We start from the raw sequence: 57,671 nt of genomic DNA, 5'->3' as shown, positions 1-57,671 counted from the left end.
CGGCGAGCAGCTGCGCGTGCGCCGGGATGGCGCCGCCGTTGCCGCAGACGTAGAGGTTCCAGCCCTTCTCCGTGGCGATGATCCCGAAGTCCTTGCTGCGGGCCTCGGCGCACTCGCGGGCGCAGCCGCTGACGCCGCCCTTGAGCTTGTGCGGGGAGCGCAGGCCGCGGTAGCGCAGCTCCAGCTCGATCGCCATGCCCACCGAGTCCTGCACGCCGTAGCGGCACCAGGTCGAGCCGACGCAGGACTTCACGGTGCGCAGGGACTTTCCGTAGGCGTGGCCGGACTCCATGCCGGCGTCGACGAGCCGCTTCCAGATCGCCGGCAGGTCCTCCATCCGGGCACCGAAGAGGTCGATCCGCTGGCCTCCGGTGATCTTGGTGTAGAGCCCGAAGTCGCGGGCCACCTCCCCGATCACGATCAGCTTGTCGGGCGTGATCTCGCCGCCCGGGATGCGCGGCACCACCGAGTAGGTGCCGTTCTTCTGGAGGTTGGCGAGGTAGGCGTCGTTGGTGTCCTGGAGCACCTTGTTGGAGCCGTCGAGCACGTGGTGGTTGAGCAGGCTCGCCAGGATCGAGGCGACCGTCGGCTTGCAGATGTCGCAGCCCCGGCCGCGGCCGTGGCCGGCGACCACGTCGTCGAACCGGTTGTAGCCGTGCACGGCGATGACCTCGAACAGCTCCTGCCGGGTCATCGGGAAGTGCTCGCAGAGCGACCTGTCGACGGTCTTGCCGGTCGCGGCGAAGTAGTCCTCGACGATCTTCTTGACGACCGGCTTGCAGGACCCGCAGGTCGCGCCGGCGCGGGTGTGCTTGGTGACGCAGACGGCGTCGGTGCACGGGCTGCCGTCGTTGAGCTCGGACCCGTCGGCGACGGCGTCCTTGATCTGCGCCTTCGTGACGTCGTTGCAGGAGCACACCTGCATCTCGTCGGGCATGTCGAGCTCCAGCCCGCCGCGCGAGGCGGGGAGGATCAGCTCCTCCGGGTTGTCGGGGAGCTCCATGCCCGAGCTCACCATCGGTCGCAGGATGCCGTAGGCCTCGGCGTCGCCGACCAGCACGCCGCCGAGCAGCCGCTTGCCGTCCTCGCTGATGACGAGCTTCTTGTAGACGCCGGAGACGGCGTCCTGGTAGGTCAGCTCGAGCGCGCCCTCGGTCTCGCCGTGGGCGTCGCCGAACGAGGCGACGTCGACGCCGAGGAGCTTGAGCTTGGTGGACATGTCGGCGCCGGTGAACTCGCCGTCGCCCGCCAGGAGCCGGTCGACGACGACCTCGGCCATGTCGTAGCCGGGCGCCACCAGGCCGTACATCCGGCCCTGCACCGCGGCGCACTCGCCGATCGCCCAGATGTGCTCGTCGGAGGTCCGGAGGGTCCCGTCGACCAGCACGCCACCGCGCTCGGCGACGTCGAGCCCGGCGGCCCGGGCCAGGGCGTCGCGGGGCCGGATGCCCGCCGAGAACACGACGATGTCGACGTCGAGCGGGTTGCGGTCCTTGAGCGCCAGCTTGTCGACCCGACCCTTCTTGTCACCCAGGAGTGACTGGGTCATCGCACCGGTGTGCACGGTGAGGCCGAGCTTGTTGATGTGCTGGTTGAGCGTCTTGCCGCCCAGGTCGTCGATCTGCACGGCCATGAGGCGCGGGGCGAGCTCGACGACGTGGGTCTCGACGCCCAGCTGGTGCAGCGCGTTGGCCGCCTCCAGCCCGAGCAGGCCGCCGCCGATCACGGCGCCGACCTTCGCCTTCTTCGAGGCATCGCGGATCGCCTCGAGGTCCTCGATCGTCCGGTAGACGAACACGTTGCCGAGGTCGGCGCCGGGCACGGGCGGCACGAACGGCGCCGCGCCGGTGGCGAGCACCAGCTCGTCGTAGTGCAGGTCCTCGCCCGTCGCCAGCGTCACGATCCGGTGCCGCGGCGAGATCGCGACGACCTCGGTGCCCAGCCGCAGCGTGACCCGCGGGTCGTCGTACCTCCCCGAGGGCAGGAAGCTGAGCGCGTCGGCGCCCGCCTCGAAGAACGAGGTCAGCGCCACGCGGTCGTACGCCGGCCGCGGCTCCTCACCGATGACGGTGATGTCGTAGGTCTCGGTGAGGCCGCGCGAGATCGCGGACTCCACGAACTGGTGGCCGACCATGCCGTGGCCGACGACGACGAGCTGCTTGCGGAGGTGCGGTGCCATCACTTGATCCCTTCCAGGGCGGACCGTTCGGCCAGGAGCTGGCGGACGGTCGAGGCGCAGCCACCGCATCCGGTGGTCGCGCGTGTCGTCTCGCGGGCCTGCTCGTAGGAGGAGTAGGCCCTGATCGCGCCGGCGGTGACACCGGCGCAGTTGCAGACCTCCGCGTCGTCGGGGAGCTGCACGGGCTGGGCGGATCGCTCGACCAGGAGCAGGTCGCCGGGCTCGGTCGGGCCGAGCACCGTCTGCCGGTCGTAGTGCTGGGTGACCAGGCCGATCCGGTGGAGGTCGCCGACGAACGCGCCGGCGACGATGCGGCCGTCGCGGACGACCAGCTTGCGGTGGGAGCCGCGCACGGGGTTGGACATCTCGACGACGTCGCCGCCGTCGAGCGTCTCCCGCTCGGGGTCGCCGAGCACGGCGACGTCGAGCCCCGTGGCGCGGAGCCGCGCGACGATGCGGCTGCCGTCGTACTTCATGGGCTCGTCGCTGAGGACGCCCGCCAGCACGGACGCCTGCTCCCAGGCCGGCGGCACGAAGCCGGTGACCCGGCCCTCGTGCTCGGCGCAGTCGCCGATCGCGAACACGCGCTCGTCGGTCACGCTCGCGAGCCGGTCGTCGACGACGACCCCGCGCCGGACCTCGAGCCCGGCCTGCCGGGCGAGCGCGGTCGACGGGCGGCCGCCGGCGGTGAGGACCACCAGGTCGGTGTCGAGCGTGAACCCGTTGTCGAGCCTCAGGTTCACGCGTCCGCCGGCGTCCTCGAGACGGACAGCCCTGGCGCCGGTGTAGACCGCGACGCCGAGCTTCTTCAGGTCGCGGGCGAGGATCCTGCCGGCCGCCCGGCCGAGCTGCTGGTGCAGCAGGTGGTCGGCGCCCTCGACGATCTCGGTGTCGAGGCCGCGGGCACCGAGCGCCCGCGCCACCTGGAGCCCGAGCAGGCCGCCGCCCACGACGACCGCGCGGCGGGGTCGCGACACACCGGCCGCTCGCTCCTCACCGCCGGCACTCGACCACCGAGAGGGATCGATGGCGTCCAGCAGTCGCTCGCAGTCAGCAAGGCTGCGGAACGCGTGCACGGCCTCGTGCAGCGAGCCGTCCATCCGCACCAGGCCGCGGATCGGCGGCAGGGTGGGGATGCTGCCGGTCGCGAGCACGAGCGCGTCGTACTCGACCAGCGTGCCGTCGACGAGCATCACGTCGGAGTGGTCGCGGTCGATCTGGAGGACGCGGCTGCCGAGCCGCAGGTCGATGCCGTGCTCGGCGTACCACTCCTCGCCACGCAGGGTGATCGCCTCGGGCCGGTGGGTGCCCTCGAGCACGGCGGACAGCAGGATCCGGTTGTACGGCGCCGCGGCCTCGTCGCCGAGGACGGTGATGTGGTGCGTCTCGTGGGCACCGCGGGCCACCAGCTCCTCGACGAGCCGGGTGGTGGCCATGCCGGAGCCGACGATCACGATCCGCTTGCGGCTCACGTCGTCACCTCCGCGGCGCACACCTTGAACTCCGGCATCCGGCTGGACGGGTCGAGCGCGTCGTTGGTGAGGCGGTTGGCGCCGACCCAGTGGAACGGCACGAAAACCGTGTCGGGGCGGATCGTGGTGACCACGCGGGCGGGCGCCTTCAGCTCGCCGCGGCGGGTGCGCACGACGACCGGGTCGCCGTCGTGGGCGCCGACCCGCGCGGCGAGCATCGGGTGCAGCTCCACGAAGGCGCCGGTGTCCGGGAGGTCCTTGATGCGGCGGGTCTGCGCGCCGGACTGGTACTGCGCGAGCACCCGGCCGGTCGTGAGGTGCAGCGGGTAGGCGTCGTCGGGCTGCTCGGCGGCGCCGGCGAACTGCTGGACAAGGAAGCGCGCGAGCCCGTCGGGCGTGGGGAAGGAGTCCGCGAACATCCGCGGCGTGCCGGGGTGCCCCGGGGTGGGGCACGGCCAGAAGACGCCCTTCTCGTCGCGGATCCGGTCGTAGGTGATGCCCGCGTAGTCGGCCTTGCCGCCGGCCGACGCCCGGCCGAGCTCGGCGAAGATCTCCTCCGGCTCGGTCGAGAACGGCACCGGCGACCCGAGCCGCTCGGCGAGGCCGGCGATCACGTCGAGGTCGCTGCGGACGCCGTCGGGGGCGGCCACGGCCTGCTCCCGGAGGATGACCCGGCCCTCGAGGTTGGTCATGGTGCCGCGCTCCTCGGCCCACTGCGTCACGGGCAGCACGACGTCGGCCAGCGCGGCGGTCTCGGACATCACGATGTCGCACACGACGAGCAGGTCGAGCGCCTCGAGGCGCTCGGTCACGTGGCTCGCGCGCGGCGCGGACACGACGATGTTGGAGCCGAGCACGAGCAGCGCCTTCGGCCCTGTCGGGGTGCCGAGCGCGTCGAGCAGCTCGTACGCCGACCGCCCCTTGCCGGGCAGCGAGGCCGCGTCGACGCCCCAGACGCGGGCGACGTGGTCGCGGGCCGCGGGGTCGTCGATCATCCGATAACCCGGCAGCTGGTCGGCCTTCTGGCCGTGCTCGCGGCCGCCCTGCCCGTTGCCCTGGCCGGTGAGGCAGCCGTAGCCGGAGAACGGCCTGCCCGGCAGCCCGAGCGCGAGCGCGACGTTGATCCACGACAGCACGGTGGCGGTGCCCTGCGCGTGCTGCTCGGCCCCGCGCGCGGTCAGGACCATCGCCCGGTCGGCCTCGACGAGGAGGTCGACGAGGTGCCGCAGCTCGGCGGTGCTCACGCCGGTGACCCGCTCCACGCGCTCGGGCCACCACGCGGCGACGCTGCGCCGTACGTCCTCCCAGCCGGTGGTGCGCGCGGCGACGTAGTCGTCGTCGATCGCGCCCTGGGCATCGAGGAGGTGCAGCACGCCGAGGGCGAGCGCGAGGTCGGTGCCCGGGACGGGCTGGAGGAAGAGGTCGGCGCGCTCCGCGGTCGAGGTGAGCCGCGGGTCGATCACGACGAGCCGGCCGCCGCGCTCGCGCAGCCGGTCGAGGTGGCGCGCCGCGGGCGGCATGGTCTCGGCCAGGTTGGAGCCGACCAGCACGACGAGGTCGGACTGCTCGACGTCGGCGAGCGGGAACGGCAGGCCGCGGTCGACCCCGAACGCCTGGTTGCCGGCGCTCGCCGCGGACGACATGCACCAGCGCCCGTTGTAGTCGATCTGGGAGGTGCCGAGCGCGACCCGGGCGAACTTGCCGAGCTGGTAGGCCTTCTCGTTCGTCAGCCCGCCGCCGCCGAAGACGCCGATCGCGTCCTTGCCGTGCGCGTCCTGGAGCCCCCGGATCCGCGCCGCGACGAGGTCGAGCGCCTCGTCCCACCCGGCAGCCCGCAGCTCGCCGGTCCCGCGGTCCTTGACCATCGGCGTGGTCAGCCGCTCCCGGCTGCCCCGCAGCCCGGCGGCCGTCCAGCCCTTGCGGCAGAGGCCGCCCTCGTTGACCGGGAACTCGTCCCACGGCAGCACCTCGAGCGCGCCGCGCCCCTTCTGCTGGAGGCGCATGCCGCACTGCAGGCTGCAGTAGGGACAGTGCGTCTCGGTCATGGCACCTATTCCATGTCGCGGGCGTTTCGCCCCTGCTTCGTCGTTGTCAACGAGGACGTCAACTTGTCCTCACAACCTCACGTCGCCGCCGACCGGCACGGTCGGCGCGCCGAACCGGCACGGTTGGTTGCCCGAACCGGCAGGGTTGGCGCGCCGAACCGGCAGGCTCAGACGCCGACGTACCCGCTGTCGGTCCTGCGCTTCTTCAGGTAGACGGCGAACGTCACCGCTGCGCACACGACGTAGAAGGCGGTGAAGATCCAGAACGCGGCCTTGGTCGCGGCCAGCGGCTCGGTCACCCACGGGCTGTTGAACGAGATCGGGATCAGGAACCCGCCGATCGCGCCGACCGCGCCGATGATGCCGACCGCGGCGGAGGAGAGCTTCGTGCCCTCGTGCAGCGCCAGCTCCCGCTCCGGCGAGCCCTCGGCGGTGTCGCGCATCGCGTCCTTGCGGAAGATTGCCGGGATCATCTTGTACGTCGAGCCGTTGCCGATGCCGGTGCAGAAGAACACGAAGACGAAGATCCCGAGGAACTGCGCGAACTTGTCGCCGTTCGCCTCGACGGCGGCGGCCGACGTCGCCGGCACGAGCTGGCCCAGCGTGAGCACGATGCCGAGCGTCCCCGTCATCAGGCCACAGAACGCCACCACGGTGACCCGCGCACCGCCGTACTTGTCAGCGAGATAGCCACCGAGCGGGCGCGACAGGGAGCCGACGAGGGCGCCGAGGAAGGCGTAGAACGCGAAGTTGATGCCGGTGCCGACGACGTCGGGCGAGGGCTGGTGCCAGAAGTTGAGCTTGATCAGCAGGGGCATCGCGGCGGAGTAGCCGATGAACGAGCCGAACGTGCCGATGTAGAGGAACGCCATGACCCACGTGTGGCGGTGCTTCACGACGGCGAGCTGCGACTTGGTGTCGGTCTTCGCGCCCTCGAGGTTGTCCATGAAGAAGAACGCGGCAACCACCGCGGCGACCGCCAGACCGGCGTACACCCAGGCGGCGCGCTCGAGGTGGATGCCGCCCTCGCTGGCCTTGACCAGGCCGAAGATGCCGGCGCCACCGACGATCACGGGCAGCGCGAACTGGATGATCGACACGCCGAGGTTGCCGCCGGCGGCGTTGAGACCGAGCGCGGCGCCCTTGAGGCGGGCAGGGTAGAAGAAGTTGATGTTGGCCATCGAGCTGGCGAAGTTGCCGCCACCGAAGCCGGCGGTCGCCGCGATCAGGCAGAAGGCCCAGTACGGCGTACCCGGGTTGGTCACCGCCCAGGCGAACCCGAGTGTCGGGATCAGCAGCAGGCCGGCGCTGATCATGGTCCAGTTGCGACCGCCGAACTTGCCGACCGCCAGCGTGTAGGGGATCCGGATCAGCGCGCCGACCAGGTTGGGGATCGCGACCAGGAAGAACAGCTGCTGCGGAGTGAACGAGAAGCCCTGCGCGACCAGGAACGCCGACGACACCGACCAGATCAGCCACACGGAGAAGCCGAGGTGCTCGGCGAAGATGGACCAGACGAGGTTGCGCTTGGCGACCTTCGCGCCGCCCTCGGTCCAAAACTGCTCGTCCTCGGGTCGCCAGTCCGAGATCCAGCGGCCGGCCTTGCGCTTCTCGGCGACGGCGACGTCGCTCGGGGGCGCGACGACGCTGTCGCTGCTCGGGTTGGTGACGGTCATGACGACTCCTCGTGGCACGGATCGGTTCTGGTAGCTCCGATCGTGTGCGGCGCACGTTTCGTCGTGTTACGGCCGTGAGTCGCCCTTGCGTCAACTTGTCCTCACGCGCTCACGATCCTCACCGGCTCACTGCCCGGCTGTCTGCCCGGCTGACTGGTCGGCTCACTGCGGGTCGTCGCCGAGGGGCGTGATCACCCAGTCGACGTCGAGGTCCTCGTTGGGACCGTCGACCTCCCAGCTGCCGATGATCGTGCGCTGGGTCGGGTCGAGCGGGATCGGGTCGGGGCCACCGTTGGTCGCGGCCCACTCCTGGAACGTCTCGATCTCCTGGTGCGACCCGCCGGCGCAGGTCGCTGACCGCAGGCCCTCACCGCCGACGACGACGTCGAGCCAGTACTGCTCGCGAGCGGGGACGACCATGCCGAGGTCGGCCGAGAACCCGCTGTCCAGGGTGCCCTCGTGGGTGTAGGTGCAGGAGGCGTAATGACCGCTCACCTCGAACGTGCCGTGGCCGGACTCGTACTGCCAGAGCGCCGAGGTGTCCGGGTTGCCGACCCGGACGAGGATCATCGTGGCCTCCCAGTGAGCGCTCATGGCGGAGTCGTCGTGCACCCGCGTCCGGGTGCCTTCGAGGTGCAGCTGGTAGCGCTGCGGGAGCAGGGAGCCCCGGCAGGAGACCTTCACCTCGGCCTCGCAGGTATCGGGGTCCTCGGGAGTGTTGGCGGTCGTGCCCGGCGAACCGCCGTCGCAGCGGTCCCGACCCGCGCCGCCGACGCAGCCGTCCGCACCGTCACCGCCCTCGAGATCGAGGTCGTCGCCACCCTCGCCGAAGAGGTTGTCGTCGCCGGAACCACCGTCGATGTGGTCTTCGAAGTCCGACCCCAAGATCCAGTCGTTGCCGGCGTTGCCCTCGAGCAAGGTGCCCTCGAACCGTGTCTCGAGATGATCGTCGCCCGATCCGCCGGACAGTCCCTGCCCCGCGTCGCCGGCGACGAGGGTGTCGTCGCCCGCCTCTCCGTGGGCGAAGCCGCCGGCTCCGCCGCCGGGACGAAGCGTGTCGTTTCCGTCTCCGCCGCGGATCAGGTCGCTGCCGGGGCCGCCGTCCACCTCGTCGTCACCGGGTCCACCGTCGACGTCGAGGTCGTTGTCCCCTCCGGCCTCGACGTGGTCGTCACCTGCGCCGGCCCGGATATTGTCACTGTGGTCGCCGCCGATGATCGTGTCGTCGCCGCCACCACCGACCAAGAGGCTGCCGTCCCTCGTCGTGGACAGGACGTCGGGCCCGGGACCGCCTTCGAGCACGGCGTGATCGCCGCGCCCCACGACGACGTCGGCGCCGCCCTCCCCGTCGTAGTAGCCCCCGTCGTCGTTGCCGGCGATGATCCGGTCGTTGCCGGCGCCGCCGCAGACGTGGTCGGTGCCACCGTGGCCGAGGACCTTGTCCTTGCCGCCACGCGCGAGGATCACGTCGTCGCCGTCGGTGCCGCGGATCGTCTCGGACCGATCGGTGCCGACGATCGTCACGGTCTTGCCCCCGCACTTCGGCGCGGGGCGGGCGTCGGCAGCGACGTGGAGGCCCGCCGGAGCGAGGAGTGCGAGCGCGGCGACGATGGCTGCCGCGAGTCGGGCGGGGCGGAGCGCGGTGAGAGGGGTTGCGGTCATGTGCCGATACTCGGCGCGGCCGCTGGTGCTGCGCTTGTCGCTCGCTGGTGCTGCCGGCGGGTGGGGCGCCGCCGGTGGTTGAGGTGCCGCCGGTGGTTGAGGTGCGACGAGCGCAGCGAGGAGCCTCGAAACCTCCGGCGGTCGGCTGTGAGGTCTCCTGTGGTTGCGGTTCAAGCGGCTGGGCACGAGCGAGGTGGTCGGTTCGTCGCGGTCGCTTGTCGGGCGTCATGCAGCCGGAGAAATTCCCTCACTTCGGTGGCTATCACTCTTGTCTCTCGAACATTTGTTCGATAGGATGAGCGCATGACCGCCACCACCGCGCTCGACACGGCCGCAACCGCGGTCCAGGCGTGCGCGGACCTCGCCGGCGGGCAGTGGGACCAGGTCGAGGACTCCCTGCTTCCTGAGGCCGCGGTGGCGATCGCGAAGATCCGCGCGTACGCCGACGCGGCCCTGGTCGAGGTCGCCGAGCAGCTGGAAGCCACCGGCGCCGCCGACAAGCTGGGCTGGGCCACGACCAAGGACTTCCTCACCCATCTCCTGGGCGGCCACAAAGGCGCCGGCGCGACCTACCTGCGCGTGGCCAAGCAGACCGCCGACCTCCCCCACGTGCGGGAGGCGATGACCAACGGGGAGGTGTCCCTGGCCCAAGCCAGCGTGATCGGGTCCAACGTGGCGAAACTCCCCCACGTCGACGACCTCCGGCAGGCCGCCGCCGGCAAGCTGCTCGAGCTGGCCGTCGGTGAGCAGCGTGATGCCACCGACCTCGACCACGACATCACCGACGTGATCCACGACCTCGACCCCGACGGCACCCTCCTGGCGTGGGACACCGAGAAGGACAAGGCCGAACGCTCCGCCCACCGCGCCCGGTTCCTCACCTTCACCAAGGACAAGCTCGGCGGCTACAAGATCAAGGGCTACGGCACCGCCGAGGACACCGAGCTCGTCAAAACCGCCCTCATGCCGCTGGCCGCGCCGATCACCACCGAGCCCGGCGCCTGCGGCGGCGAACCCGACGCCAAGAAATGGCGCGACCCCGTCACCGGGCAGGCCATCACCCACGGGTGTCCCGACCCCGACTGCCGCCACGACGGGAAGGATCCCCGCGAGTCCGGCGCCCGCCTCTTCGACGCCCTCGTCGAAGCAGCCCGCCGCCTCCAAGCCACCGACTCACTACCCCACGCCCACGGCACTTCTGCCCGGATCACCATCACCACATCTCTCGACGCGTTGACCACCCGCCTCACCGAGACCGGGCACCTCGACAAGCACATCGACACCGACGGGCTCCTGCCCTCCGGCGACCGGCTCTCCGCAGCCGCGGTACGACGCCTGGCCTGCGACGCCGAGATCATCCCCACCATCCTCGGCACCCCCGGGCAGATCCTCGACATCGGCCGCACCACCCGCACCGTCCCCACCGCCATCTGGAACGCCCTCGTCCTCCGCGACCGACACTGCGCCTTCCCCGGCTGCAACCGCCTCCCCATCGCCTGCGACGCCCACCACATCCACCACTGGGCCGACGGCGGCACCACCGCCCTGCACAACCTCATCCTGTTGTGCCGCAAACACCACACCGCCATCCACCACACCCCCTGGACCGTCGCCATCGACGACGACACCGGAAAACCCGTGTGGACACCCCCACCACCCATCGACACCAGCAACCGATGGTCCTTCACCCCCGCCCGAGCCAAACCTCCCGGCCGCGCCGCGTGAGTTGATTGGATTCCCGGTCGGGCGCTGAGGCCCGCATCGCGCTCGTCGACTGGCTTGGGCCGGCGGCGGCCTAGGATTCGTTACGTGGACCACCCCGTGGGCCTGGCACGCGGAGCGTTGGAGCTCCGCCCGTACAGCGCGGAGTGGCCTCGCTCGTTCGAGCGTGAGCGATCCAAGCTCCTAGCGAATGTGCCGGGCATTCTTGAGGTCGAGCACATCGGAAGCACATCGGTCCCAGGTCTCGACGCTAAACCGATCATCGACATGCAGGCGTCGCTGCCGTCGTTCGATGGTTGGTCGGCCGTGGTTCCCCTACTCGTCGAGCATGGGTACACCTACATGGCCGAGCGCGTGTACGACCGCAGGGTCTTCCTCCCGAAAGGGCCTGAAAAGCTGCGAACCCATTACTTGTCATTGATCGAAGTCGACACGGCTGAGTCGCGACTCCGCCTGCGGTTCCGGGATGCACTCAGATCTGATGCAGCGCTTCGACGTGAATATCGGGACCTCAAATGGCGACTCCTGCGCGAACACGCCGGCGACCGGCCGGCGTACACCGCGGCCAAGGCGGCCTTCGTAGCACGAGTCCTCGGTACCAACCCATAGCGCGTGACTGCGCGACGCTTACTGTCGGCGCGTGAAGGAGAACAACCCAGCTCTCGCGCAGATGATCCACAACACCGATCTCGCGACGTGGCTCGTCCGCGTCGCCGGGAAGGTGCTCGGCATCCTCTTCATATGGCCCCTGATCGCCGCAGTGGTGGTGTTCGTGACCGAGGAGCCCGGCTTCATCGCTCTTGGGGCGTTCGCCAGCGCGCTGCACGTTCTCCTCGTCCTCAACGGCGCAGTCGCTCCGATGCCTTCGGAGTACACGGTGCGTGTCCTGGAGGACGACGACCAGGCCTGACCGCGCTCACTGCGGCACCGACGCCGCCTCCCGCTCGACGAGCCGTCGCACGGCCTCGATGCCGAGGAAGAAGAACTGCGCGGGCTTCTCGCTGACCGACGTCTTGAGCTCGACCAGCGGGCCGCGCTCCGCGCCGAGCCGGTCGAGCAGGGCGACCGAGGCCTGGTTGCGGGCGTCGGGCTCGAACACCAACCGCCGCATGCCGGGGATCCCGGCGGCGAAGGCCAGCCCGGCAGCGACCACCTCGGTGGTCCGGCCACGCCGGGCCGGACCGTCGTCCAGCAGGAGGTGGATGCCGACGTCGCCCGGGCGGCGGTCGTAGAAGCGGCCGATCTCGTCGACGAACGGGTCGTAGGTCTGGAGGATGCCGACGGCCTCGCCGTCCACTTCGAGCGCGTTGGCCGTGAGGTGGGGCTGCGCGTCGATCCAGGAGTAGATGCCGGCCACCTCCTCGACCGTGAGGCCGCGCATGCCCCAGAACCGCGCCCGCTCCGCCGTGGTCCAGGCGTGCAGGGCCGCGGCGTCGCCGTAGGGGTCCGTCGGCCGTACGACGACCGCGCCCCGCGTGAGCAGGTGCGGGTTGTGGACCCGCACCTGCCCGCCCATGGCCCAGGTCGCCTGCTGGTCGTGGTGGTGCGGCGATCCCGGGTCGCCGGACGCGCCGAGCGGGACGACCCAGAGGCTGTCGTTGGACGGGGAGAGGTCCCAGACGTAGCGGGCGACCGGGCCGTGCACCGCCACCCCCGTGCCGCCGGCCGCGCGGGCAGCGAACACGCAGTCGTCGTCGCCGGGCAGCGCGACGGCGGGCGGCCGGGCTCCAGACGGCGGCTCGAGCCCGAACTGCTCGTGCGGGGTCAGCGGCCAGGCGAGGTGGCTCTGCCCCCAGGAGCCCGGGTCCGCCGCCGCGACGTCCTCGAGCGCCGACGCCACCGCCGCCACGGGGTCGGCGCCGAACGGGCGCGCGCCGTCGCGGCCCGCCTTCAGGAGCGCCGGCAGGCAGAGCCGCAGCCGGGCGCGGAGGTCGAACCACGGCGCCAGCAGGTCACCGTGCGGGCACGCGTCGGCCCCGATCAGCAGGGGAGCCTCGGCGATCCGGTCGACGACGCCCTCGCGCAAGGCGGCGAACAGAGCAGCCTCGGCGCTACCGACCGCCATCTCCCGGGCCCAGGCGAGAACGCGCTCCCGCGCCGCGCGGGCCTTCTCCGGCAGCGCCGCCGGGTCGAGCCCGGCCACGGTGTCGAGGAGGGACGCGCCCGCCACCTGACGTACGTCGGCGAGCACCCAGCTCAGCGAGGACGCAGCGATCGGCCCCTCGTCGGCCAGGTCCTGGACGAGCTCGGCGATCCGGTGCGCGCGGTGCGGCGGGGCGAAGTCGCTGCCGATGGCCGCCCACGAGGCGTCGGCGCGATCGTTGGCCGTGACCAGCACGTCGCCGTTGCGGCGCGGGAGCGGGTCGACCCAGCCCATCCACCCACCCTCGCGATCGCGCGCCGGCACCCGGCCGACCACGTGGTGCTCGACGCCGCCGGCGGAGTCGGCGACCAGCAGGTTGTTGACCGGCGAGACCCAGTGGCCGAACGCCTCCACCACGTCGGACGCGGCGCGGGAGCGCAACAACGGCAGCAGCGCAGCGAAGCCCGCGTCACCGAGCTCTCGCGTCGGCGTGCGCACCTCGAGCGTCACCGGGTCGACGTCCTCGTCGTCCGCGACGGCGTTGGTGATCCCCCACGCGACAGCCCCGTCACTGTGCGCCGCCCGCCCGAAGTGCTGCACCCCCGGCACGCCGGGGAAGCAGAAGCCGGCAACGTCGAAGGCGTCGTCGGGATCGGTGCAGACAAGGCGCACCTGGGCGTAGCAGCCCGGCGCTTCCAGCAGCCGGTGCGGATCGCCCGCGATGAGCGGGAGCCCGCTCTGGGTGAGGGTTCCCGCGACCGCGACCGCGTTGCTGCCGCCCGGCAGGCCCTCCACCGCCAGCAGCCCGAGCCAGCGATCGACCTCGCCGTCCGCGACTCCCACGCGGGCCGCGTTGCGCTCGACCACCGACCGCACGTGGTGCTTCCACAGCTTCCCGGGGAAAGCCGAGAAGACCACGTGCTGCCCGAGGAAGACGGCCAGCGGCGTCCACGGCCGCCACTTCTCCTCGAGCACCTCGTTCAGCCCGGCGACGTGGGCGTCGACGAAGGCGCGGCTCTCGTCGTCGAGCCCCGCGTAGGCGCGCTGCGCCGTACCGACGAGGTCGGCGCGCCCGACCAGCTCGTCCCACTCGGCCGCGGCGTCGCCGAACAGCTCGGTGCAGGTGCCCTCGGCCCGGTGCCGCTCGACGGTCAGCTGCCACGCGCGGTCCTCGGCGATCGCGCGGCCCTGCTCGTGTGCGACCTCGAGCACGGACGCTCCGGTGACCGTCGGGATGCCCCAGCGGTCGCGCGTGATCACGACGGTCGGCCGATCGGGTTGGCGAGCGTGCCCGCGAAGATCAGCGACTCCGCCTGGTCGGCGAGGTCGACCATCTGGAGGGTGTTGCGCAGCTGGAGCCGGTTGAGGCACGAGTGCCGGAACCGCGGCCGCAGGAGGTCGTACGACGCCGCGGCCTCCGCGAGCTCCGGGTGGTCGGCCGCGTGCTGCTCGACGCACTCGCGCACCAGCCCCCAGAACTCCTCACCCGCAAGCACGCCGTCCTCGTCGAGGATCGCGGCCAGGAACCGCAGCACCCCGTCCATCACGTCGGTGTGCACCGCGAGCGCCTTGACGTCGTCGGGGAACGTGCCGCGGATCCGCTCGACCTCCGGCGGCAGCGGCACCCGATCGGCGGTCGTCATCACGGCGACCTCCTCGCCGATGTCCTTCATGAAGGCACCGACCGGCACGTGGTCGCGCATCCGCAACACCAGGTTCTCGCCGTGCGGCATGAACGCCAGGTCGTAGGCGTGCAGGCAGTGGACGAGCGGCCGCAGGTAGGCGCGCAGGTAGGACCGCACCCAGGTCGCGGCGTCCACCGGGGAGGCCTTGATCCAGGCGGTGACGAGCGCGTCGCCGTCGGCGTCGCGGTGGAGCAGCGCCGCCATCGTCGTCAGCCGCTCGCCCTCGGCCAGTCGCGGCACGGGGCTCTCGCGCCAGAGCGCCGCGATCATCTTGCGGTACGGCGACGGCGCCGCCAGCCGGTGGAACGCGTCGCCGGTGTAGCCGATCGCCGCGACCTCGCGCAGCACCTCGAATCCGCACGATCGCAGCTCCGCATCGCGGTGGACGGTGTCGGCGACCCAGTCGTTGATGGCCGGCGTCGCCTCCATGTAGGCGGGCGAGAGGCCCCGCACGAAGCCCATGTTCTGGATCGCGAGCGCGGTCTTCACGTAGTGCCGCTCGGGCCGGCTGGAGTTGAAGAACGTGCGGATCGACTGCTGCGGCCGGTGGTCGTCGGGCCCCTCGCCGAGGTGCACCAGGTCGCGTCGGGCCACGTCGGGCGCGAACGTGATCGCGAGCTTGTTGCGCCACTGCCACGGGTGCACAGGCAGGAACAGGTAGTCCTCAGGGTCGAGCCCGAGTCCGGTCAGCCGCTCCCGGAACGCGTCGCCCGTCCCAGGGGTCAGCTCGCCGGCGTACAGCTCCTCCTCGCTCTGGTCGGCGGCGAGCGAGAGGCGCGTGAGCTCGCGGCGGGCGGCGACCCAGTGCATCCGCACGGCCGCGCCGGCCTCGGGCGCGTAGGCGCGGTAGTCGTCGAGCCCGAAGCCGATCCGCCCGTTGTTGGCGACGAACGCGGGGTGCCCCTCGGTCATCGCCGCCTCGATCTCCTGGTAGTCCGCGTCGACGAGGTCGGCGACCGGCACCCGCCGGTGCCGCAGCTTCCACGCCGCGGACGCGAGCGTGGAGGCGATCTCCTCGAGGTACGTCGGCAGCAGCTCGCCGGGAATGCCGAGCACCGGCGCGAGCTGGGCGATGAACACCTGTACGTCGGGCGCCGGCTCGATCGACGCCGGGTCGACCACCCAGTGCTCGAGCGCGTGCGTGCGGGCGCGGAACGTGTACGTCGTCGCGCCCACCTCGAGCGCGTAGCGGCCGTCGCCGGTGGGCGCCGGCGCGACCAGCCGCTCGTGCGCGTACTCCGCGATCGCCTTGGCGACGAGGTGCCGCTGCGCGAGGTCGAGAAGCTCGGGGGTGAGGTGGTCGACCTCACCGGAGCCCACCCAGTCCTGCCGGGCACAGATCGACAGCATCGCCGTCTTCCCCGGCACCGCCACCTCGCGCACCTCGACGAACCCCGCGGCGACGTTCTTGGCGCGGATCGCACGGTTGCGCACGTCCGGCTCCACCACCACGCGCAGCACCGACGGATCGGCGAAGCAGCGAGCCATCACCGCGCCGAACACCCGGGTCGTGAACCCGGGCACCGACTCCCCCTCGGGCGGCGCGACCAGCACGTGCATGCCGAGGTCGCCCGGCCGCAGCTCGGAGAAGCCCGCCAGCGGCGAGTGGTGCGGGTCGTAGGTCTCCATCAGGAACGCCGGCGCGCCGTCGACGTACCCCAGGAACGCGTCGTGGCGCGGGTTCGCGGCGATCCCGGCGTACTCCTCGCGCACCGCCTCGACGGTGGCGTCCTGCATCATCCAGAACGCCGAGCGGGGATGGGTGACCCACCGATGCAGCAGCTCGGCGTCGCGGGCGGGGTCGACCGGCTCGAACGTGATCGGCTTCGAGGCTCCGTAGCTCACGCGAGTCGTCACCTCAACCACCGACGCTCACCCCCGCGGGGGTACGGCGCAGGTGGTCGGGCACCCCGAACGTCTGCACGGCGATCCGCTTCTCGACCGGGTAGACCTCCCGACCCAGCATCGCGGCGATGATCACGGAGTTGCGGTAGGCCCCCATCCCGAGGTCGGGAGCGACCACCGAGTGCAGGTGCTCGTCGGCGTTCTGGACGAAGATGCCACCGCCGTCGACATCGACGGAGTAGTCGGGAGCGACGTCGTAGCGGCCGCGCTCGTCGCGGCGGATCCGGTCGGAGACGCCGTCGAGGAAGGCGGGCGGCGTCGGTTCGTAGCCGGTCGCCAGCACCAGGCCGTCCGTCCGGAGGCCGAACGCCTCGTCGGTCTCGGCGTGGTGGAGGTCGAGCTCGAAGCCGTCGTCCGTCGTGCGCGCCGCGGTCACCTCGGTGTTGGTGACCAGCGTGGTGCGCGGGCCGTCGCCGGTGACCCGCAGCTGGTAGTGCAGGTCGAAGATCGCGTCGACGAGGTCGCCGCTGATGCCCTTGTAGAGGTGGCGCTGCTCGCGGGCGAGCCGGTCGCGCGTGGCCATCGGCAGCGCGCGGTGGTAGGCGGCGTACTCCGGCGAGGTCATCTCGAGCGTGAGCTTCGTGTACTCCATCGGGAAGAACCTCGGGCTGCGGGTGACCCAGGTGAGCTCGTAGTCGTGGTCGGGCGAGGCGGCGAGCAGGTCGTGGTAGACCTCCGCCGCGCTCTGGCCGCTGCCGACGACGGTGATCGTCTTCTGCTGTTGCAGCTCCGTGCGGCGGACGAGGTAGTCACTCGAGTGACAGGCGACGGGCCCGCCGGTGGTTGAGGTGCGAGGAGCGCTAGCGACGAGCCTCGAAACCTCCGGCACCACCGGGCGCAATGCCTCCGGGATGCGCGGCGACGTACCGATCCCCACCACGAGCCGCCGCGCCCGGAAGGTGTCGCCGGCCGAGGTGCTCACGACGTACGTCGCGCCGTCGTGCTCGACACCCGTGACCGCCTGGCCGAAGCGCACGCTGTCGAGCCGCTCGGCCGCCCAGCGGCAGTAGTCGTCGTACTCCCGGCGCAGCGGGTAGAAGCTCTCGCGGATGTAGAACTGGTAGAGGTTGCCGCTCTCCTTCAGATAGCTGAGGAACGACCAGCGCGACGTCGGGTCGGCCATCGTCACCAGGTCGGCCAGGAACGGCACCTGGAGCGTTGCGTCGTCGAGCAGCATGCCCGGGTGCCAGTCGAACCGGTCGCGGGCCTCGAGAAAGACCCCGTCGAGGCCGTCGCTCTCCCGCAGCGGCTCGGTCAGGCACGCGAGGCCGAGGTTGAACGGGCCGAGCCCGATGCCGACGAAGTCGTGGACCCTCATCGCGCCACCTCCACGCCCGCGACGGCCGCCGGAGGCGCCAGCCGGGCGCCGCACGCCCGCACGGCGTCGACGACCCCGACGATGTCGGCGACGGTGGCCATCGGGTTGAGGAGGGTGAGCTTGAGGTACTGCCGGCCGTCGACCTTCGTCGCCGCCACCATCGCCGTGCCGGAGTCGTAGAGAGCCGCGCGGATGCCGGTGTTGAGGGCGGCCAGCCGGTCCTCGTCGAGCTCCAACCCGGGCGGCACGTAGCGGAACACCAGGGTGCTCAGCTCGGGCTCCGCCGCGAGCTCGAGGTCGGCCTCGTGGCGCAGCGCCTCGTGCACCTCCGCGGCCAGGTCGACGACCGCGTCGACGTACTGCCCGATCAGCTCGGGGCCCATCGTGCGCAGCGTCAGCCAGAGCTTGAGCGCGTCGAACCGGCGCGTGGTCTGGAGGCTCTTGTCGACCTGGTTGGGATCGGTCGCCTCCTTGGGGTTGAGGTAGTCGGCGTGCCAGGTGACCGGGCGCAGCGTCGCGCGATCACGCACGATGACCGCGCTGGAGGAGACCGGCTGGAAGAACGTCTTGTGATAGTCGACGGTGACCGAGTCGGCCCGGTCGATGCCGGCGAGCAGGCCGCGCCGGGTGGGCGACACCAGCAGGCCGCCGCCGTACGCCGCGTCGACGTGGAACCACGCGTCATAGGCGACCGCGAGGTCGGCCACCGCCGCGAGCGGGTCGATGGCGCCGAAGTCCGTGGTCCCGGCGGTGGCGACCAGGGCCATCGGCCGCAGCCCGAGGTCGAGGCATGCCGCGAGCGAGCGCTCGAGCGCCTCGGGATCCATCCGGTGCCGGCCGTCGGTCGGCACGCTGACGACCGACTCGTCGCCGAGGCCGAGCAGCCGTGCCGACTTCTGCACCGAGAAATGGCTCTCGACCGAGGCGAAGATGCGCAGCCGCCCGGCAGGCACCCGCTCCAGCCGACCGCGCGCGAGCAGCAGCGCCTGGAGGTTCGACTGGCTGCCGCCGCTGGTGAACACGCCGTCGGCCCCGTCACCGAAGCCGATCCGGCCCGCCGTCCACTCGACCAGGCGGCGCTCGATGAACGTCCCGCCGACGCTCTGGTCGAAGGTGTCCATCGAGCTGTTGACCGCGGCGATGAACAGCTCGGCAAGCAGCGCGGGCACGACCACCGGGCAGTTGAGGTGCGCGGCGTACGACGGCTCGTGGAACCACACGGCGTCTTCGAGCCAGAGCCGCGACATCTCGGCCAGCACCTCGTCGATCCCGCCGAGCGGGGAGTCGAGGTCGACCGCGGCGACGCGGGAGGCCGCCTCCTCGGGGGAGGTGCCGGTCGCCGGTCCGTGGACGCGCCGGAGGTGGCCGAGCAGATGCTCGAGGCCGGCGCCGATGGCGCGGGCATAGTGGTCCGCGTGGTCCGGGTGGAACACGTGGTGCACTGGGGGATGCGACACAGGGAGCTCCTCGCCGAGATAGGTGAGGCTTACCTAACCATTTGCTCCTGAGGGCTGTCACCGGCGGCCCGCGTGGCGTGGACCACACCGGGCGGTCGACCGTTCGTCGTACGACGGCGACCGCTCACCGAATGCGCCTCCCCGCTCGGCGCGCAGCCCGGCGCGACCCCTGCCGCCGTGACCGGCGTCACTCCTAGCGTGAAAGTGCCAGTGACGGCGCTCACAGCGCGGTCCCTCACCACTCGGAGGTCCCCGTGGCTCACGACACCAGCCATCAACCGCACGACATGGCGGCCCGCCATGATCCCGTCTACGACCGGCTCGCGGAGACCGCAGAGTTCGCCGAGCTCCGTCGTCGCTACCGGGCGTTCGTCTTCCCGGCGACGATCGCGTTCCTCAGCTGGTATCTCCTCTACGTTGTCCTGTCCAACTGGGCGGGCGACTTCATGGCGACCAAGGTGGTCGGCAACATCAACGTCGCGCTCGTCTTCGGGCTGCTGCAGTTCGTGACGACGTTCCTGATCGCCTGGCTCTACAGCCGCTATTCGACCAGCAAGCTCGACCCGATCGCACGCGAGCTGGACGAGCAGTACGTCGCCGAGCTCCAGGGTCGCCAGGGGGGTGCGCGCTGATGGACCACCAGGTGATCACCGCCATCCTGTTCCTCACGATCATCGCGCTCACCCTGGCCATCACGGTGTGGGCGAGCCGGCAGACCGCCGGCGCCGCCGACTTCTACGCCGGCGGCCGCGGCTTCTCCGGCATCCAGAACGGTCTCGCGATCGGCGGCGACTACATGTCCGCCGCCTCGTTCCTCGGCATCTCCGGGGCCATCGCCATCAACGGCTACGACGGGTTCCTCTACTCGATCGGGTTCCTCGTCGCCTGGCTCGTCGCGCTGCTCCTCGTCGCCGAGATGCTCCGCAACTCCGGTCGCTACACGATGGCCGACCAGCTCGCCTACCGGATGAAGCAACGCCCCGTGCGCACGGCGGCCGCGATCTCGACGGTCACCGTCTCGATCTTCTACCTGCTCGCGCAGATGGTCGGCGCGGGCGCGCTGGTCTCGCTGCTCCTCGGCGTCGACGACCAGTGGGTCAAGAACCTGACCATCCTCGGCGTCGGTGCGCTGATGATCATCTACGTCACGTTCGGCGGCATGAAGGGCACCACCTGGGTGCAGATCGTCAAGGCCGTGCTGCTGATGGTCGGCTCGGCGTTGATCGTGGTCCTGGTGCTGGCGGAGTTCGGCTTCAACCTCTCCGACCTGCTCGGCACGGCGGCCGACAACTACGGCGCACGCGAGGGCAGCCAGGGTGCCGCGGCATTCCTCGAGCCCGGCATCCAGTACGGCGTGGACCTGACCTCGAAGATCAACTTCCTGTCGCTCGGGCTCGCGCTGGTGCTCGGTACGGCGGGCCTGCCGCACATCCTGATCCGCTTCTACACGGTGCCGACCTCGCGCGACGCGCGGAAGTCGGTGCTGTGGGCGATCGTGCTGATCGGCGTCTTCTACCTGTTCACGCTGGTGCTGGGCTTCGGTGCGGCCGCCATGCTGACCGGTGACAAGTTCGCCGACGTCGCCGCGTCGACGGGCAACCTGGCATCGCCGTTGCTCGCCGAGGCCGTCGGCGGCGGCGAGGGATCGGCCGGCGGAGCGATCCTGCTGGCGTTCATCGCGGCCGTCGCGTTCGCGACGATCCTCGCCGTGGTCGCGGGGCTCACCCTCGCCTCGTCGACCTCGGTCGCGCACGACATCTACAACAGCGTGCTCCGCGACGGGAAGGCCTCCGAGCGCGACGAGCTGAAGATGGCGCGCCGCGCAGCGGTCGGTATCGGTGCGGTGGCGATCGGGCTCTCCATCCCGGCGCAGAACCTCAACATCGCGTTCCTCGTGGCGCTGGCCTTCGCCGTCGCCGCGTCGGCCAACCTGCCGGCGATCGTCTACAACATGTTCTGGCGCCGGTTCAACACCCGCGGTGCGCTCTGGAGCATCTACGGCGGGCTGATCTCCTGCGTGACCCTGGTGATCTTCTCGCCGACCGTCTCCGGCAAGGGCGTGCACCCGGTGACCGGGAAGAACCTGTCGCTGCTGCCGACCGACATCGACATCTCGTACTTCCCGCTGGAGAACCCGGGCATCGTGTCGATCCCGCTCGGCTTCTTCCTCGGCTGGCTCGGGACCATCACGTCCCGCGAGCCCGAGACCGCCGAGCGGTTCACCGAGCTCGAGGTCCGCGCCCTCACCGGCGCCGGCTCGGAGAAGGCCGTCCAGCACTGATCAACCCCTGTGATCGGGCGGGTGGCAGCCCTAGTGTGGGAAGCCACCCGCCCGGTCCATTCTGCGGAAGGAAACACCCGTGAGCAGCACCGACGAGACCATCGCCAACCTCCTCCGCGAGGAGCGGCGGTTCGCACCGCCGGAGGACCTGGCGGCGAACGCGAACCTGTCCGCCGATGCCTACGAGCACGCCGCCAAGGACCGTGAGGCGTTCTGGGCCGAGCAGGCCGAGCGGCTCAGCTGGGACACCAAGTGGGACCAGGTCCTCGACTGGAGCAACCCGCCGTTCGCCAAGTGGTACGTCGGCGGCAAGCTCAACGCGGCGTACAACTGCGTCGACCGGCACGTCGAGGCCGGCAAGGGCGACAAGGTCGCGATCCACTGGGTCGGGGAGCCCGTCGACGACACCCGCGACATCACCTACGCCGAGCTCAAGGACGAGGTGTCCAAGGCGGCCAACGCCCTGACCGACCTCGGCGTGGCCGCGGGCGACCGGGTCGCGATCTACATGCCGATGATCCCCGAGGCCGTCGTCGCGATGCTCGCCTGCGCGCGCATCGGCGCCCCGCACACCGTGGTGTTCGGCGGCTTCTCCGCCGACGCCCTGGCGTCGCGGCTCGACGACTGCCAGGCCAAGGTCGTCGTCACCGCAGACGGCGGCTACCGCCGCGGCGCGGCGTCGGCGCTCAAGCCGGCGGTCGACGAGGCGCTGACCAAGACCGACGTGGTCGAGAAGGTCCTCGTCGTACGTCGCACCGGGCAGGACGTCGCCTGGAACGACGACGTGGACGTGTGGTGGCACGACGTCGTCGACGGCGCGTCGGCCGAGCACACCCCGGAGGCGTTCGACTCCGAGCACCCGCTCTACGTCATGTACACCTCAGGCACGACCGGCAAGCCGAAGGGCATCCTGCACACCACGGGCGGCTACCTGACCGGCTCGGCGTACACCCACCATGCGGTCTTCGACCTCAAGCCCGACACCGACGTCTACTGGTGCACCGCCGACATCGGCTGGGTCACCGGCCACAGCTACATCGTCTACGGCCCACTCGCCAACGGCGTGACGCAGGTGCTCTACGAGGGCACTCCCGACAGCCCGGAGCGCGGCCGCTGGTGGAAGATCGTCCAGGACTACAAGGTGACGATCTTCTACACCGCGCCGACCGCGATCCGGTCGTTCATGAAGCAGGGCAGCGAGGTGCCCGACCGCTTCGACATGTCGTCGTTGCGGATCCTCGGGTCGGTCGGCGAGCCCATCAACCCCGAGGCCTACGTCTGGTACCGCCACGTCGTCGGTGGCGACCGGACCCCGGTCGTCGACACCTGGTGGCAGACCGAGACCGGCTCGATCCTGATCAGCCCGCTGCCCGGCGTGACCCACGGCAAGCCGGGCTCGGCGATGACGCCGATCCCGGGCATCACCGCCGACGTCGTCGACGACGAGGGCCGGTCGGTGCCCAACGGCTCGGGCGGCTACCTGGTCGTGACCTCGCCGTGGCCGTCGATGCTGCGCACCATCTGGGGCGACGACCAGCGCTACGTCGACACGTACTGGTCGCGGTTCAAGGCCCAGGGCTACTACTTCGCCGGCGACGGCGCGAAGAAGGACGAGGACGGCGACATCTGGGTGCTCGGCCGGGTAGATGACGTCATGAACGTCTCCGGCCACCGGCTCTCGACCACCGAGATCGAGTCGGCCCTGGTCTCCCACCCCAAGGTCGCCGAGTCCGCAGTCGTGGGCGCCACCGACCCCGACACCGGGCAGGCGGTCGTGGCCTACGTGATCCTCCGCGAGGAGGCGGGCGACGGCGGGCCGGAAATCGTCAAGGAGCTCTCCGACCACGTCCGCACCCAGATCGGCCCGATCGCGAAGCCGCGGCAGATCATGATCGTCCCGGAGCTGCCCAAGACCCGCTCCGGCAAGATCATGCGCCGCCTGCTCCGCGACGTCGCCGAGAAGCGCGAGGTCGGCGACACCACGACGCTCGCGGACTCCACGATCATGGATCTCATCTCCGCCGGCCAGGCCACCTCCACCGAGGACTGACGCCAGGGAAAGGGTCTCGATACGCCGGAGCCCCTGGGGCTCCGACTACTCGACCAGCCTGAGGCCGGCCGTGCCCAGGTTGGTCGAGTAGCCCGAGCCGCTAGGCGAGGGCGTATCGAGACCTCTGCGTTTTTACTTGACACCTCCGCCCGGTCCGGCGCATTCTCCTAACTGTGTTAGGAGAACCGAAGCGCGATAGGATCGCCGAACGGCGTGCGGCGACGCGGCGCGAGATCATCGCCGCGGCATGGGAGCTCGCCCACGAGGTGGGCCTCGCCGGCATCACGCTGCGCGACATCGCGCGCAGCGTCGGCATGCAGGCGCCGTCGCTCTACACGCACTTCGACTCGAAGAACGCGATCTACGACGCGATGTACGGCGAGGCGTGGTCGGCGTACGAGGAGCTCCTCGAGCGGGACCTTGCCGAGCCCCCGGAGGATCCCCGCACCGCGGTCCACCTCGCCGCGCGCACCTTCTTCGACTTCGCCGTGGCCGACCTGGCGCGCTACCAGCTGATGAACCAGCGCATCATCCCCGGTTTCGAGCCCAGCCCGGAGTCCTACGCGCCGGCCGTACGCGTCCTCGAGAAGGGCGTCCGCGACTTCCGGAGCTTCGGCATCACCGACCGCGCCGACTTCGACATCTGGCTGGCCCTGCTCGGCGGCCTGATCGACCAGCAGCACGCCAACGACCCGGGCGGGGACCGCTTCTCGCGCCTTCTCGAGCGGGCCATCGACATGTGGGCCGACGGCGTCGGTCTTCCCCCGACGAAGCCCGCCCGGCGGGCGACCGCACGCACTGCGAGACGAGCCTCGAGATGAGCACCACGATGACCACGACCACCACCCCCCGCCGCTCCCGCCTCGATCGCCGTACGGCGCTGCGGCTGGCCGCCGACGAGTACGCCCGGTTCGCCGACGCCCTGGCCGCGCTCGACACCGACGAGTGGACCAAGCGGACCGACTGCCCCGCCTGGGACGTGCGCCAGATGGCGTGCCACACCGTCGGCATGGCCGAGATGACGACCGGGCTGCGCGAGCAGCTGCGCCAGCAGCGCCGCGCAGCGGCCGACGCGTCCGCGACGGGCAGCTCGACCCTCGACGCGCTCACCGCCCTCCAGGTGAGCGAGCGGGCCGCGTGGACGCCGGACCAGGTCCTCGCCGGCATCCGATCGGTGGCGCCGCGCGCCGCCCGCGGCCGGCGACGGGTGGCGGTCCTGATGGGACGCATGCGCCTGCCGGAGAAGCAGGTCGTGAACGGTCGCGAGGAGACCTGGACCCTCGGCTACCTCGCGGAGACGATCCTGACCCGCGACCCCTGGATGCACCGCATGGACATCGCCCGGGCCACCGGGCGCGCACCTCTGCTCACCGCCGACCACGACGGCGTCATCGTCGCCGACGTGGTCGCCGAGTGGGCGGACCGTCACGGGCTCCCCTACCGGCTCCGGCTCACCGGGCCGGCGGGAGGCTCCTGGTCCGCCGGCGACGGCGGACCCACCATCGAGATGGACGCGATCGAGTTCTGCCGCGTCCTCTCCGGCCGGGGCTCGGGCGACGGCCTCCTCACCACCGAGGTTCCCTTTTGAAGAACTGAGAACACACCATGGAGAAGCACCGCGTCCTGCCGGACGTCACCGTCATGAGCGACCACGCCGAGATCCCGGGCATCGGCTTCCTCCCCGTCAACACCTTCGTGATCCACGCCGAGCAGCCGGTCGTCGTCGACACCGGGCTGAGCACGCCCGACAAGGACTTCGTGGCCGAGCTGGCCGAGGTCATCGACCCGGCGGACGTCCGCTGGGTCTGGATCACCCATCCCGACCGCGACCACACGGGCGGGCTGTGGCAGCTGCTCGAGGCGGCCCCACAGGCCAAGCTGGTCACCACGTTCCTCGGCGTGGGGATCATGAGCTGCGAGTGGGCGGTGCCCCTCGACCGGGTCCACCTGCTCAACCCGGGCCAGCGGCTCGACGTCGGCGACCGGACCCTGACCGGCTACCGCCCACCGCTGTTCGACAACCCGGCGACCGTCGGGCTCCAGGACGACAAGACGGGCGCCCTGCTGTCGTCGGACTGCTTCGGCGGACCGATGGGCTCGCCCCAGCAGGCCATGTGCGCCGACGTGCGCGAGGTCTCGGCCGAGGATCGCCGGGCGGCGCAGCTGCTGTGGGCGGCCATCGACAGCCCGTGGGTCCTCGGCGTCGACCGGCCGACGTACGCCGCGACGGTGGACTCGTTCCGCCGGCTCGATCCGAGCGCGATCCTGAGCACCCACCTGCCGCCCGCGATCGGGCTCAACGGCCCGATGTTCGACGCGCTGGACGAGGCGCCGAGCGCACCGTCGTGGGTAGGCCCGGACCAGGAGGCGCTGGAGGCGCTCCTCGCCTCCTTCGAGCCCGTCGGCTGACCGCCCTCAGCGCTCGAGCCGGAGCACCGGATGGCCGCCGGCGGTCCGCACCTCGACCGACGCGATCTCGTCGGGCTGCACGGACGCCGCCCCGGTGACGTGCAGCTCGGCGTCGGTGATCGCCGCCCAGGCCGCCGCCTGCTCCACCCGGCCGTCGGTCGTCCGCACCACCAGGGTGTACGTCGACGTGCCGCCGTCGCCGTACGAGCCCTGGTCGCTGCCGCCGTAGTCGCCGGGGACGCCCGGACCCCGGGCGGGCGCCCGGTAGGTGCAGGTCAGGTCGAGACGGGTGCCCCAGGTCACCGGCGTGAGCGAGACCCAGCCGCTCGACCTGCTCGTGCCGACGGGGGTCATCTCGACCGGCTCGGCCGTCTCGACGGCGGCAGGTGGAGCCGCCACGGGCGGCCTGTCGTCGTCGCGGAGCACGGCCGCCCCTCCGACCACGCCCACTGCCAGCACCGCGACCGCGGCGGCCGCGACGAGCGAGGTCCGGATGACCCGGAGGCGCTGGGAGCGGCGCGCAGCGGCCACCAGGCCGGGCAGCAGCGTCGCGGGGACCGGCTCGCGGTCCGGCGCCGGCTCGAGGACGTCGGCGGGCACCCGCGCCAGCAGCCCGGGCAGCCCGGCCAGCTCCCTGACGGACCGCGAGCACTCCTCGCAGGTCCGCAGGTGCCGCTCGTAGTCCGCGCGCTCGGCGGGCGCCAGCGACCCGAGCACGTACGCCGCGTCCAGCGTCGCGTAGTCGCAGCTCACTGACTCACCCCCAGTTCCTCGAGCGCCAGCCGGAGCGCCCGGAGCGCGTAGTGCGTGCGCGACTTGACCGTGCCCTCCGGCACGCCGAGGCGACGTGACGCGTCGGCGACCGACCGGCCGCGGTAGTAGCACTCCAGCAACACCGCGCGGTGCTCCTCCGAGAGCTGGGTCAGCGCCTCCGCGACCACCCAGGACAGGAGCAGCTCGTCGGTGCGGTCCTCCGCGCCCGAGAGGTCGGTCAGGTCGTCGGTAGGGATCTCGCGGCGCACCTTCTTCGACCGCCACTCGTCGATGACGATGTTGCGCGCGACGGTGAACAGCCACGACCGCACCGACCCCCGCGACTCCTCGAGCACGGAGGCGTGCCGCCACGCCCGCAGCAGCGTCTCCTGCGCGACGTCCTCGGCGTGGGTCCGGTCGTTGCCGGTCAGGTGCAGGCAGAACGCCCAGAGCGCGGCAGCGTGCTCGTCGTGCAGCTGGCGCATCACCACGCCCGGGCTCTCGGACACGGGACTCAGTGTGCTCCTCGGACCGCTCCGTGCGACCCGCTCGACGCCGTCCCGCGGGCGGGCGCGAGGAGCCAGGCGCCGGCCAGGATGCAGATGACCTCGGAGACGAGCGAGACCCAGGCGTACCAGGACCAGCCCGCCTCGATGCCGAACAACCCGACGGTCATCGAGATGAAGAACGCGCCCAGGGTGGCCGCGCCGAACCCGAGCACCAGGAACGCCGGGATCCAGTGGTCCCACGTCACCAGCAACACGGCGATCACGACGCCTGCCACCACGTTGAGCAGGAACATCACCCCGACCTCGCCCTGGTCCTTGACGCCGTCGAACCACAGCCACAGGTGGAAGCCCGCCGAGACGAGAGCGGCCACCGCCGCCACTACGCGCAGGTACATGAGATCTCCGTTCGTTCGGTCCTGGTGAAGACACGGACGGGGAGTCCGTCCGGTTCAACCGGTCATCCCAGCGGCCCGAACGCGCCCAGCACCCGGTCGCGGAGGTCGGACATCGGCCACACCGGCGCGTCGTCCGACGGCAGCAGCCCGCGGTCCCAGCCCCATCCGGCGATCCGGCGTACGACGCCGCGGTCGCGGGTGATCACGCTGATCGGCACGTCGTGGCCGGGATCGTCGCCGCTGACGTAGGCGTGCGGCTCGTGGTCGCCGAGCACGATCAGCACCCGGTCCGGGTCGGGGTAGGCCTCCAGGAACGACACCAAGGTCTCCCAGGAGTACTCGATCGACCTGCCGTAGAGCTCACGGACCCGCTCCGGGTCGAGGGCCTCGTCGACCTCGGGCACGCCCTCGGTCGTGCCGTGGAAGATCGAGCCGTCGCCGACCTCGTCCCACGGCACGAGCGGCGGCGAGGGCGTCCACGGATGATGGCTGGAGATGAGGTCGATCTCGGCGAACACGGGTGGGCGGTCGTGGCCTGCCAGCTCGGTGCGGCGGAAGTGCTCGAGGGTGTACTGGTCCGGCACCGGCGCGTAGCCGAACTCGGGCCCCTCGTAGCCGACGTTGCGGGAGTCGTAGAGAGCGTCGTAGCCGTAGAGGTCCGTCCCCTCCGGCCAGTCCCGCGTGTTCGCGGGCACGTCGAACACGGTGCGCCAGCCCGCCTCCGCGAACGCCGAGGTGAGCGTGAGCCGGTCGCTGTCGGCGAGCTGGTCGTAGCGTCGCTCGCTGTCCACCCACAGCCCCGACTGCGTGGTCGCGTGGGCGAGCCAGCTGGCCGCGCCGAAGGTCGGGGACGTCAGGTAACCGCTCCGCATCGCGTAGCCGGACGCGGCCAGCCGCCGGGTCCCGTCGCGGAGCACCTCCCGCACCCCGTCCGAGTACGACGAGCCGCGGGTCGCCGTACGGCCGTAGCTCTCGACGAAGACCAGCAGCACGTCGCGCCCGCGAAGACCCGTGAGCAGCCGGTCGGCGGGGACGTCGGCGTAGTCGTCGGCCTCGATCTCGGCGGCGAAGCGGCTGCGGTCCGCGATGTCGTCGCTCACCCGCTCGACGGTGTCGGCGAGGAGCGCGCTCGGCGCGGCCGCCGCCACCGGCGGGCCGCCCGGCACGTGCACGCTCGCGACGGCGGCCACCGCCCACAGCGGCACGAGCACAGCGAGCGTTCGCAGCGTCGGCCGCCGGCGCTCGCTGGCGACCCGCGCCACCCGGTCCGCGCCGAGCGCGAGCGCGACGACGACCGCGACGATCGCGGCGACGACGCCGACGGCGGCCAGCCGCGCACCGGCGGTGCCGATCGAGTCGCCGAGCACGCCGACGCCCGAGCCGAAGTAGGACCAGTCGCCGAGCGGGTCGAACGGGCGGTCCAGCACCTTCGCGAAGCCCGCGTCCACGATCCGCAGCACCACGAGCACGCCCGCCACCGCCCCGAACCCGAGCGCGACCCAGCGGCGCGGCCGGGCGGGCAGCACCAGCGCGGCGGCCGCAAGTCCCAGCCCCTCGACCGGCACGACCAGCAGGTCGAGCGGCGCCACGCCGTCGGTGGGGTCCGGGAGCGCGAGCGCCAGCCAGAGCGCCACGAACGCGGCGCCGGTCACGATCGCCGGGCGGAGCATCGGGCCCGACGGCGTCGTCGCCGGGTCGACCGCCGGCAGCGGCTCACCGCGCCGCGCCCAGAGGGTGCGCACGTCGCGCGCGAACGACTCGACCAGCAGAGCCAGTGCCACGCCCAGTGCGACGCGGGCGAGGTCCACCGGCAGGAGGCCCGACGCCGCGACGACCAGCACGACCCCCTGGACGGCGGCCACGACCTTCGCCGAGTAGCGCGGCGGGAGCGGGCGCCGGAGCCAGCGCACGACCCAGGTCACGGCGACGTACATGTAGCGGATCGCCCCGATCGCGAGGACCCACCAGCCGACGTCGGGAGCGACGCGCACGCTGAGCACGGCGATCAGGAACGCGTCGACCTCCATGTCGAACCGCGCGCCGAGGGCCGTCGCCGTCCCGGTGCGCCGGGCGACGATGCCGTCCACCGCGTCCAGCGCCAGGGCGACCGACGCGAGGCCGACCAGCAGGACGGTGTGGTCGCGACTGACGAACGCATTCGCGGTCAGCCCCGCCACGACGCACGCGAGCACCGCCCGGAGGAGGGTGATCCGCCCGGCCGGGCCCAGCGGCGTCCGGTGCCGCGCGCGGGCGCCGTCGACCAGGACGGCGAGCGCGAGCACGCAGGCGGCGCCGACGAGCCACCCGACCTGAACCAGAACCATCCGTCCTCCGTAGGTAGGTGAAGAGGCATACGACGAAGGGGCCCGGCAGGTTCAGCCGGCGACACGGAGGAGGCACGAGTGCGGGAGGCGCGGGCGTTCTGGGTGGCCGAGCCGGGCCGCGGCGAGGTCCGGTCGGCGGCCGTGCCGGCGGTCGGCACCGACGAGGTGCTGGTGCGCTCGCTCCGGTCCGGTGTCAGCCGCGGGACCGAGTCGCTCGTGTTCCGGGGCGGCGTACCGGCGGACCAGCGCCACGTCATGCGAGCGCCGTTCCAGGAGGGCGAGCTCCCGGGTCCCGTGAAGTACGGCTACCTCAGCGTCGGCCGCGTCGAGGAGGGGCCGCCCCACCTGCGCGGGCGCCGGGTGTTCTGCCTCCACCCGCACCAGACGGAGTACGTCGTGCCGGCCGCCGCCGTGACGCCGGTCCCGGACGACGTGCCGTCGGCCCGCGCGGTGCTCGCGGGCACCGTCGAGACGGCGGTCAACGCGCTGTGGGACGCGGCGCCGCTCGTCGGCGACCGGGTCGCGGTCGTGGGCGCGGGCATGGTCGGGTGCTGCGTCGCCCATCTGCTCGGGCGGATCCCGGGCGTCCGCGTGGTGCTCGTCGACACCGAACCGAGCCGGGCGGCCGTCGCCGACGCGCTCGGCGTCGGGTTCGCGTCGCCCGAGGACGCGCCCGGCGACCTCGACCTGGTCGTGCACAGCAGCGCCACCGGTGCCGGGCTGCGCCGGTCGCTCGAGCTGCTCGCGCCGGAGGGCACCGTCCTCGACCTCAGCTGGTACGGCGACACGGAGGTCACGCTGCCGCTCGGCGGCGCGTTCCACTCCTCCCGCCTGGCGATCCGTGCGAGCCAGGTGGGCGCGGTCGCACCGGCGCGCCGCGGACGCCGGACGACGGCAGACCGGCTGGCGCTCGCGCTCGAGCTGCTGGCGGACCCGGCGTTCGACGTGCTGCTGACGGGCTGCTCGCCGTTCGACGAGCTGCCGGACCTGATGCCGCGCCTCGCGGCCGGCGACCCGGCGACGCTCTGCCACACGATCACCTACGAGGAGGACCTGCGCTGATGTTCCGAGTGACCGTCCGCGACCACATGATGGTGGCGCACAGCCTGCGCGGCGACGTGTTCGGCCCGGCCCAGCGGCTGCACGGGGCGACGTACGTCGTCGACGCGACCGTGTCCGCCGAGGACGTCGATGGCGCCGGCATCGTCGTCGACATCGGTCGGCTGAGCGAGCACCTGCACGCCGTGCTCGCCGACCTGACCTACAGCAACCTCGACGACCACGAGGAGCTCGCCGGCCGCAACAGCTCGACCGAGGTGCTCGCCCGCCTGGTCGCCGACCGGCTCGCCGAACGGGCAGCCGCCGGGCAGCTCGGTCGCGACGTGGCCGACCTCGCAGCGATCGAGGTGACGCTGCGGGAGTCACACATCGCCTGGGCGAGCTACGAGCGGGCGTTGTGACTCCGCCACCGGTGGTTGAGGTGCACGGCCGCCCGCGGCCGAGCCTCGAAACCTGGTACGTGGTCCCGGCCGGGATCGACGACCCCGCCCGTCCGAGCGGGGGCAACCGCTACGACCGCCGGGTGCTCCTCGGCCTGGAGGAGCTGGGCGTCCCCGTTCACGAGCTCCGCGCGGGAGACCTCGCCACCGAGCTCGCCGCGGCACCGGACGGCGCGGTGGTCGTGGTCGACGGGCTGCTCGCCGTGGCAGCACCCGCCGCGGTCGTGCCGGCGGCCCGGCGGCTGCGGCTCGTGGTGCTCCTGCACATGCCGTTCAGCGAGGCCGACCCCACGCTGGCACGGGCGGAGCGGTCGGTGCTCACGGCCGCAGCCTGCGTCATGACCACGAGCGACTGGGCGCGCGACTGGGTGATCCGCCACCACGGCCTGATGCCGGAGCGCGCCTGGGTCGCGGCGCCGGGGGTCGACCCGGCACCGCCGGCCGAGCCCTCGCCGGCCGGCGCCCGGCTGCTCTGCCTCGCCGCCGTCACCGCCGGCAAGGGTCACGACGTCCTTCTCACCGCCCTCGAGACCCTGGTCGACCTGGACTGGCAGCTCACGTGTGCGGGCGCGGTCGACGTCGAGCCCGGGTTCGTGGCGGGGCTGCGCGAGCACGTGCAGCGATCCGGCCTCGGTGACCGGGTCGAGCTCACCGGCCCCCTGGCGGACGCCGAGGTGGCGGGGGCGCTCGCCGCGACCGACCTGCTGGTCTCGGCCTCACGCCACGAGGCGTACGGGATGGCCGTGAGCGAGGCGCTCGCGCGTGCCGTCCCGGTCGTGGTCACCGACGTCGGCGGTCATCCCGAGGCCGTCGGCGCGGGCGGCGTGCTGGTGCCGCCCGACGATCCCGACCGGCTCGCGGCCGCGCTGCGGCGCTGGCTGACCGAGCCCGCTGAGCGCGAGCGGCTGCGCTCGGCGGCCGCGCGGCGCCGTACCGAGCTCCTGCCGTGGTCGGCGACCGCGCGCCGGATCGCCGAGGTGGTCGACGCGCTGAACCCCGTAGGGCCCTGGCCCGTATCCCCTGTCACCACCCGACCGCGAACCCGACCGTGAACCCGACCGTGAACAGAGCCGCCATCACCTCCTCCCGCGCCTGGACCTGGCTGCGGCTGACCGCCGCCGCAGCCATCCTCGTCGTGCTCGCGGTGCGGGTCGGCGCGGAGCCGTTCCTCGACGGCGTCCGGCGCCTCGACGCCACCGTGGTCCTGGTCGGGCTCGTCGTCACGGCCGGCACCACCGCGTGCTGCGCGTGGCGCTGGAGCCTGCTGTCGGAGCGGCTCGGGGTCGCGGTCCCGCTCGGTACGGCGTACCGCCGCTACTACCGGTCGCAGCTGGTCAACGCGACGCTGCCGGCAGGTGTCCTCGGCGACCTGCACCGCGGCGTCGACCACGGGCGCCGGACCGGCGCGATGGGTCGCGGCCTGCGGTCGGTGCTCTGGGACCGCGTGTCCGGCCAGGCCGTGCAGGCGGGCCTCGCCGTGGCGGCGGTGCTCCTGCTACCGGCCCCCGTGCGCGCCGACGTCGGGATCCCCGTGCTCGGCGCGGCCGCGGCCGCCGTCGGCCTGACGGTGGCACTGCCGCGGCGGGCACGGCAGGCCGCCCGGGCCGAGCTCGACACCCTGCGCCCGGTCCTGCCCCGCGTGGCGGTCTCGTCGGCGCTCGCCGCGCTCGGCCACCTCGCGGTGTTCGTCGTCGTCGCCCGGTCGGTCGGCGTCGCGACGCCGCTCGTCGAGCTCGCGGCGCTCGGCCTCGTGGTGCTGCTCGCCTCCGCGCTCCCGCTCTCGATCGCCGGCTGGGGCCCGCGCGAGGGCGCCGCCGCCTGGCTGTTCGCCGAGGCGGGGCTGGGAGCCGCGACGGGGGTGAGCGTCGCCGTCGCGTTCGGCGTCGTCTCCCTGGTCGCGACACTCCCGGGCGTCGTCACCCTCACGCCCGAGCGGACCCGGGAGGTCGTCCATGCCTGATCGTCCCTACACGCTGCTGAGCTGCACGATGTCGCTGGACGGCTACCTCGGCGGGCCGACCGCGCAGCGGCTGCTGCTCTCCAACGACGCCGACTTCGACCGCGTGGACGAGGTCCGCGCCGGGTGCGACGCGATCCTCGTCGGCGCCTCCACCGTCCGCAAGGACAACCCGCGGCTGCTGGTGCGGGCGGCCGGCCGCCGGCGCGCCCGGGTGGCCGCGGGGCTGCCCGAGACCCCCGCGAAGGTGACGATCACGGCCCGCGGCGACCTCGACCCGCAGGCCAACTTCTTCACCGTGGGCACGAGCGACAAGCTGGTCTACTGCAGCCGGGAGAGCACGCCGACGACGAGCCACCGGCTGGGCCGGCTCGCCACCGTCGTCGACGGTGGCCGGGGCCCGGTGCGGATGCGCCGCGTCGGCGAGGACCTCTACGCCCGCGGCATCCGGCGGCTGATGGTGGAGGGCGGGGGCACCGTGCACACGCAGTTCCTCACCGATGCCCTCGCCGACGAGCTCCAGCTGGTCGTCGCGCCGTTCTTCGTCGGCGACTCGCGCGCCCGCCGGTTCGTCGACGACGGCCGATTCCCCTGGTGCCCGGACCACCGGGCACGGCTCGTCGAGACGCGGCCGATCGGCGACGTCGTCCTGCTGCGCTACGCCCTGTCCGACCGGTTCGGCGAGACCGAGGAGGCCTGATGCACGACCAGCCGGCGCCGGCCGCCGTCCGCACCGACCTGACGATCCCGCTGCGGGTCGGGGACCAGCGCCTGTCCGGCCGGGCGTTCACGTTCACCGGCCTGTCCGACGGGCGCGAGCACTTGGCGATCGGGCTCGGGCCGTGGGCCGCGGCGCTGCACGAGGTGCCCCGCGACGGCGCGCCGCCGCTGGTCCGGCTGCACAGCGAGTGCCTCACCGGCGACGTGCTCGGCAGCGAGCGCTGCGACTGCGGGCCCCAGCTGCACGAGGCGATCCTCCGGATCAGCCGCGCCGGGGGCTTCCTGCTCTACCTGCGGCAGGAGGGCCGCGGCATCGGCCTCTACGAGAAGCTCGACGCCTACACCCTCCAGGACGCGGGGCTCGACACCTACGCCGCCAACGAGGCGCTCGGCCACGGCGCCGACGAGCGCGACTACACGGCCGCGGCGCAGATGCTCCGCGCCCTCGGCGTACGGCGGCTGCGGCTCCTGAGCAACAACCCCGACAAGGCGGAGCAGCTGGCGCGGGACGGGATCACGGTGGTCGAGCGGGTCCCGACGCGGGTGCACCTGTCGCCGGCGAACGCGCTCTACCTGGCGGCCAAGGCGACCGTCGGCGCGCACACGCTCGACGGCGTCGGGGGCTGACCCGGGGATCGCCCCGCTGCCGCCGGGGGTGGACCAGGGAACGTCCCGATGCGCCTGTCGACCCGGCGATGGTTGTCTCGATCCATGCGCCAACGAGCCTGGATCTGCGCCGCGACCGTTGCGGCATGCCTGCCCTACCTCCTGCTCAAGATCGCCTGGATCGCCGGGTCGGACATCGGGGTCTCCCAGGAGGGCTTCGACGACACCACGCGGACGGCCAACGTGATCACAGCCGGCCTCGAGGTCGTGGCGATCGCCGTGGCCCTGGCCCTGGTGCTGCCGGTCGGCCGACGCCTCCCTCCTCTCCTGGTGGTGCTGCCCGCGTGGGTCGCGACCGGGCTCTTGGTGCCCGTCGGAGGTGGCGCGCTGATCGGCAGCCTGCTCCAGGGCGCGACCGGGGGTGGCAACGCGCTGGCGGGGAACGACGTCCTCGCCGGCTGGGTCTTCGCTCTGGTCTACCTGGGCTTCGCCGCCCAGGCCGTGCTGCTGCTGTCGGGCTTCGTGCTCTACGCCCGGGACCGCTGGCCGGTCGTGGCCCGCGGCGGATCCGACCGAGCAGCCGGCGGCCCGACGCTCGCGCTGGAGCTCCTGCTGGGCCGAGTCTTCGTCATCGGCGCCGTGGTGTTCGCCGTCCAGCAGGGGCTGTGGGCCACCGTCGGCGGTGGCCCGTTCGACGACCCGACGACCGCCCAGCAGACGTTCCTGGTGGTCAGCGCCACGGCCGCGCTGGCGGGCGCTGCCGCGGCCACCGGGCTCCTGCGCGGCGGACGCCTGACCCGCCTGCGCCTGGCCGGGCTCTGGGTGGGCACCGCGGTGCTGTTCAGCGGCACGTTCCTCGACACCATGAAGCAGGTGGTGATCGCCGACGACGCGTGGGGCGCGCCCCAGACCCACCCTGCCCACGCCTTCCTCAGCCTGCTGGTCCTGCTGTGCGCGCTCGCCGGCGCGATCGGCGGTGCCCTGCGCCTGGCTACGGAGTCCGGCGCGTCGACAGGAGGAGCAGCGCCGTACCGACGAGAGCAGCGACCAGCGACGCCAGCAGGATCCCGATCTTGGCCTGCTCGGTGAGGCCCGGCGCGTCCGGGAACGACAGGCCCGCGATGAACAGCGACACCGTGAAGCCGATGCCGGCGACCGCGCCGACGCCCGCGACCTGGGCCCAGCCGGTGTCGCGCGGCAGCCGGGCCAGGCCCAGCCGGACCGCCAGAAAGCACGCGAGCAGGATGCCGACCGGCTTGCCGAGCACCAGGCCGGCGCCGATGCCGAGGGCGACCGACGAGGTCACCGCGTCCCCGAGTCCGGCCCCGAGGTGGACGCCGGCGTTGGCGAGGGCGAACACCGGAAGCACGACGTACGCCGAGACCGGGTGCAGGTGGTGCTGGAGCCGCTCGACCATCGGCACCGACTCCACGAGCAGGAAGCGCAGGCGGTGCACCTCCTCCTGGTCGAGCGCACGGTCGTGCAGCGCCTCGTCGGCGTACTCCCGGGCGACGTCGGCCCGCAGCAGCGCGGTCGCGGGCGTCAGCAGGCCGAGCGCCACGCCCGCGAGGGTCGCGTGGACGCCGGACTCCAGCAGGGCGTACCAGGTCGCCACGCCGACGACGAGGTACGCCGGCAGCGCCCACACGCGTGCCAACCGCATCGCCACCACCAGTCCGAGCAGGACGAGAGCGATCACCAGCCAGCGCAGGTCGAGGTCGGCGGTGTAGAACACGGCGATCACGAGGATCGCGCCGATGTCGTCGACGATCGCGAGCGTCAGCAGGAACAGCCGCGCCGCCGACGGGATCCGCTGCCCGAGCAGGCCGAGCACTCCGACGGCGAACGCGATGTCGGTGGCCATCGGGATGCCCCAGCCGGCGCCCGCGTCTCCCCCTCCGGCGATCGCGGCGTAGATCGCGGCCGGCACCACCATCCCGCCCACGGCCGCGACGATCGGCAGGGCCGCCGTGCGGGGGTCGCGCAGGTCGCCGTTGACGAGCTCGTACTTGATCTCGAGGCCGACGACGAAGAAGAAGACGACCATGAGGGCGTCGTTGACCCAGTGCTGGAGGCTGCCCTCGACGCCGAACGGGCCCACCTCCAGGGTCACGTGGGCGTGCCAGAAGTCGTCGTAGCTGCCGCCCCACGGCGAGTTGGCCCACACCAGCGCCGCCACCGCGGCGAGCACCAGCAGGATCGACCCGGCGGCCTCGACGCGGAGGAACTCACGCAGAGGGCGGGCGACGTACCGCGCGACCGGACGGTCGCTCCTGCTCCAGATCGGGCCCTGCTGCCACAGGTCGCGGTCGGGCACGCTGGTCTCCTCGGGGGTCGGCTGCACGAGCGCCGACCAGACTTCCCGGCTCACCTGGGGCGGATTCTACGGGCACGGCACTCGGCCCCACGACTCCGGGCACTTCGATAGGGTCGGGAGCATGGCCACGCCACCGCCGACTGTTCCCGCCCGCCACCCCGCGGGTGGCGCGTCTGAAGAGCCAACGATCGGGCGCCTGATCAAGGACGCCCAGACCGACTTCTCCACGCTCATGCGCAAGGAGATCCAGCTCGCCAAGTCGGAGCTGAAGGTCAGCGTGACCGCCGGCGGCATCGGCGCCGGCCTGCTGGCGGCAGCGGCGTTCGTCCTGGTGCTCGCGGTGATCATGCTGTCGGTCGCCATCGCCTACTTCATCCACTGGAACGGCTCCGGCCTCGACCTGCACTGGGCGTTCCTGATCGTCTTCGGGTTCTACCTGCTGGTCGCGGGGCTGATGGTCTTCGTGGCGATACGCAAGTTCAAGAAGGTGAAGGCGCCCGAGAAGGCGATCGAGCAAGGGCGAGAGATCCCGCGGGCGCTCAAGGGACAGGCCTGAACGCAAGGAAGCAGAGAGACAGGGGGAGGCATGGCACGGCAACCGGTAGTGGCCGGACGCGCCGAGCAGCTCCTCGGGTCCTCGGTCATCGCCACGGCGCCGGTCGCCGGCGGTGACATCTGCACAGCGGTCAAGCTCCGGCTGAGCAACGGTCGCACCGCGTTCCTCAAGACCCTCACCGGGGCGCCCGAGGGCTTCTTCGCCGCCGAGGCGACCGGCCTCCGCTGGCTCGCCGAGGTCGAGGACGGCGTCGCCACGCCCGAGGTGCTCGGCGTCGCCGACGACTGCCTGATCCTCGCCTGGATCGAGTCCGGCAAGACCGGTGCCGACGCCGCAGCCTCGTTCGGGCGCGCGCTCGCCCGCACCCACCGGAGCGGCGCCCCCTCCTTCGGGCTGGACACCGAGGGCTTCATCGGCCGGCTCCCGCTGCGCAACCGGCCGATGGACACCTGGGCGGAGTTCTACGCCGAGCGGCGGATCGCGCCGTACCTCAAGGTCGCCCGCGACCACGGCATGGTGGAGGCCGCCGACGCCGCGACCATCGAGCAGGCCGTCGCCAAGATCGGCGAGATCGTCCCCGACGAGCCGCCCGCCCGCCTCCACGGCGACCTCTGGAACGGCAACGTCCTCTTCACCAACGACGACCGCGTCGTCGCCATCGACCCCGCCGCCTACGGCGGCCACCGCGAGGTCGACCTCGCGATGCTCGCGCTCTTCGGCCTCCCGCAGCTCCAGCACGTGATGGCGGCGTACGACGAGGAGCACCCGCTCGCCGACGGCTGGGAGGACCGGCTGGCGATCCACCAGCTGTTCCCGCTGCTCGTGCACGCCTGCCTCTTCGGGGGGCAGTACGGTGCCCGGGCCGCGCGGCTCGCCGCCCGCTACCTGTAGGCCCCGCCTCTCAGCACAACCTCAGCCTGCACGGGCATGATGTTCGAGTGAGCCAGCCGACCGCCGTCAAGCACCGCGTCCTCGTCGTCGACGACGACCGCGCGGTGCGCGAGTCGCTGCGCCGCTCGCTGGAGTTCAACGGCTACGACGTGCAGCTGGCCGCCGACGGCGCGGAGGCGCTCGCCGGGATCGGCTCGCTGAACCCCGACGTGGTCGTGATGGACGTGATGATGCCGCGCCTCGACGGGCTCGAGGCGACCCGCGCGCTGCGCGCGGCCGGCAACGACGTGCCGGTCATCGTGCTCACGGCCCGCGACGCGGTCGGTGACCGGGTCGAGGGCCTCGACGCAGGCGCCGACGACTACCTGACCAAGCCGTTCGCCCTCCAGGAGCTGCTCGCCCGGCTCCGCGCCCTGCTCCGCCGGGCCGCCCCGGTCGACGGCGACGACGAGGAGGAGACGCTCGCGTTCGCCGACCTCACCATGAACGTCACCACCCGCGAGGTCACCCGCAACGGCCGGCCGATCGAGCTCACCCGCACCGAGTTCACGCTGCTGGAGATGTTCCTGCGCCGACCGCGCCGGGTGCTCGACCGGTCGTTCATCCTCGAGGAGGTCTGGGGCTACGACTTCCCGACGACGGCCAACTCGCTGGAGGTCTACGTCGGCTACCTGCGCCGCAAGACCGAGGCCGAGGGCGAGCCGCGGCTGATCCACACCGTGCGCGGCGTCGGCTACGTCCTGAAGGAAGCGTGAGCGGCTTCGTGCCGTTGACGGCGCGGTCGATGACCCTGGGCCAGGGCCCCGACGGGCGGTGGCACTACCGCCGCTCGCTCGCGAGCCGGGTGATCCTGCTGACGACGATGGCCGTGGGCATCACCGCGGCCGTGATCGCCGTCGGTGCCTACTTCACGGCTCGCATGCAGATGCAGGACTCCCTCGACCACTCCTTGCTGCAGCGCGCCAAGGCCGCAGCCGCGACCAACGTGCTGCTGGACCTCAACCTCAACGCCAACCGGGTGCCCTCTTGGGCGGTCGGCGCCGGTGATGTCCGCATCGGGTACGTCCACGTCGACGGCGACGTGGTGTCGATCGACACCGGACCCGAGATCCCGCTGGGGTCGTCCGAGCTCGAGGTGGCCGGCGGGTCCCAGCCCTACAGCATCCGCACAGTGACCGTCGACGGCGAGCGGTTCCGCGTGGCATCCGTGCCCCTGACCGGACCGGAGCCCAGGCCGGACAACGTCGCCCTGGTGATCGCCCAATCTCTCGAGGACCAGGACCGGATCCTCGCCCGGCTGGGCTGGGTCACCCTCGCGTTCGGCATGGCCGGCGTGCTGGTCGCGGCCGCGGCGGGCTGGGCGGTCGCCTCCAACGGGCTGCGTCCGGTGCGGAAGCTGACGACCTCCGTCGAGGAGATCGCCCGCACCGAGGACTTCACCCCGCTCCCGGTCGAGGGCGACGACGAGGTCGCGCGCCTCGCCACGGCGTTCAACCAGATGCTCACGACGCTCGACGCCACCCGCACGCGCCAGCGCCAGCTGGTCGCCGACGCCGGCCACGAGCTGCGCACGCCACTGACCTCGCTGCGCACCAACATCGACCTGCTCACGATGGAGGTCGACGCGCCGGACGCGGCCCTGCCCGCGGACGCCCGACGCGAGGTGCTGGAGGACGTGCGCGCCCAGATCGAGGAGCTGACGACCTTGATCGGCGACCTGACCGAGCTCGCGCGCGAGGCGCCGGCGGTCCCGCTGGTCGAGCCGGTCGACCTTGCTGAGATCGTGGACCACGCCGTACAGCGGGTACGGCGGCGCGCGCCCGGGCTGACCTTCGAGGTGTTCACCCGCCCGTGGCGGCTGACGGGCGAGGCCGCCGCGCTGGAGCGTGCGGTGACCAACATGCTCGACAACGCAGCGAAGTGGAGCCCCGAAGGAGGCAAGGTGACGGTCCGGCTCAGCGACGGAGTGCTGACGGTCGACGACCAGGGCCCCGGCATCGCCGAGGCGCACCGGGAGCTGGTCTTCGACCGCTTCTGGCGCGCACCCGACTCGCGCACCATGCCGGGCTCCGGCCTCGGCCTCTCGATCGTGCGCCAGGTCGTCGAGCGCCACGCCGGCACCGTGCAGGTCACCGAGAGCGCCGGCGGCGGCACCCGCCTGGTGATGCGGCTGCCCGGCGAGGAGCGTGTCTCCGGTGGTTGAGGTGCGAAGAGCGCTAGCGACGAGCAAGGCCGGTGGTTGAGGTGCGAGGAGCGCTAGCGACGAGCAAGGCCGGTGGTTGAGGTGCGAGGAGCGCTAGCGACGAGCCTCGAAACCTCGGGCCTCCTGCTGGCAGCGCTCCTGCTGGCCGGGTGCGGCGACGACGTCGCCCCGAGGCCCGACCTCCCCACCGAGACCCCGGCGCTGTGGAACCCCTGCGACGCGCTCGACGCCGCCTTCATCGAGAGGCAGTTCGGCACCGTCGCCACCGAGGAGGCGGGCGAGCCGACCGCGCCGGTCTGCCGGTTCGTGCCCGAGGAGAGGACCGGCCAGCCGGTCATCGAGGCCAACTACCTCCAGTTCTCCGGCGGTCTCGACCAGGCGTGGGACACGATGGGCCAGCCCGAGGACGCCGACGTCGACGACCCGGTGATCGCCGGCGCCGACGCCGCCCGGGTCGTGGTCGACGTGGTGAAGAAGCAGCTCTACGTCACGGGCTTCGTGCAGAACGGCGACCTGATCCAGAGCGTCAACGTGATCGCGCCGGCGCCGTACGACCAGAAGGGCGTCGTCACCGGCGTCGAGCAGGTGCTCACCCGACTCTCCGCCCACGCCGACCGGGCGGGCGTCGGCGCGTAGTCCGCTGCCGCGGGCTCTTCAGCGGGCATTCAGGAGCAACCCGCGAGAATGGGCGGACCCGACCGCCCGGAGGAACCCATGCGCGTACTCGTCGTCGAGGACGAGCGACGACTCGCGCGCTCCCTCCGGATCGGGCTCGAGGCCGAGGGGTTCGCCGTGGACCTGGCCGCCGACGGCACCGACGGCCTCTGGCTCGCACGCGAGAACGACTACGACGCCATCGTGCTCGACCTGATGCTGCCCGGCATCAACGGCTACAAGGTGTGCGAGACGCTCCGCGCCGAGAAGGACTGGACGCCGATCCTGATGCTCACGGCCAAGGACGGCGAGTGGGACCAGGTGGAGGGTCTCGATACCGGTGCCGACGACTACCTGACCAAACCGTTCTCCTTCCCGGTGCTCGTCGCTCGCCTGCGGACCGTCGCCCGCCGTGGCGCCCGCGAGCGCCCGACGCAGCTCGAGGCCGGCGACATCCGGGTCGACCCGGCCGCCCGCCGGGTGTGGCGCGGGGACGTGGAGGTCTCGCTCACCGCACGGGAGTTCTCCCTGCTCGCGTTCCTCGCCCGGCACCCCGGCGACGTCGTCTCCAAGCGCCAGATCCTCGACGCCGTGTGGGACGTCGACTTCGACGGCGACCCCAACATCGTGGAGGTCTACGTGCGCCACCTCCGCAACAAGATCGACCGCCCGTTCGGGCGCGAGGCGATCCAGACGCTCCGCGGCGCCGGCTACCGACTGGCGAGCGACGGTGGCTGAGCTGCGGTGGAGCCGCGCCTCGGTGCGGTTCCGTACGACGGCCGGCGCGGTGCTGATCGTCGCGGTCGTGCTCGTGGTCGGGGCGATCGTGCTCGTCGCGCTGGTGCGCGCGTCGCTCCGCGACGGACTGGAGGCCGGCGCCGAGCAACGGGTGTCGTCGCTGGCCGACGAGATCGAGAGCGGCGGGCTGCCGGACCCGCCTGGGCGCGACGACTCCGACGACGCGGACGACGAGCCCGAGGAGGTCGTGTGGCAGGTGCTGGCCGCCGACGGGTCCGTCGTCCGGTCGTCCCAGCCGTTGGCCCGCTCTCTCCCGTCCGACGGCGGCGAGGTCTCCCTGCCCGGCGGCGAGCATCCCTACCTCGTGGTCACCGAGGACGCCGAGTGGGGCGAGGAGGAGTACGTCGTCGTCGCGGCCGTCGCGCTGGAGGACGTCGAGGAGTCGACCGCCGCCCTGCTGCCGCCGCTGCTGGTCGGCCTGCCTCTCGTGCTCCTGCTGGTGGGTGGCACGACCTGGCTCGTCGCCGCCCGGGCGCTGGCGCCCGTGGAGCGGATCCGGCAGGAGGCCGACCAGATCACCGGCGACCGGCTCGACCGGCGGGTCCCGGAGCCCGCCTCCCGCGACGAGGTGCACCGCCTGGCCCGCACGGTGAACCGGATGCTCGGCCGGCTCGAGGAGTCGCGGGACCGGCAGCGCCAGTTCGTGGCGGACGCCTCCCACGAGCTGCGCTCGCCGCTGGCCAGCATCCGACAGACGGCAGAAGTGGCCTCCGCCCATCCGGACGCACTCCCACCCGGCGAGCTCGCCGAGGCCGTGCTCGAGGAGTCGGACCGGATGCAGCGGCTCATCGAGCAGCTGCTGCTGCTCAGCCGCGCCGACGAGGGTGCCGCACTGCGCGGTCGCGACGACGTCGACCTCGACGACCTCGCGCTCACGGAGGGTGCGCGGGTACGCCGTACCGGCCTCGCCGTGGACACCTCCGGCGTCAGCGCGGGCCGGGTGCGCGGAGACCGGCTCGCGCTCGGGCAGGTGGTGCGCAACCTGGTGGACAACGCGGCCCGGCACGCGCGGACCACGGTCTCCCTCTCCGTCCGCACGGCCCCCGGCGGCGGTGCCGACGCCGTGGAGCTGGTGGTCGAGGACGACGGGCCGGGCATCCCCGCCGCGGACCGAGAACGGGTCTTCGAGCGGTTCGTCCGCCTCGACGAGGCGCGGGCGCGGGACGCCGGCGGGAGCGGCCTCGGGCTCGCGATCGTGCGCGAGATCGTGGCCGCGCATGGCGGGACGGTCACGGTCGATGACGGCGCTCTCGGGGGCGCGCGGCTCGTCGTACGGCTGCCCGCCTGAAACGTCGTTCAGGAGCGTTCAGGAAGGGTTCAGCGACCCTCCCGCAGGCTGGTACCGCACAGTCCGGAACCACGTCGAAGAGAAGAAGGCGACCCATGAACACCACGAAGCTCCGCAGCAAGCGCGTCCTCCTCCCCGCCATCGCCACGATCGCCGTGCTCGGCGTCGGCGCGACCGTCTGGACCGCGACCGCGGACGACAACCTCGAGGGCGACGCGCGCGACCGGGTCGCCGCGGCGGCGGTGGAGGCCGCTGGCGGCGGCGAGGCGGTCGACGTCGAGACCAGCGACGACCAGGGCGCGGCCTACGAGGTCGAGGTCCGTCGCGAGGACGGCACCGAGCTCGACGTCTCCCTGGACGAGAACCTCGACGTCGTGCGCCAGGACGAGGAGGGCGACGACGACGGCGACGAGTCCGGGGACGCCGACGACGGCACCGAGGACACCGAGGACACCGACGACACTGACGCCGACGACCGGGTGCTCGGCGACGCCGAGCGGGCCGACGCGGAGCAGGCCGCGCTCGCCGCGGTCGGCGGGGGCACCGTGCTCCAGGTCGAGGCCTCCGACGACGCGGGCGAGGCCTACGAGGCCGAGGTCCGCGACCGCGACGGCAAGGAGTGGGACGTCGCGCTCGACGCCGACTTCACGGTGCTGAGCAAGACCGCCGACAGCTGAGCACCGGCCGGAGGCCGCGCGTCAGGGGTTGATCGCCCGCAGGAGACGCGCGGCCTTCCAGCGCGTCTCGGCGTACTCCTCGTCGACGTCGGAGCGCACGGTGATCCCGCCGCCGGTGCCGAGCGTGTAGCTGCCGTCGCCCGCGGTCAGCAGGGTGCGGATGACCACGCCGAGATCGGCGCGGCCGTCGCCCGAGACCCAGCCGAACGCGCCCGCGTAGGCGCCGCGCGGGGTCTCCTCGACCTCGTCGATGATCTCCATCGTGCGCAGCTTGGGCGCACCGGTCATCGAGCCGGCCGGGAACAGCGCGCGCAGCGCCCCGACGGTCGAGACGTCGTCGCGCAGCCGCCCGCGCACCGTCGAGACCAGCTGGTGCACCGAGGCGTAGGACTCCACGTCCATCAGCACGGGCACGTCGACCGACCCCACCTCGCACACCATCGACAGGTCGTTGCGGAGCAGGTCGACGATCATCAGGTTCTCGGCCCGGAACTTCGGGTCAGTCGCCAGGTGCTCGCGCGCCCGCTCGTCCTCCTCGGGCGTGCCGCCCCGCGGCGTCGTCCCCTTGATCGGTTTGGTCTCGAGAGTGCGGTCGTCGGTCACCAGCGCGTAGCGCTCGGGCGACGAGCTGAGCAGCCAGGCCTCCGCCCCCGCGACGTCGTGCTGGAGGAAACCCGCGTACGGAGCGGGATTCACCGCCCTCAGGCGGAGGTAGGCCTCGGCCGGAGTGAGGCCGCTGGCCGTCGTGATCCGGTGGGTGAGGTTGACCTCGTAGGAGTTCCCCGCATGCAGGTGCCCCTGCACAGCGTCGAACGCCGCGGCATACGTCGAAGGGGTCGAATCCGCCCTCATGGCGTGCCGAGTTGTGCCTCGTGGTTCGCGCTCCGAACCATCGTGTCCATCTCGGCGAGCCATGGGGGCGGATTCGGCGTGGTCGAAGAAGCGGATGTGGGAGGGGCGCATCCAGACGGCGTCGGGAAGGAGTACGTCGGGACGGGCGGGGAGATCGGGGCGGGAGGCGTAGCCGAAGTAGCCGAACCACTGGTCGCTCGGGCTTCCCGCGGCCAACTCCTGCTCGAGGACCACGAACGGGTCGTCGCCGACCACCTCGGTGCGATCGCCGGAGTGACGGGTGACCTCGCGGCGGGCGGCGTCGTAGGTCAGCGAGACGTCGTCGCCGTCCAGCCAGCCGATGATCGAGCGGCGCCGGCTCCAGTCACGGGCGCCGCCGCCGTCGAGCCAGACGCACCGGCGGTGCTCCGCCGCGACATCGGTGAACGCGGCCACCGCATCTCCCGTGGTGGCCACCTACCGCTCCCCGGCGAGGAAGTTCGCGACCATCCGGGCGCCGTGCTCGCTCAGCACCGACTCGGGGTGGAACTGCACGCCTTCCTGGGGCAGGTCGCGGTGGCGCACGCCCATCACCACGTTGTCGGCCGTCGCCGTGACCACGAGCTCGTCGGGCAGCTCCAGCGCTGCGAGCGAGTGGTAGCGCACGGCCCGCAACCCGGCGGGCAGACCGCGGAACACACCGGCGCCGTCGTGCTCGATGGCCGCCACGTCACCATGGGCGGGGCCGACGCGGTCCACGCGGCCGCCGTACGTCGTGACCATGCCCTGCATGCCGAGGCAGACACCGAGCACCGGGCGGCGACCGTCGCGCAGCACCTCGCGGCCGACCGAGAAGTCACGCTCGTCGGCGGGGTGGCCGGGGCCGGGCGACAGCACGACGTACTCGTGGCGCAGCACGTCGTCGGGCTCGACCTCGTCGTGCTGGACGACGGTGGGCAGCACCCCGGTCACGCCCGCGACGAGGTGCACCAGGTTCCAGGTGTAGGAGTCGTGGTGGTCGACCACCACGACGTCAGGCGGGTGGCCCATCCGGAAGCAGGATCGCGCAGACGAGGTCGTGCACGATGTCGAAGCCGTGCTCGGTGAGCACCGACTCGGCGTGGAACTGCACACCGCGGTAGTGCGGCCCGGCGAGGGCGTTGACGTCGCCGGACTGCGGGTCGGCCTCGACGCTGACGCCGGCCGGGAGATCGGCGTCGTCCGCCCGGCCCACGAACGTGTTGTAGAAACCCACCCGCTCGCGACGGCCGTTGACGGTGACCTCCGACTGGGTGCCCTGGAAGACGATGTCCTTGTAGGAGAGCGGGATGCCGAGCCGCTGGCACAGGGTCTGGTGGCCCAGGCAGACGGCGAGGAACGGCCGCTCGGCGGCCAGCAGCTCGTCGACCGCCGTGCGCACGGTCGCGACCTTCGCGTCGTCGCCGTCGCGCGGGTCGCCGGGGCCGGGGCCGACGATGACGAGGTCGTGGCCGTCGAGGGAGCCGGGGGCGTAGTCCTCGTGGCGTACGACGCTGGTGGTCATGCCCATCCGCGCGAGCAGGTGACGCAGCATGTTCACGAAGTCGTCGGCGTTGTCGAGGATGACGACGCTCTTGCCGGCCAGTCGCGGGTCGGGCGGCGTGCCGGCCTGGTCGTCGAGCCAGAACCCGGAGAGACGACGGTTGCGGGAGTTGAGCGCGATCAGCACGTCCTCGTCGGCGACCAGCTCGGCGAGGTCGACGCCGTGCTCGGGCGCTGGGGGCACCAGCCCGAAAGCCGACAGGATGCCGCCGGCCTTGGCATGGGTCTCGGCGACCTCGTAGGCCGGGTCGGAGTCGCGCACCAGGGTGGCGCCGGCCGTCACCTTGAGCCGTCCCTCGAGGTCGACGTCGGCGGTGCGGATGACGATCGGGCTGTCGACGACCGGCTCGCCGTCCGCGTCGCGGCCGAAGATCGCGAGCGCGGCGCCGTAGTAGCCGCGGCCCTCGGGCTCGTACTCCTTGATGAGCCGGCACGCGTTCTCGACGGGCGACCCGGTGACCGTGGCGGCGTACATCGTGTCGCGCAGGACCTCGCGGACGTCGCGGTTGGTGCGGCCGGCGAGGAGGTACTCGGTGTGGATGAGGTGGGTCATCGGCTTGAGGAACGGCCCGAGCACCTGGCCGCCCTCGTTGCAGATGTCGCACATCATCTTCAGCTCCTCGTCGACGACCATGAAGAGCTCGTAGATCTCCTTCTGGTCGCGCAGGAACTCCATCAGCCGAGGCTGCACACCGCGGTCGTCGCCCTCGGGCGGGCGCACGCGGAACGTCCCGGAGATCGGGTTCATCCGTACGTCGCCGCCGTGCACGGAGACGTGCCGCTCCGGGCTGGCGCCGACGAGGTAGCGGTCGCCGGTGAAGAACAGGAACGTCCAGTAGGCGCCGCGCTCGCGCTCCAGCAGCCGGCGGAAGACGGTCAGCGCCTTCTCGGCGCTCCAGTCGGCGACGACCGCGCGGTAGTGGCGGCCGACGACGAGGTTGGCGCCCTCGCCCTGGCCGATCTCGTCCTTGATGATCTTCTCGACGATCTTGGCGTAGTCGTCGTCACCGACGTCGAAGCCGCCGCGGTCGGCGAAGTCGATGCCGGTGTCGTCGATCGCGTCGATGACGTCGGCGACGGAGTACTCCAGCTCGGTCTCCACGTCGACCACCACCAACGGGGTGCCGTCGTCGTGCGCCTGGAACCCGCGCTCGGCGACCTGCCGGAAGGGCACCGCCACGAGCCGGTCGCACTGCCGTCCCTCGGCCGGCGGTCCCTGCTCGAGCGGGATGTCGGTGATCGAGTCGGCCACCCACCGCCGGCCGCCGAGGACGCCGACCGTGTCGCGGTCCTTGGCCCGGGTGGAGCGCCGGATGATCGCCCACGCCTCGTGCCCCTGGATCGCGGCGATGGCGTCCCGGGCAGAGGTGGTGGGTGCAGTCATGCCGGAAGCCTAGGCTGCCCCGGTGGTTGCGCGCCGCCGGGATTCGCTGCGCGGACCACGAGGTGAGGAGTCGGTGAACGTACGTCGCAGCACCTTCCGGTCGGCGTACGTCGTCGGTTGGCTGTTCCCCATGACTCTGACTCGGCTGTTGTCCGTCGCCAGCCTGCTCGTTCTCGCTCTCCTCCCGGGGTTCTCAGCCGCGCACGCCGAGGACGGCCGGCCGGCGGGCGCGCCGACCGTCGGAGCCCCCTACTCCCTGCTCCAGATGAACCTGTGCCTGAGCGGCGCCGCCCGGTGCTTCCCCGGGACGCAGTACCCCAAGGTGGTCGACGAGGCGGTCGAGCGGATCCTCGCCAACGACGTCAACGCGGTGACCCTCAACGAGGCGTGCAGCGGTGACGTCGAGGAGATCGCCGAGCGCACCGGCTACCACTTCCGGTTCACCACGATCATCTACGGCGGCGCGCCGTTCGTGTGCCGCAACCCCGGTGCGCGCGGCGTGTTCGTCAACGCTGTGCTGACCAAGGAGGCGATCCGCAGCAGCGAGGAGGGTGCCTACTCGCGGTTCAGCGGTGTGGAGCAGCGGCGCTGGCTGTGCGTGACGACCGCACGCCGGATCGACGTGTGCACCAGCCACCTCTCGACCGACGGCGAGGACCCGGCGTCGACGAACTCCACGCAGTGCCGCGAGCTCTCCGCGCTCCTCGCCGCGCGCGAGCGGCCGGCGATCTTCGCCGGCGACGTGAACCGTCGCTCGTCGTGCGCCCCGGAGGGCTTCTGGACGCTCACCGACGCGGCGGCGACGCAGGCGCCCGGCATCCAGCACGCGTACGGCGACCTCCTCGCCCCGACGCTCGAGATCGAGCCGGCGACCTACACCGACCACGACGTGATGGTGGTCCGCGCGCTCGTGCCGCGGCCCTGAGCGCGCTCGCTCAGGCGCCGAGCGCGACGAACGCCGCAGCGGTGGCGGCGGCGACTGGGTCGTCGGCCATCGCCCGACGGGTGACGTGCAGCGCGGTCGCCGGATCCGCGCCGGCCGCGAGCTCGTCGTGCAGCCGCACCATCAGCCGAGCGGTCGCGTCGTCGTTGACGTCGGCGACGCTGCACACCAGGCCGGACGTGCCCAGCGAGATCAGCGCCGCGGCAAGGCCGAGGACCTCCTCGGCACCGACCGGGGCGAGGACGCCGGACTCGCAGGCGGAGAGCACGACGCGGTACGGCGCCCGCCCGAGGCGCTCGAGGTCGTGCACGACGAGCGGGCCGTCGGCGAGCTCGAGCGCGGAGAAGAGCGGGCTGTCGGCGCGGAACCGGCCGTGCGCGGCGAGGTGCACGAGGTCGGCGCCGTCGATGGCCTTCAGGGTCGCCTCGACCTCGGCGTCCTTGCCGTCGAGGAGCAGCGCATCGGGGTAGCGCTTCGCGAGCTCGGGCACCTCCGCGCCGCCGGACGCGAGCCCCGGACCGGCGACCAGAGCCGTACGGCGGGCCCGCGGTCGCCGTACCGACCTCGCGCGGAGCCACTGCCCCGCCGACGGCACCACGCTGAACGGGCGGTCGGCCAGGACCGGCAGCAGCGCCCACGGGACGCCGTGCAGGCGGGCGGTCGGGGACAGGACGACCGGCCCGTCCGGGATCAGCCGGGCCGCCTCTCCCAGTGCCGTCTCCTGCAGCTGCCGCGCGAGGTCGTCCATGGACGACGGTCGACCGCGCGATGCCCGTCGCATCAGCATCGCGGTCGGGCCGAGGAGGTCGGCCACCTCCGCGGTGGTGCCGGCGATCCGGCGGCGCACCCGCCCGTTGTGCACGACGAGGACATGGATCACCCCGTCGACGTCGACCAGCTCGACCAGGCAGCCGTCGCCGACACCGGCCACGACCTCCTCGGCTGAGGCGGGTCGCTGCGCCTCCTCGCTGCCGGGCGCCAGGGTGTGGTGCTCGGCCCGCACCGCCCGCTCCAGCCGGAGCCGCTCCTTCTCAAGTTGCTCGGTGGGCTCTCCCGCCTGGCGGGCCTCAGCGAGCTGGCGCCCGTTGTCGCGGAGTGCGGCCAACGATTCCGGAATCGTCGCCGCGTTCGATGTAGCGGGCGGCTGCGCGAGCGCTGTCGCCCTGGTGCGCTCGCTCCACCGGAGCAGCGTCCGCGGGTCGTGGGCCGCGTGCCGCAACGCGATCGTCGTCAGCTCGCGACCGTGGGTGGTAGCAAGTGCCCGGAGCTCAGAACTACCCATTAGGCGTCGGTGCTCGTCCAGAGCATCCAGTCCCGCTCCGCACGCGCGCAGCACAGCTGCGCCTGATCCAAACGCTTCACGATCTAACGCCTGCGCGAACCAAGCGCTGGCGCGGGTCAGGCCGTTGGGATGCCAGCGGTAGGTCGCAGCTCTCCCCCACAGCTTCCGCCCAGCCTCGCCGCTAGCGATCCGTCCGGCGAGGGTGAGGGCGACAGGCGCTTCCGCAGAGCGTTCTCGATCAAGCGCCCTTGCGACGGCAGCCGCTTCCACCGCTAATTCACCCCCGTCGCCCAACGCAAACCGAGCGGTGACCATCGCGAGTCGCGCGCGCCTCGAATGCCACCACTGCTTGTGACGGCGAAAGAGAACATCGGCGCGACGGGCCGCGGCGAGTGCAACTTCCGGCTCCGCATTGGCCAATCGCGCCCGAGCGATTGCGAGGTCGTACTCAGCCCGATCAAGCGATCCAACGTGACCCGTGAAGCCATCCAGGAGGCGGACGGCCTCGGCGGCCATACCCGCTGCGAGATATGCGTCGGAGATACTCCAAAGTTCGTCGAGGCGTGGTGGGATTGCGGCGCCTTCCTGAAACCGAAGCGCTTCTTCGTAGCGCTTCAGTCCCGTAGCGATGTCACCTCGGGCGACCGCGATCAAGGCGAGGTTGCCGAGGCCCGCAAGGCGGTCCACCGCAGATCCTCCGGCGGCGAGAATCTCTAACGCCTTGACGATCTCGGCTTCTGCGGCGTCGATGCGACCGAGCCGAAGCTCAACAGCACTGAGCCATGCTCTGGTCTTCGCCTCCCAAGGTCGGTCTCCCGATTCCTGGAGAACCGCTAGAACGGAGCGCAGGGCGGGCGCGGCCTCGCGGTCGCGGCCCAACATGGACAAAACTCCCGCCTGGCGCATCGTGATTCTCGCTGCGAGCTCGCCCGTCGCACCGTCGCGGGCCGCGTCCAACTGGCGCAGGGCCTGGCTGGTGCGACCACCGAGGGCTAGTGCCACGCCAAGTGTCGCCCGCACGTCGCGGGTGCGATCATCCACGCCGGCTCGATAGGCCGCGCGGAGCGCGACTCGCAGCGCCGCAATCGCCTCTTCGACCTGGCCGGTATCACGCAGCACGATCCCGAGGGCTTGACTTGCGTAGGACAGCTCAATGGGCTCCGGGTCGCGGGCGAGCACCTCCTCGGCGCGCCTTCGCGCCTCGACAGGCTGGTCCACGGCCAGGTCGAGCAGCTCCTGCATCGGCGACCCCTGCACATACGAGAACGACTCTTTACGGGCATTCCCGACCGCCACTACGTTAGCGGGGCCGGTGTGCTCGGGACGCCCCGTTTCCCGCACCTGTCAGGAGTGGTGATGTCGCAACCAAGCGGTCCCCCGTTCCCAATATCGACTCTCCGCGCAATGCTGAGTCGGCTCCGGTTGCCGTGGGACTGGATTCGAGGCGGCTCGAATGACGAATCGACATACCGGGAAGAAGAGGTACTCCGCGAGAAGCGCCGAGCCCAGGTAGGTGTGGTCCGGCGCGCGTTAGATGGTCAGGTCGCCGCTGCCGCCGCGGATGGTCCTGGACGCGTCACGGATGACGCGGATCTTGCCTTCCTCTACCGGCCCGGTCACGCGATCGTTCGGAACGAGGCGGCGTTCGAGCGCGTCTTCGGATTCTTCGGACAGCGGCAGGAGATTTACACCGGCAACATCGAGCGTGTGCCGGAGCGCTCGTCCGAGTCAGGGATCCTGGTCACGCTGCCAGCACGCAGGGATGGACTGGACGACGTGCTCGCGACTCTGGACGAGATCGATGACGCGTTCGAGCGAGGGTCCGGCGCGGACGCCGAGGTCGAGCAACACACCCGGGAACACCCTCTTGTGACACCGGACCACCTCCTGTACGTCACCGGCTACATCAGACCAAGCTTGTGCCCCGCAACTGAACCGGAGATGGTCCGCACCAAGACCCCCTGGCCGCCGCAGAACCCAGACGACTCTGTCGGCAAGGACATCCGCGTCTCCGTCGTCGACACCGGCCTCTGGAAGGGCGCCCTGACCCACCCCGCCACCGATGACTGGATGGACGGCGTCGATTGCGCACCCAAGGACGAGGAGCACGTCGACCCCCTCGCCATCCATGAGTACGCCGGCCACGGCACGTTCGTGTCGGGGGTGATCCAGTGCCTGGCGCCGGGGTCGACCGTCGACGTCGAAGGTCTGCTCACGAAGGGCGGCGCGGTCTTCGAGAAGGACATCTGCGAGCAGCTGCACGACGCGCTGGAGAGCAAGGGGCACCCGCAGGTCATCAGCATCTCCGCGGGCACCTACACGCGGAAGAACATGTCGCTGCTGGGCTTCCAGATGCTGGCCGCCGCGCACGGACTGGACGACGGCGAGGAGACCCTGGTCGTCGCGGCTGCCGGCAACGACAACACCGACGAGCCGTTCTACCCGGCGGCGTTCGAGTGGGTGACGGCGGTGGGATCCGTCGACGCCAACGGCAAGCGCTCGAAGTTCTCCAACTACGGCGACTGGGTCGACGTCTACGCACGCGGCAGCAACCTCGTCAACGCGTTCCCCGAGGGGACCTACAAGTGCGTCGAGCCGCCGAACGTCGGACAGATCCGCACGTTCCGCGGTCTTGCCCGGTGGAGCGGTACGTCGTTCTCGACGCCCATCGTCAGCGGGCTGATCGCGGCGCGGATGAGCGCGGCCGGCGAGAACGTCATCCAGGCGCGCGACGCCGTGCTCGGCGCGGGCACGGCCGGCGGCACCGATCCCGATGGAAACCCGATCCGGATCGTCGGGCCGCTGACCTGAGGGTCTCGATACGCCCGAGCGCCAGGGCGCTCGGGCTACTCGACCAACCTGTGACCACCCTGGGGTTCAGAGCGTGACCCAGGGGGTGATCAGCTTCGCCCCGGCCACCTCGACCGCGAACCGCACCGGGCCGGGCGCCACGGCCTCCAGCCGGAAGAACCCGCGCTCGTCGCAGTGCACGGTCTGGTCCACACCCGACGGCCGGTGCAGCGTCACCTTGGCGGGGTTGCCTCCGAAGGGAGCGGCCGCCGCGCCCTCGGGGATGACCTGCCCGAGCACATAGCCCAGGTCGACCTCGAGCTCGAGCGTCATCCCGTCAGTGCCGAAGGCGAGCGTGCGCATGGTGCCCGTGCCGGCGCCGGCGCTGCGCACCGCGGCGCCCGCATCCAGGGCGGAGTCGTGCAGCAGCTCGGCCAGCTCCTGGTCGACCGTGCGCCACGTGAACGCGGCCTTCGCCGCCTCCCGGCGCCGCTCGCTCACCTCCGACCCCTCGGCGACCGCGGCCGCCAGCTCGGCGGCCAGCTCGTCGTCGGTGATGTCGTCCCAGTCGTTCATCGTGTCCCCCCTCCCATCGGTTCCGGGCTCACCCGGCGCAGCGCCGGCGTACGCCGCAGCTGCTCGAAGGCGCGCGCCCTCGTCGGTCCGATGCTGCCGATCGGGATGCCCAGGCGGGCACTGATCTCGGCGTACTCCAGCGGCGGGTCCTCGAGCAGCAGGAGCAGCAGCGCGCGGCGTGCGTCCGGCAGCTCGGCCAGCCCCTCGCGCAGCGCCTGGCGCCGCTCGGCGGCGACCAGCTCGGCCTCGGGCACGACGTCGTCCTGACCATCGAGGGTCGGGTCCTCCTGCGGGTCGACCGGTCGCGTCCGGGCGCGAGCAGCGAGCACCCGGAGGCACTCGTTGCGCGTTGTCGTCTTGATCCACCCGGGCAGGGCCTCGGGCTCGCGGAGGTCGGCCAGGTGCTCGACCAGCCGCAGCCACACCGTCTGACTGGCGTCGTCGCCGTCCGGCCCGGAGAGCCTGTAGCGGCGAATGATCGCCTCGACCAAGGGGAGGAAGCGGTCGACGATCGTGTCCCACGCACGCTGATCTCCTTCCCGCGCCGAACGGACGACGACAGCCAGCGGGTCCGTCACATCCATCCGGCCTCCTCCGCCCCCCACAGGCAGGGGTTGACGGGTTTGTTGGATGCATGGTCCCGCATAGACAGAGGCACAGGCCAGCACCGTGATACGTCGAATTCTCGGCGTATCACCAGATCCCCCGGTCCATCTTCCTCGGTGTGCGGCGGTGAGCTCCCACCGCCCCTTCACAAGGAGAACCGACATGACCTGGACTGAGACCCACGAGCGAACCCGCATCCTGCGCGAGGTCGAGGCGGTGGCGACCGACGACATGAGCGGCGCGGTGCCGTGGCGCGCCGAGTGGGCGCCGTACTTCGCCGGCCCGGCCGGCCTCGTCGCCGCCCTCCAGTCGCGCTGGAACCGAATGGTCGAGGCGCAGCTCGACGAGCGCAGTGGCCCCGACGAGGTGGCGGAGACCTACGCCCGCCTGCGCGAGTCCCACGCGGGCACGCTGCGCATCCTGAACGACCCGACCCCGCCGGTCGACCGGCTGCTCCGCATCACCGGCGAGACCCGCATCCCCGCGCACCCTCGCCGTCGCGGCCTGCGGTTCCACGGCGGCCCGGTGCTGCCGTCGGTGCGCTGAGCCTCGAAACCCTCAGCCGACGGTCGTCAGCAGCTGCGTCGCACGGGTGAGTACGACGTACAGCGTCGCGCGTCCGGTCGCGGACTCGTCCTCGATCTCCTGCGGCCGGACCACGACGATGCCGTCGAACTCCAGGCCCTTGGTGTCGAGACCGGTGAGCACGACGACCCGGTCGTCGCCCGAGGGCGCGACGCTGGCGTCGGCCGCCGCACGAGCGGCGCCCGGCGCGTCGTCGGCGAGCTCGGGCCACGACGCCAGCCAGCTGTTGACCTCGGACCTGCGGGCGACCGGCACCACGATGCCCACGGTGCCGCTCACCTGGCCGGCGATCTCCAGCACCGCCTCGCGGGTCGCGGCCTCGAGCTCGCTCGCGTTGGCGACCGCGACCTGCTTCGGCTCGGCGCCGGTGCGGCGCACGGCGTCGGGCAGGTCGGCGTCGAGCCCGACCCGCTCGGCGTACGCCGCCGCGTAGGCGTAGATCTCCGCGCTGTTGCGGTAGTTGGTCGACAGGTGGAACTCGTGGATCGCCTTGCCGGCGAGCGCCTCGGCCCGCGCGGCGGCGGACTCCGCGGGCACCGGCCACGACGACTGGGCCGGGTCGCCGACGATCGTCCACGACGCGGTGCGGCCGCGACGGCCGACCATCCGCCACTGCATCGGCGTGAGGTCCTGCGCCTCGTCGACGAGAACGTGCGCGTAGCCGTCGTCCTCGATGCTGTGAGTGGGCGGCGCCCAAGCGCGTCCGGACGGTGCGTACTCGCGGTCCGCGGCCGTCATCAGCTCCTGGATGTCGACCGCGCCCTCAATGAGGGCCATCGGGTCGTCGCGCTCGTCGTCGGCGCGCTGCGGTACGTCGCCGAGGGCGTAGCGCAGCTCGTCGAGGAGCGCCACGTCCTCGATCGACAGGTCACCGCCGCTGGCCCACGACTTCACGAGCAGCCGCTGCTCCTCCGGGGTGAGGACACCGTCGGACACCCGCGACAGCAACTCGGGGTCGCGCAGCCAGCCGAGCACGGTGGGCGCGTCGAGCGGCGGCCACCAGGCAAGCGCGAAGTCGAGGAAGTCCTGGCGCCCGAGCATCTCGTCGTCGAAGGCCTCGCGACCCTGCTCGCGACCGCGCTCGCCGCGGACCTGCCGCCACATCGCGTCGAGGAGCGCCGCGGAGACGCGCGGCAGCTGCTTGTTGCGGCGGCCCTGCGACATCAGGTTGCGGCGGATCTGGCCGAGCCGGCCGCGGTCGAGCACGATCCGCTCGTCGCGCCAGAACACCCGGAACTCCGACGGCGAGCCAGGCGCCTGCTGGCGGGCCACCCGCCGCATCACCTCGGCCATGCGGGCCGCGCCCTTGACGTCGGCCACGGCGGGCTCGTCGTGCCGCGTCGCGCGGACGCCGTCGACGACCTCGCCCAGCGAGCGCAGCGCGACCGCGGTCTCGCCCAGCGAGGGCAGCACCCGCTCGATGTAGCGCATGAAGACGCCGGACGGGCCGACCACCAGCACGCCGCCGGTCTCGTAGCGACGCCGGTCGGAGTAGAGGAGGTACGCCGCCCGGTGCAGCGCGACCACGGTCTTGCCGGTGCCGGGACCGCCCGAGATCGTCACGACGCCCTTGCTGGGAGCGCGGATCGCCTTGTCCTGCTCGGCCTGGATGGTGGCGACGATGGAGTGCATCGAGCGGTCGCGCGCCCGCGACAGCTGGGCCATCAGCGCGCCCTCGCCGACGATCGGCAGCTCGCGGCCGGCGGCCTCGGCGGTGGCGTGGGCGTCGGCGTCGAGCAGCTCGTCCTCCACACCGACGACCTTGCGGCCCTCGCTGCGCAGCACCCGGCGCCGGATCACGCTCTGCGGCTCGGCGGCGGTGGCCTGGTAGAAGACCGCGGCGGCCGGGGCGCGCCAGTCGATCAGGAGCGAGTCGTGGTTGTCGTCGCGCAGGCCGATGCGGCCGACGTACCGCGGCTCCTTGTCGACCTCGGCGTCGAGGTCGAGCCGGCCGAACACCAGGCCCTCGTGGGCGGCGTCGAGCTGCGCGATCCGCTTGGCCGCCTGGAAGACCATGGCGTCGCGCTCGACGAGGCCACCCTCGTGCCCGAGGCGCCCGCGGGAGTGACCCTCCCGGGCGAGCTGCTGCGCCGCCTTCCCCGCCTTCTCCAGCTGTTGGTAGACCCGGTCCACGAAGCCCTGTTCACCTGCGACCTCGCGCTCGACCTGCTGATCTGCCACCGACCCACCACCCCCGGCGTCCCCTGCTCACGGCTGTGCTGTTTTGACCCGTTGTCAATGCCGCTCCGGGTGGAAGCGGCAAGGAGTCAACATTACATGTCTCGCCGCGGTCTCACGCGGTTCCTGCGCACTGGCGAACCGCCCGCGGGCGGATCACACTCGGTGTGTGCACACCGTCGGGCTGAGGCTCGTCTCCGCCGCCGTCGCCGTACTCCTGGCGCCCGGCCTCGTGCTGGCCGCGCCGGCGCCGGCCCGTGCCGACAGCCAGGTCTCCCACGACTCCGCGAAGGACGCGCTGAAGTTCTTCTTCGGCGACGGGACCACCAAGCGGGTGCGGCGCGACAAGACGCACGACATCGTGCGCTCGCGGGCGGCGTACGGCGGCGGGAAGCTGGTGCTCTCGCTGGACGTGCGCGCGCTGGCGCGCAACCGGTGGATCGCCAGCTGGTACCTCAAGACGTCCAACGGCCGCTGGTGGGTGCACCACGACAAGCGGAAGGGACCGGCCTACACGTCGCTCTTCGTGTACGGCGGGCCGGAGGTGCTCGACTGCGACGGCCTGCGCGGGCGCGCCGACCGTCGCAGGGACCGGGTCACCGTCGTCGTGCCGCGAGGGTGCATCGACGCGCCGCAGTGGGTGCGGTTCGGCTCCTCGATGGGACTCGACACCAACGACTGGGCGATCCTCGACGACGGCCGGATGAAGGCCGGGTTCCTCGCGACGACCTGCCGGCTCGGCGGCAAGATCCGCTACGGATGAGGCTCAGCCCTTCTTGCGGCTGAGGAACGCCATCATCGCCTCGCGCGCCTCGTCGGAGCCG

50 protein-coding genes (1 of these 50 running past the window's edge) are annotated in these 57,671 nt (G+C 72.1%); 29 read left to right on the top strand and 21 right to left on the bottom strand.

The window, feature by feature from the left end; translation table 11 throughout:
• The 5 genes from nirB to HNR19_RS00230 form a co-directional block, all read right to left on the bottom strand.
• On the bottom strand, positions 1 to 2,179 hold the 5' portion of the coding sequence (gene nirB, locus HNR19_RS00250; protein WP_179666009.1) for a nitrite reductase large subunit NirB. It extends 389 nt beyond the left edge of the window; the window shows 2,179 of its 2,568 coding nt (coding positions 1-2,179); the start codon lies at positions 2,177 to 2,179; the stop codon falls past the left edge of the window.
• A complete protein-coding gene (locus HNR19_RS00245) occupies positions 2,179 to 3,651 on the bottom strand; it encodes an FAD-dependent oxidoreductase (RefSeq protein ID WP_343046976.1) in 1,473 nt (490 codons plus the stop codon). The genes nirB and HNR19_RS00245 overlap by 1 nt, the downstream gene beginning before the upstream one ends.
• Entirely contained in the window at positions 3,648 to 5,696 is a 2,049-nt protein-coding gene (locus HNR19_RS00240; RefSeq protein WP_179666008.1) for a molybdopterin oxidoreductase family protein, read from the bottom strand. The genes HNR19_RS00245 and HNR19_RS00240 overlap by 4 nt, the downstream gene beginning before the upstream one ends.
• 167 nt (positions 5,697 to 5,863) lie before the next feature.
• Positions 5,864 to 7,372 (bottom strand): MFS transporter, encoded by a 1,509-nt coding sequence (locus HNR19_RS00235; RefSeq protein WP_179666007.1) that lies wholly within the window; start codon positions 7,370 to 7,372, stop codon positions 5,864 to 5,866.
• 162 nt (positions 7,373 to 7,534) lie between these two features.
• Entirely contained in the window at positions 7,535 to 9,034 is a 1,500-nt protein-coding gene (locus HNR19_RS00230) for a calcium-binding protein (RefSeq protein ID WP_179666006.1), read from the bottom strand.
• A gap of 303 nt (positions 9,035 to 9,337) precedes the next feature.
• On the opposite strand from HNR19_RS00230, the gene HNR19_RS00225 reads away from it, so the two are divergent.
• The 3 genes from HNR19_RS00225 to HNR19_RS00215 all read left to right on the top strand — a co-directional run bounded on the left by HNR19_RS00225 (position 9,338) and on the right by HNR19_RS00215 (position 11,666).
• Positions 9,338 to 10,759, top strand: coding sequence for an HNH endonuclease signature motif containing protein (locus HNR19_RS00225; RefSeq protein WP_179666005.1), 1,422 nt, complete (start codon positions 9,338 to 9,340; stop codon positions 10,757 to 10,759).
• A gap of 84 nt (positions 10,760 to 10,843) precedes the next feature.
• Positions 10,844 to 11,365: a GrpB family protein gene (locus tag HNR19_RS00220; RefSeq protein WP_179666004.1), complete on the top strand. Its 522-nt coding sequence runs from the start codon at positions 10,844 to 10,846 to the stop codon at positions 11,363 to 11,365.
• A gap of 31 nt (positions 11,366 to 11,396) precedes the next feature.
• A complete protein-coding gene (locus HNR19_RS00215) occupies positions 11,397 to 11,666 on the top strand; it encodes a hypothetical protein (RefSeq protein WP_179666003.1) in 270 nt (89 codons plus the stop codon).
• A 6-nt stretch (positions 11,667 to 11,672) separates the two neighbouring features.
• On the opposite strand, the gene HNR19_RS00210 is transcribed toward HNR19_RS00215, so the two are convergent.
• From HNR19_RS00210 to HNR19_RS00195, 4 genes are read right to left on the bottom strand one after another with little or no spacing between them, the layout of a single operon-like run.
• The gene (locus HNR19_RS00210; RefSeq protein ID WP_179666002.1) at positions 11,673 to 14,099 is read right to left on the bottom strand and encodes a GNAT family N-acetyltransferase; all 2,427 of its coding nucleotides are present in this window, start codon (positions 14,097 to 14,099) and stop codon (positions 11,673 to 11,675) included.
• The gene (locus tag HNR19_RS00205; RefSeq protein ID WP_343046975.1) at positions 14,096 to 16,369 is read right to left on the bottom strand and encodes a GNAT family N-acetyltransferase; all 2,274 of its coding nucleotides are present in this window, start codon (positions 16,367 to 16,369) and stop codon (positions 14,096 to 14,098) included. Before HNR19_RS00205 ends, HNR19_RS00210 begins: the two co-directional genes overlap by 4 nt.
• A 13-nt stretch (positions 16,370 to 16,382) precedes the next feature.
• Positions 16,383 to 17,747, bottom strand: a complete 1,365-nt coding sequence (locus HNR19_RS00200; protein ID WP_179666001.1) for a lysine N(6)-hydroxylase/L-ornithine N(5)-oxygenase family protein — start codon at positions 17,745 to 17,747, stop codon at positions 16,383 to 16,385.
• Entirely contained in the window at positions 17,744 to 19,204 is a 1,461-nt protein-coding gene (locus HNR19_RS00195) for a pyridoxal-dependent decarboxylase (protein ID WP_179666000.1), read from the bottom strand. Before HNR19_RS00195 ends, HNR19_RS00200 begins: the two co-directional genes overlap by 4 nt.
• Positions 19,205 to 19,458: 254 nt before the next feature.
• Here HNR19_RS00195 and HNR19_RS00190 point away from each other — a divergent pair, with 254 nt between their 5' ends.
• The 6 genes from HNR19_RS00190 to HNR19_RS00165 all read left to right on the top strand — a co-directional run bounded on the left by HNR19_RS00190 (position 19,459) and on the right by HNR19_RS00165 (position 25,944).
• Entirely contained in the window at positions 19,459 to 19,836 is a 378-nt protein-coding gene (locus HNR19_RS00190; RefSeq protein WP_343046974.1) for a DUF485 domain-containing protein, read from the top strand.
• On the top strand, positions 19,836 to 21,485 hold the full coding sequence (locus HNR19_RS00185; protein ID WP_179665999.1) for a solute symporter family protein: 1,650 nt from the start codon (positions 19,836 to 19,838) through the stop codon (positions 21,483 to 21,485). Before HNR19_RS00190 ends, HNR19_RS00185 begins: the two co-directional genes overlap by 1 nt.
• Before the next feature lie 79 nt (positions 21,486 to 21,564).
• Positions 21,565 to 23,535 (top strand): acetate--CoA ligase, encoded by a 1,971-nt coding sequence (gene acs, locus HNR19_RS00180; RefSeq protein ID WP_179665998.1) that lies wholly within the window; start codon positions 21,565 to 21,567, stop codon positions 23,533 to 23,535.
• Positions 23,536 to 23,708: 173 nt separating this feature from the next.
• A complete protein-coding gene (locus tag HNR19_RS00175; RefSeq protein ID WP_179665997.1) occupies positions 23,709 to 24,356 on the top strand; it encodes a TetR family transcriptional regulator in 648 nt (215 codons plus the stop codon).
• The gene (locus HNR19_RS00170) at positions 24,353 to 25,123 is read left to right on the top strand and encodes a maleylpyruvate isomerase family mycothiol-dependent enzyme (RefSeq protein WP_218910099.1); all 771 of its coding nucleotides are present in this window, start codon (positions 24,353 to 24,355) and stop codon (positions 25,121 to 25,123) included. The genes HNR19_RS00175 and HNR19_RS00170 overlap by 4 nt, the downstream gene beginning before the upstream one ends.
• A gap of 17 nt (positions 25,124 to 25,140) precedes the next feature.
• A complete protein-coding gene (locus tag HNR19_RS00165; RefSeq protein WP_179665996.1) occupies positions 25,141 to 25,944 on the top strand; it encodes an MBL fold metallo-hydrolase in 804 nt (267 codons plus the stop codon).
• Positions 25,945 to 25,950: 6 nt separating this feature from the next.
• Here HNR19_RS00165 and HNR19_RS00160 read toward each other — a convergent pair whose 3' ends face one another.
• The 4 genes from HNR19_RS00160 to HNR19_RS00145 all read right to left on the bottom strand — a co-directional run bounded on the left by HNR19_RS00160 (position 25,951) and on the right by HNR19_RS00145 (position 29,925).
• On the bottom strand, positions 25,951 to 26,697 hold the full coding sequence (locus tag HNR19_RS00160) for a zf-HC2 domain-containing protein (RefSeq protein ID WP_179665995.1): 747 nt from the start codon (positions 26,695 to 26,697) through the stop codon (positions 25,951 to 25,953).
• Positions 26,694 to 27,206: a sigma-70 family RNA polymerase sigma factor gene (locus tag HNR19_RS00155; protein ID WP_343046973.1), complete on the bottom strand. Its 513-nt coding sequence runs from the start codon at positions 27,204 to 27,206 to the stop codon at positions 26,694 to 26,696. The genes HNR19_RS00160 and HNR19_RS00155 overlap by 4 nt, the downstream gene beginning before the upstream one ends.
• A gap of 5 nt (positions 27,207 to 27,211) precedes the next feature.
• Entirely contained in the window at positions 27,212 to 27,601 is a 390-nt protein-coding gene (locus HNR19_RS00150; RefSeq protein WP_179665994.1) for a hypothetical protein, read from the bottom strand.
• Between the two features lie 62 nt (positions 27,602 to 27,663).
• Positions 27,664 to 29,925 (bottom strand): CDP-alcohol phosphatidyltransferase family protein, encoded by a 2,262-nt coding sequence (locus HNR19_RS00145; RefSeq protein ID WP_179665993.1) that lies wholly within the window; start codon positions 29,923 to 29,925, stop codon positions 27,664 to 27,666.
• Positions 29,926 to 30,003: 78 nt separating this feature from the next.
• On the opposite strand from HNR19_RS00145, the gene HNR19_RS00140 reads away from it, so the two are divergent.
• From HNR19_RS00140 to HNR19_RS00110, 7 genes are all read left to right on the top strand, one after another.
• Positions 30,004 to 30,987: a zinc-dependent alcohol dehydrogenase gene (locus tag HNR19_RS00140; RefSeq protein WP_179665992.1), complete on the top strand. Its 984-nt coding sequence runs from the start codon at positions 30,004 to 30,006 to the stop codon at positions 30,985 to 30,987.
• Entirely contained in the window at positions 30,987 to 31,385 is a 399-nt protein-coding gene (locus HNR19_RS00135) for a 6-pyruvoyl trahydropterin synthase family protein (RefSeq protein ID WP_179665991.1), read from the top strand. Before HNR19_RS00140 ends, HNR19_RS00135 begins: the two co-directional genes overlap by 1 nt.
• Complete coding sequence (locus tag HNR19_RS23355; protein ID WP_218910098.1) at positions 31,382 to 32,476, top strand: glycosyltransferase; 1,095 nt, start codon at positions 31,382 to 31,384, stop codon at positions 32,474 to 32,476. Before HNR19_RS00135 ends, HNR19_RS23355 begins: the two co-directional genes overlap by 4 nt.
• Positions 32,477 to 32,484: 8 nt before the next feature.
• On the top strand, positions 32,485 to 33,384 hold the full coding sequence (locus HNR19_RS00125; RefSeq protein WP_179665990.1) for a lysylphosphatidylglycerol synthase domain-containing protein: 900 nt from the start codon (positions 32,485 to 32,487) through the stop codon (positions 33,382 to 33,384).
• Positions 33,377 to 34,081 (top strand): RibD family protein, encoded by a 705-nt coding sequence (locus HNR19_RS00120; protein WP_179665989.1) that lies wholly within the window; start codon positions 33,377 to 33,379, stop codon positions 34,079 to 34,081. Before HNR19_RS00125 ends, HNR19_RS00120 begins: the two co-directional genes overlap by 8 nt.
• Positions 34,081 to 34,728, top strand: coding sequence for a GTP cyclohydrolase II (locus HNR19_RS00115; RefSeq protein ID WP_179665988.1), 648 nt, complete (start codon positions 34,081 to 34,083; stop codon positions 34,726 to 34,728). Before HNR19_RS00120 ends, HNR19_RS00115 begins: the two co-directional genes overlap by 1 nt.
• An 84-nt stretch (positions 34,729 to 34,812) precedes the next feature.
• Complete coding sequence (locus HNR19_RS00110; RefSeq protein ID WP_179665987.1) at positions 34,813 to 35,796, top strand: hypothetical protein; 984 nt, start codon at positions 34,813 to 34,815, stop codon at positions 35,794 to 35,796.
• Here HNR19_RS00110 and nhaA read toward each other — a convergent pair.
• On the bottom strand, positions 35,699 to 37,078 hold the full coding sequence (gene nhaA, locus HNR19_RS00105) for a Na+/H+ antiporter NhaA (protein ID WP_218910097.1): 1,380 nt from the start codon (positions 37,076 to 37,078) through the stop codon (positions 35,699 to 35,701). The two genes, HNR19_RS00110 and nhaA, sit on opposite strands and share 98 nt — an antisense overlap.
• 67 nt (positions 37,079 to 37,145) lie before the next feature.
• On the opposite strand from nhaA, the gene HNR19_RS00100 reads away from it, so the two are divergent.
• The 8 genes from HNR19_RS00100 to HNR19_RS00065 all read left to right on the top strand — a co-directional run bounded on the left by HNR19_RS00100 (position 37,146) and on the right by HNR19_RS00065 (position 44,091).
• Positions 37,146 to 37,580 carry a phage holin family protein gene (locus tag HNR19_RS00100; RefSeq protein ID WP_179665986.1) on the top strand — a complete coding sequence of 145 codons (435 nt, stop codon included), beginning with the start codon at positions 37,146 to 37,148 and terminating at the stop codon, positions 37,578 to 37,580.
• A 30-nt stretch (positions 37,581 to 37,610) separates the two neighbouring features.
• Positions 37,611 to 38,471 (top strand): fructosamine kinase family protein, encoded by an 861-nt coding sequence (locus tag HNR19_RS00095; RefSeq protein WP_179665985.1) that lies wholly within the window; start codon positions 37,611 to 37,613, stop codon positions 38,469 to 38,471.
• 47 nt (positions 38,472 to 38,518) lie between these two features.
• Entirely contained in the window at positions 38,519 to 39,226 is a 708-nt protein-coding gene (locus HNR19_RS00090) for a response regulator (protein WP_179665984.1), read from the top strand.
• Positions 39,223 to 40,674, top strand: a complete 1,452-nt coding sequence (locus HNR19_RS00085) for a sensor histidine kinase (RefSeq protein WP_343046972.1) — start codon at positions 39,223 to 39,225, stop codon at positions 40,672 to 40,674. Before HNR19_RS00090 ends, HNR19_RS00085 begins: the two co-directional genes overlap by 4 nt.
• Before the next feature lie 72 nt (positions 40,675 to 40,746).
• Positions 40,747 to 41,310, top strand: a complete 564-nt coding sequence (locus HNR19_RS00080; RefSeq protein ID WP_179665983.1) for a hypothetical protein — start codon at positions 40,747 to 40,749, stop codon at positions 41,308 to 41,310.
• 78 nt (positions 41,311 to 41,388) lie between these two features.
• A complete protein-coding gene (locus tag HNR19_RS00075) occupies positions 41,389 to 42,066 on the top strand; it encodes a response regulator transcription factor (protein ID WP_179665982.1) in 678 nt (225 codons plus the stop codon).
• Positions 42,059 to 43,414 carry an ATP-binding protein gene (locus HNR19_RS00070; protein ID WP_218910096.1) on the top strand — a complete coding sequence of 452 codons (1,356 nt, stop codon included), beginning with the start codon at positions 42,059 to 42,061 and terminating at the stop codon, positions 43,412 to 43,414. Before HNR19_RS00075 ends, HNR19_RS00070 begins: the two co-directional genes overlap by 8 nt.
• A gap of 95 nt (positions 43,415 to 43,509) precedes the next feature.
• On the top strand, positions 43,510 to 44,091 hold the full coding sequence (locus HNR19_RS00065; RefSeq protein ID WP_179665981.1) for a PepSY domain-containing protein: 582 nt from the start codon (positions 43,510 to 43,512) through the stop codon (positions 44,089 to 44,091).
• Positions 44,092 to 44,112: 21 nt separating this feature from the next.
• Here HNR19_RS00065 and pabB read toward each other — a convergent pair whose 3' ends face one another.
• Genes pabB through HNR19_RS00050 form a run of 3 tightly spaced genes read right to left on the bottom strand, consistent with a single transcriptional unit; the run spans position 44,113 to position 47,887 of the window.
• Complete coding sequence (gene pabB, locus HNR19_RS00060; protein ID WP_179665980.1) at positions 44,113 to 45,399, bottom strand: aminodeoxychorismate synthase component I; 1,287 nt, start codon at positions 45,397 to 45,399, stop codon at positions 44,113 to 44,115.
• Positions 45,400 to 45,972, bottom strand: coding sequence for an anthranilate synthase component II (locus HNR19_RS00055; RefSeq protein WP_179665979.1), 573 nt, complete (start codon positions 45,970 to 45,972; stop codon positions 45,400 to 45,402).
• Complete coding sequence (locus tag HNR19_RS00050) at positions 45,956 to 47,887, bottom strand: anthranilate synthase family protein (protein WP_179665978.1); 1,932 nt, start codon at positions 47,885 to 47,887, stop codon at positions 45,956 to 45,958. The genes HNR19_RS00055 and HNR19_RS00050 overlap by 17 nt, the downstream gene beginning before the upstream one ends.
• 130 nt (positions 47,888 to 48,017) lie before the next feature.
• On the opposite strand from HNR19_RS00050, the gene HNR19_RS00045 reads away from it, so the two are divergent.
• Positions 48,018 to 48,812 carry a hypothetical protein gene (locus HNR19_RS00045; RefSeq protein ID WP_179665977.1) on the top strand — a complete coding sequence of 265 codons (795 nt, stop codon included), beginning with the start codon at positions 48,018 to 48,020 and terminating at the stop codon, positions 48,810 to 48,812.
• A gap of 10 nt (positions 48,813 to 48,822) precedes the next feature.
• Here HNR19_RS00045 and HNR19_RS00040 read toward each other — a convergent pair whose 3' ends face one another.
• Positions 48,823 to 50,112, bottom strand: coding sequence for a CHAT domain-containing protein (locus HNR19_RS00040; RefSeq protein ID WP_179665976.1), 1,290 nt, complete (start codon positions 50,110 to 50,112; stop codon positions 48,823 to 48,825).
• Between the two features lie 351 nt (positions 50,113 to 50,463).
• Here HNR19_RS00040 and HNR19_RS00035 point away from each other — a divergent pair, with 351 nt between their 5' ends.
• Both HNR19_RS00035 and HNR19_RS00030 read left to right on the top strand, forming a co-directional pair.
• A complete protein-coding gene (locus HNR19_RS00035) occupies positions 50,464 to 50,829 on the top strand; it encodes a hypothetical protein (RefSeq protein ID WP_179665975.1) in 366 nt (121 codons plus the stop codon).
• A gap of 687 nt (positions 50,830 to 51,516) precedes the next feature.
• Positions 51,517 to 52,923 (top strand): S8 family peptidase, encoded by a 1,407-nt coding sequence (locus HNR19_RS00030; protein WP_179665974.1) that lies wholly within the window; start codon positions 51,517 to 51,519, stop codon positions 52,921 to 52,923.
• 66 nt (positions 52,924 to 52,989) lie between these two features.
• Here HNR19_RS00030 and HNR19_RS00025 read toward each other — a convergent pair whose 3' ends face one another.
• Entirely contained in the window at positions 52,990 to 53,478 is a 489-nt protein-coding gene (locus tag HNR19_RS00025; RefSeq protein WP_179665973.1) for a hypothetical protein, read from the bottom strand.
• Positions 53,475 to 54,062, bottom strand: coding sequence for an RNA polymerase sigma factor (locus tag HNR19_RS00020; protein ID WP_179665972.1), 588 nt, complete (start codon positions 54,060 to 54,062; stop codon positions 53,475 to 53,477). The genes HNR19_RS00025 and HNR19_RS00020 overlap by 4 nt, the downstream gene beginning before the upstream one ends.
• Positions 54,063 to 54,246: 184 nt before the next feature.
• On the opposite strand from HNR19_RS00020, the gene HNR19_RS00015 reads away from it, so the two are divergent.
• On the top strand, positions 54,247 to 54,630 hold the full coding sequence (locus HNR19_RS00015; protein WP_179665971.1) for a hypothetical protein: 384 nt from the start codon (positions 54,247 to 54,249) through the stop codon (positions 54,628 to 54,630).
• Between the two features lie 12 nt (positions 54,631 to 54,642).
• Here HNR19_RS00015 and HNR19_RS00010 read toward each other — a convergent pair whose 3' ends face one another.
• Entirely contained in the window at positions 54,643 to 56,850 is a 2,208-nt protein-coding gene (locus HNR19_RS00010) for a UvrD-helicase domain-containing protein (protein ID WP_179665970.1), read from the bottom strand.
• A 166-nt stretch (positions 56,851 to 57,016) separates the two neighbouring features.
• Here HNR19_RS00010 and HNR19_RS00005 point away from each other — a divergent pair, with 166 nt between their 5' ends.
• A complete protein-coding gene (locus HNR19_RS00005; RefSeq protein ID WP_179665969.1) occupies positions 57,017 to 57,610 on the top strand; it encodes a hypothetical protein in 594 nt (197 codons plus the stop codon).
• Positions 57,611 to 57,671 lie beyond the last annotated feature (61 nt).

Origin of the sequence: Nocardioides thalensis (genome assembly GCF_013410655.1) — a bacterium.
GTDB classification, from domain to species: Bacteria; Actinomycetota; Actinomycetes; order Propionibacteriales; family Nocardioidaceae; genus Nocardioides; species Nocardioides thalensis.
Note: the sequence above shows the minus strand (reverse complement) of the source record. Positions and strands in the feature narration are given on the sequence as shown.

Bases quoted from the DNA above. Each gene is read 5' to 3' on its own strand.
- HNR19_RS00030 (WP_179665974.1), top strand. From the start codon at position 51,517: ATGCTGAGTCGGCTCCGGTTGCCGTGGGACTGGATTCGAGGCGGCTCG.
- HNR19_RS00185 (WP_179665999.1), top strand. From the start codon at position 19,836: ATGGACCACCAGGTGATCACCGCCATCCTGTTCCTCACGATCATCGCG.
- HNR19_RS00135 (WP_179665991.1), top strand. From the start codon at position 30,987: ATGTTCCGAGTGACCGTCCGCGACCACATGATGGTGGCGCACAGCCTG.
- HNR19_RS00015 (WP_179665971.1), top strand. From the start codon at position 54,247: ATGACCTGGACTGAGACCCACGAGCGAACCCGCATCCTGCGCGAGGTC.
- HNR19_RS00120 (WP_179665989.1), top strand. From the start codon at position 33,377: ATGCCTGATCGTCCCTACACGCTGCTGAGCTGCACGATGTCGCTGGAC.
- HNR19_RS00025 (WP_179665973.1), bottom strand. From the start codon at position 53,478: ATGAACGACTGGGACGACATCACCGACGACGAGCTGGCCGCCGAGCTG.
- HNR19_RS00200 (WP_179666001.1), bottom strand. From the start codon at position 17,747: ATGAGGGTCCACGACTTCGTCGGCATCGGGCTCGGCCCGTTCAACCTC.
- HNR19_RS00150 (WP_179665994.1), bottom strand. From the start codon at position 27,601: ATGTACCTGCGCGTAGTGGCGGCGGTGGCCGCTCTCGTCTCGGCGGGC.
- HNR19_RS00170 (WP_218910099.1), top strand. From the start codon at position 24,353: ATGAGCACCACGATGACCACGACCACCACCCCCCGCCGCTCCCGCCTC.
- HNR19_RS00235 (WP_179666007.1), bottom strand. From the start codon at position 7,372: ATGACCGTCACCAACCCGAGCAGCGACAGCGTCGTCGCGCCCCCGAGC.
- HNR19_RS00040 (WP_179665976.1), bottom strand. From the start codon at position 50,112: ATGGGTAGTTCTGAGCTCCGGGCACTTGCTACCACCCACGGTCGCGAG.
- HNR19_RS00050 (WP_179665978.1), bottom strand. From the start codon at position 47,887: ATGACTGCACCCACCACCTCTGCCCGGGACGCCATCGCCGCGATCCAG.
- HNR19_RS00065 (WP_179665981.1), top strand. From the start codon at position 43,510: ATGAACACCACGAAGCTCCGCAGCAAGCGCGTCCTCCTCCCCGCCATC.
- HNR19_RS00230 (WP_179666006.1), bottom strand. From the start codon at position 9,034: ATGACCGCAACCCCTCTCACCGCGCTCCGCCCCGCCCGACTCGCGGCA.
- HNR19_RS00115 (WP_179665988.1), top strand. From the start codon at position 34,081: ATGCACGACCAGCCGGCGCCGGCCGCCGTCCGCACCGACCTGACGATC.
- HNR19_RS00075 (WP_179665982.1), top strand. From the start codon at position 41,389: ATGCGCGTACTCGTCGTCGAGGACGAGCGACGACTCGCGCGCTCCCTC.
- HNR19_RS00100 (WP_179665986.1), top strand. From the start codon at position 37,146: ATGGCCACGCCACCGCCGACTGTTCCCGCCCGCCACCCCGCGGGTGGC.
- HNR19_RS00020 (WP_179665972.1), bottom strand. From the start codon at position 54,062: ATGGATGTGACGGACCCGCTGGCTGTCGTCGTCCGTTCGGCGCGGGAA.
- HNR19_RS00045 (WP_179665977.1), top strand. From the start codon at position 48,018: ATGACTCTGACTCGGCTGTTGTCCGTCGCCAGCCTGCTCGTTCTCGCT.
- HNR19_RS00165 (WP_179665996.1), top strand. From the start codon at position 25,141: ATGGAGAAGCACCGCGTCCTGCCGGACGTCACCGTCATGAGCGACCAC.
- HNR19_RS00240 (WP_179666008.1), bottom strand. From the start codon at position 5,696: ATGACCGAGACGCACTGTCCCTACTGCAGCCTGCAGTGCGGCATGCGC.
- HNR19_RS00095 (WP_179665985.1), top strand. From the start codon at position 37,611: ATGGCACGGCAACCGGTAGTGGCCGGACGCGCCGAGCAGCTCCTCGGG.
- HNR19_RS00145 (WP_179665993.1), bottom strand. From the start codon at position 29,925: ATGGTTCTGGTTCAGGTCGGGTGGCTCGTCGGCGCCGCCTGCGTGCTC.
- HNR19_RS00110 (WP_179665987.1), top strand. From the start codon at position 34,813: ATGCGCCAACGAGCCTGGATCTGCGCCGCGACCGTTGCGGCATGCCTG.
- HNR19_RS00055 (WP_179665979.1), bottom strand. From the start codon at position 45,972: ATGGGCCACCCGCCTGACGTCGTGGTGGTCGACCACCACGACTCCTAC.
- HNR19_RS00225 (WP_179666005.1), top strand. From the start codon at position 9,338: ATGACCGCCACCACCGCGCTCGACACGGCCGCAACCGCGGTCCAGGCG.